The organism is Exiguobacterium sp. R-39 (assembly GCF_049942815.1).
Taxonomy (GTDB): Bacteria; Bacillota; Bacilli; order Exiguobacteriales; family Exiguobacteriaceae; genus Exiguobacterium_A.
The window spans coordinates 2,968,252-3,025,922 of record NZ_CP187965.1; the positions used below are offsets into that span (position 1 = coordinate 2,968,252).

Below are 57,671 nucleotides of genomic sequence, written 5' to 3' on the forward strand. Positions count from 1 at the left end.
ACTTAAACTTTATCAAAAAGCCATCAAAGCAACAGAATTCGAAGTGGCTCCTAAAGCAGAACTCGTCATCTATCCAGTCAAAGACGATGCGGTCTATGCTTACAAGGTCACATCAACTGTCCTCGCCGGCAAAGAGCCATCACGCTGGACTTACTTCATCGATGCGAATTCAGGTAAAGTTCTTAATAAATACGATCAACTCGCTCACGCAAAACCAGTCAACACAGTAACCGGAACGACTTCAGTCGGTACAGGTACGACAGTTCTCGGAACAACTGCAACCTTCAACACGGTGAAGAGCGGTTCTTACTATTACCTGCAGGATTCAACACGCGGTAAAGGAATCTACACGTACGATGCGAAAAACCGTAACACACTTCCAGGTTCGCTTTGGGCGGATCTCGATAACCAATTCAATACAACCTACGACCGTGCCGCTGTAAGCGCACAAGTTAACGCAGTGAAAACGTATGATTTCTACAAAAACACATACGGCCGCAACAGTTATGACAACGCAGGTGCTGCATTGAACTCTTCTGTCCACTACTCAACGAGCTACAACAATGCGTTCTGGGATGGAACGAAGATGGTCTATGGTGATGGAGACGGTTCAACATTCACATACCTCTCTGGTGCACTTGACGTCGTTGCCCACGAATTGACGCATGCCGTCACAGAGTACACAGCTGGACTCGTCTACCAAAATGAATCGGGTGCCATCAACGAAGCCGTTTCCGATATCATGGGAACAGTTGCTGAGTACTCAGTCGGATCGAACTTTGATTGGCTCGTAGGAGAAGACATCTATACACCTGGTGTCAGCGGCGACGCACTCCGTTCGATGTCTAACCCGGCTGCTTACGGCGATCCGGACCACTACTCAAAACGCTACACAGGTACACAGGATAACGGTGGTGTCCACACGAACTCAGGTATCGTCAACAAAGCCGCTTACCTTCTCGGTAACGGTGGAACACACACTGGTGTCACAGTCACTGGTGTCGGCGTACCGAAACTCGGCGCAATCTACTACCGTGCCCTCAGCGTTTACTTGACTCCGAACTCGAACTTCAGCTCGCTCCGCGCAGCAGTCGTTCAATCAGCGAAAGACCTTTACGGTTCAACAAGTGCAGAAGCAACAGCAGCAGCGAAATCATTTGATGCTGTCGGCGTCTACTAAGAAAACTTCCTCCCAAGGATTTTCGACCTCCTGAGTCCATGACTCGGGAGGGTTTTTTTACGAAAAAAAACGATCTGTCAAAGACAGACCGTTCCGGTTTATTTCCCTGGGTCACGCGCGAGACGAAGTCGCGTTGATCCATTGTCCGGGAAAGCTTTCAATTGTAATTTCTCACCCTGGTACCATGTACCGTAACTCGTTTCAACGACAGGTTCCCCTAAAGCCGACAGACCGGAGGCTGATGCATTCGTCCAGTCGATCGCTTCGACGATTCCGTCGGATACGACAAGCAGATAACCCGCATTTGAGAAGTGATACGTGTTGACGGCATCTTTTTGCGTATTCCCGAGCTTACCGTACTTCGCTTCGAATTTTTCGAGCGGCTGCCCGAGGTATTGTTCCGGCTTCTCGATCGGTTGATTGGCAACGACTTGTGATAATGTCTCAAGCAATGTCTTGTCTTTGACGGACGACGGAACATCCATCCGGACATCTGTTTCCGGAATATAACCTTCGACAGCATCACTCAATTTCAAGTGAACCATCCCGTTCTCCGCATCTAAAATTTCATAGACATCCCCTAAATCAGCTTTATAGATAACGCTACTCCGATTGGCATCCTGATAGACATCCGCAAAAGGACGTGTGACCCATGCAGCTTGGCTGATTTCTGGTTTATCTGTCTTTTTCTTGGCTTTCTTCTCTTTTTTCTTTTGCTCGGCCGACGCTGATTTTTTCGTATCTTTCGCTTCTTTCTCTTGTTCGCCTCCGGTCGTTTTCGGTGACTCGACGGTCGACGTCGCTTGGCTGGCATCATTCGTCGACACCATATAACCCCATCCGCCGACAATCAGGACAGTCGCCAAAATACCGCCCAACGCAACGCTCCGGCGATTCCGCTTTTGCTTCCGGCGTTCTTTCCGGGATAACCGTTCTTGTTCTTTCTGTTGTTCATTTTGACTCATCTATTGTTCCTCCTGAATTGACCTAGACACTTTTTTAATCACTATACCACCGAATGCTGTGCCGGCAGTGGTTAAATTTCGATGACAGTTCTGCCTTGATGGGTTCCGTCAAGAAGTGACGCGACGACGTTTGAAATCTCACTCAGGCTTTTTGTATCGACCCACTCCCGAATCGGCAGTTTCCAGTCATTCGCCAGTTGATGCCACAGACGCACCCGTTCAGCAATCGGAAGTTGAACAGCATCAATCCCGATCAACCGAACCCCTCGCAAGATAAACGGATACACCGTCAACGTCATCTCAGCTCCTCCGACATTCCCGCATGTCGTAACCAGTCCACCGTATTGAACATACCGAATGACGGAGGCAAGCAACGGTCCTCCGACCGTATCGATGATGCCGGCATACGTACCTTTTTTCAACGGACGGGTCGTCTCATCCAAAAACGATTGCCGGGATAAGACTTCTGCCACGCCTTCTCGTTTCAAACGATCAGCTTCCGCCGCTTTGCCGGTGACTGCATGGACGACGAACCCCAAATTCAGAAGGAGTGCGACCGCAATACTACCGACACCACCTGTTGCACCGGTCACGAGAACCGGTCCGTCCTCCGGCTTGACCCGTTGCAAAAGTTCGTCGATGGATTGAGCGGCCGTTAATCCTGCTGTACCGTAAGCCATTGCTTCAAAGGTCGTGAATCCGTCCGGCAATGGTGTGATCCAGTCCCCCGGAACACGTATGTATTCTTGAAAACCACCGGACGTATTCATCCCGAAATCAAAACCGTTGACGACAACCGCTTCCCCTTCTTGAAACCGCGGATCAGTTGACGTGACGACATGTCCTGCTGCATCCACTCCCGGTATATGCGGATATTCTTTCGTCACTCCCCGGTTGCCCGTAACCGACAGTGCATCCTTATAATTGATGCAGGAATAGTCGACGCGGATCAAGACATCTCCTTCGGGCAAGTCGGCAATGTGCTTCGTTTCCAGTGTTCCTGTAAATTCCCCATCCTGTTCCCGAATAACAAATGCTTTAAATGTATCTTTCATATCCAAGTCCCCTTCCATGAATGACTTCCAGTAAGCTATACCCGAACACTGTCCCCGGCATACCTGTTCTTGTCCGATTCCCATGAAAAAACCGCGATGCCGAAGCATTCGCGGTTTTTGGCGTCTGACGAAAAGAAACTGGTTTTCCGCAGGTAGTCACGGGTGACAGGTAAACATGTCATCGGTCATGGGTCATTGGTGTGCCGTGGCCGTCGAGATTCCCGATTGGAAGAGGTTTGTGTCAGAAGCGCCGTCCTTGATCAGGAGTCTCACCTGATCAAGGCTTACATATAACGTGTACCGTCAAAATCAATCTCCGTCCGGTAATTGGCAGCATTGATCGCATTCGAGATCCGGTGCGCCGACCGCTCGATTTCCTGCGCTTTAATCCGGTACGCATCCGGATCGTACAGGGCATGCCGAATGACGGTCGTTCCTTCAAATCCGTATTGGAATTCGCGTTTCGGACGAGCAGCAAGTTCTTGGAACTGTGTTGCCTTTGCCCGGAGTTGCGTTGCCAGTTCAATCGCTTCGACGAGCGGCATTTCACCTTCCGTCGTCTCGATCATCGTCGATAAATTTGCCGCATAGACTAACCGGTCGAGTGTCCGCATATCCCGCCGGACTTCATCCATCGCTGACTCGACATCGAGTAGCGTCCGATCATGAGCGGTCGGTAAATCCTCGCCTTTTTCAAGATCAACGAACGCAATCCGGTCCACTTCCTCGACCAGCTGCTCGAGCTGTTTCCGTAAGATACTTTTGAGTTTCACGGCATCTGCTAAGTACATCTCTTCAGTCCCCCGTTTCCTGATAACGTTCTTTTAACCTGTACGCCTGTCCGTCCGAAAAGGTTTCATTTGAGTTGTCCGAGATAATCCGAAAAGTCCTGTTCGATGTGTGTCAGCACCGTCTTCGTCACATCAGACGATTGATTTGGATCATAGCGGACCGTCTCATACAACTGTTGCAACTCAGGGGACGGTTGGAAACCGATCCGGGCAAACCATTCCCGGAACGACTCCGTTTCCCGGCGTTTCAATTTTTGCGGGAGATGACGGTTGAACAGGACGACCTGTTGCCGGACCTGTTCAACCGGTAATGGTGGCAGTTCGTCTGCTGGATTCGTTTCTTCCAGGCGTTTTTTGATTCGAACCGAACGGGGGCTTATTCCCTCTTCCGCAGAGTTCCATTTCTTCCGTTTCCGGAAACGACGACCGATCAGAAACAGTAAGATCACCCCGGCAAGACCGGTTGCGACCAGCAAATAGGGAAAACCGCTCTCGCTTTCTTCACCCTGGCCGTTTGAGAACGGATGGAATCCGAGAGAAATGAACTTTACTTTCCGCCCATTTCCATCACCTTGTCCTCTCTTGTCCGTATCATATCCATAAATGATTTTTTCCTTAGGAGGCTCTTTTTTCTTAAATAAGTTCGACCACCAAAACGTCAACGGTTCGGATTCACAGTTGCTTACACATTTCGGCTGACCGCCTCCCGAAAACACTTCGACGGTTTGCAAAGCACTGTATCCTGCCTCAGCCAACGGTTTTATGATGCCAAGTCCTAAAATGACCACACCTATCAAAATAAGCAATCGACTTCGAAAGCGCACGTCCTCACCTCGTTAATGTCATTTTTATCCATTATATACGAGTCTAACCCTAATTATCGGAATTTTTTGTTTTTTAAAGAAAAGAGCTTGAATCCGGAGTGGGACGGGAAAAGGAAAGAAGTGATTTTTAGAGAGGGGTTTCAAGTATGTTGAACTTAGATCATACACATGATCCATATCAAAACGGACAACTGATTGCAGAATATACCGAAACGAAATCAAATCAAGAGGCCGTCTTCCGGGCGGAGCAACTGATGAAAGACAGCTCATTCGTCGCGCCGCGCCGTACACCTCACCCGAGCCGGTATCTCCGGTCCTTGATTTCACCGCTCTTTTTGACGGATCGGGATAAACACATCCTTCCGTTGACGAAAGCGTTCGTCAGTGAACAAGATGAAGTCCGGCCCAGCTGGTTCGGACGGCTGACGTATGAATTCGAGCAATTGATCAGTAACGTCGAAAAAGTCGATGTCAAAGACTATGGGGCGGTCGGTGACGGCGTGACCGACGATACGCTCGCTTTTAAGGAAGCACTCGCGGACGGGCACCGGCAAGTCCACGTTCCGGCCGGCACGTATCTGGTCCGCGGCATCCGCCTGCCGAGTTACACGATTTTGACCGGGGACGGAAAAGGACAGACAATTTTAAAACTGCATGACGCGGCACCGAAAGGACGCCGGTTGATTACGAATCAAAATTACTTACTCGGCAATCATCATCTGCTCGTTGAACGGATGACACTGGATTGGAACATCGAGCGGATCGGTGACGCCAAAAAAAGTAGCACGTGGGGCAATCATTCGAGTTGCTTGACCTATGCGCACGTGACGTACGGGTGGGTCTTTGACGTCGATGCGGTCAATCCGGGATTACACTGCTTTGATATTTCAACTCCGTACTACAACTATAACGGTGACGGGGCACGGGCCAATCTCAGCAGTTCGTTCATCTGGTTCGACGGTCTGACCGGATCCGGATTTGGTGACGACGGGATTACGACCCATCACAGTGACCATCTGTTCATCTCGAACTGTTTCATGCATGACCCGAGCGGTCGTGCCCATGCGGTCGGCTTCTCGAACTCAAACGGGATTGAGATCGATGACGGTTCCCGGGATGTCTGGTTATTTAACAATGCGACGACCCGCTGCTTCGGTGGTCTTGAAATCAAGGCGCACGCGACATCATCCGCCGCATCGACCGTTAAAATCGTCGGGCATCTGTCTGTCGATGATCACCGGTCATTTAACTTCCGTCATATCGGTCATCATCAAGCGACGGATCCGACATCACAAACGGCATACAATATCATTGCGACCCGACTGATTGCCCAGACACCACAATATACGCCGCTGTATCAAAACTCGAAGCCACGGGCTCTTATCGTCTCTGCCTATCGAAATGTTGTCATTCATGATTTCACGGTGCTCGGTGATCCGTATTATGATTATCAGGAACAGCCGATGATCGGGATTCAATATAAAGCACGGAATGTCACGCTGAGCCAGGTCAAGATGAGCGGATTCCGACAAGCCAAAACGGATATTCAGATATTCGGGGGCGATAACCGGGCCGAAGATGTCCGATTAATCGATGTCCGGATTGAAGATTCGGCCAAACACGGTATTACGATTGGTCCGAACATCGAACATGTCCGCTTGGTGAACGTCGCCATCAAAGGGGACGGGACAGTCGGTCTGAACGCCAAGTCTGAACCTGAACTGGAACGGTTTATTGCGACCGGCTACAAAGTACCGGTCCGGACACATGCCACATCTGGCTGATGAACGAAAAGAAGCGGCTTCGACAACAGTCAAAGCCGCTTCTTTTTATTGTGCCCGGAGATAAGCCAGAACGCGTGTATCGATCGATCGATCCGTCTGTTCCCGCATCTCGAAGTTTTCTGTATGCAGATATGTCCGGAACGCTTCCGCAAACGAACCACGGTATCCGAGTTCAAGCAGCTTATCCATCAACTCCGATTCGAGCGCATCATCAATCGGTTTGATTTCTTCCGGCTTGCTTGGTTGTAAATAGAGTGTATGCAACTGATAAATCCGCTCCAGTTCCTGAATCGGGCTCGCATGATCATCGACGCGCAAATCAATGTACCGGTCATTAAAACCACCGTAACCGCCGCCTTCTTTGACGACTAACAATGCTGCAGACTGCATGCCCCGTGAATCTCCACCTGCTGCCTGACCGGCCGCAAGTGCCCGAAGCAACCGTTCTGCCAGTGGTCCTTCTGTCGTCTCAAACACACGCGCCATTTCCTTGACCGTATTGCCGTCGACGAGAATATTCCCTTGTGCCGCAAAATGTTTTCCGGCGATGCCGCCGGCCCAATCATTACAGCCTTCTCCCGTGAATGTCGCACTTTTCCCCGATGCATCCACGATGCCAACTTGACGATCCGCCCGTCCTTCGTCCGCTTCCGTTAACCGTTTTAAGACTTCGTCCGCCGACTTACCTTCTTCAATCATCCGCAACCCCTCCGGACCATATGTCGTATTGGCAAACGACTGAGTCGCAATCGCTCCGACACCGGCTTTTGCAAACGGTACGGCACTGCCGACTGCTAAAAATTTGGATTGAACCGCTACACCCCAAGCCTGTTCTTTTTCACAATACCCAACGATTGAATATGTCATCTGTCTAAAATCCCCCTCGATTGTCATACGTATCCGTTCGTCGTAGGAATTCCCGTTTCCTGCATGTAAAAAACCTTCCGTTCATTTCGAACGAAAGGTTTTGAATGTACTTATTGAATTCCAAGGACGACTGCAAGCAGTAATGCACCACATGCCAGGACAATCCAAATCGCAAACAGTTTCCAGACGAATCGTAACCATTTTTCGTACGGAATACCCGCAATCGCCAAGAATGCCATCAAGTGCGCACTCGTCGGGAAAATCATATTCGTCAAACCGTCGCCGTACTGAAAGGCGAGGACTGCGACTTGCCGCTCAATTCCGAGCAAGTCGGCAAGCGGCGCCATGATTGGCATCGTCGTTGCCGCCTGACCGCTTCCGGACGGGATAAAGAAGTTCGTAATCAATTGGACGACGTACATCCCGATGACGGCAAGGGACGTCGGTAACTGACCGACGGCATTCGACAAACCGTAAATCACGGTATCGATGACCCGACCATCTTCTAAAATGACGACGATTGCCCGGGCAAAACCAACGATCAAGGCACCAAACGTAACGGCCTTGGCTCCGTCGATTAAACTTTCGAATGTCCGGTTGACACCCATCGTCACGATTCCTGCGAGCAAGCCGATAATCAGGAACGAAGCCGTCAGTTCCGTCAAATACCAGCCCCACTCAAAGATGCCGATGACGTTCAGCGTGATTCCGCCAATCAGCACAACTAAAACAAACAGATGTTTTTTCGAGAATTGAGAAAAAGTTGCTGTTGTTTCTTGTTTCCGATGTTTCTCAAGGTCATGCACGAGACTCTGTTCCGGATTTTTTTTGACTTTCTGCGCATAGTTCATGACGTAAAGAATCGTCACGACTAAAAAGACAAGATAGACCGCCGTCCGGTAACCGAGTCCGCTGAACAACGGAACTTCCGCAATCGACTGCGCGACTCCAACCGTAAACGGATTCAGCATACCTCCGGCAAATCCGACGGCGGCACCGAGACTGACGATCGCCGCTCCCGTCATCGCGTCATAACCAAGGGCACGTGCCAACATGATGCCGATTGGGACGAAGATAATGGTTTCTTCCGCCATTCCGATTGTCGCACCGGCAACGGAAAAGACGAACATCGTCATCGGGATCATGATATGCCCTTTTTGACCGAACCGATTAATCAATTGATTGATGCCGGATTCAATCGCGCCCGTTTGCCGGATGATTCCAAACACACCACCGACCAAAAAGATGTAAAAGATAATGGCGGCACCTGCCTCCATCCCTTTTGGAATGGCTTCAAACAAACCGAAGAAATTGACGGGTGCAGATTCAACTGCACGATACGTCCCATCAATGACGACCGTTTGTCCGTCCTGCTTTTCGCGGTCAAACTGACCGGCCGGTAATGTATACGTCAAGATGACTGCAATCAGTAAAATTCCCATGATAATAGCGTACGTGTGAGGCATCTTGAAGAAGGAGCGCTCCGAAGCATCTGCCTGTGGTTTTCGTTCATTCATCCATTTGCCTCCTGACATACCTTTAATTTTTTTAAGTCTCTTCAAAGATAATGCCCTATTTATGGAAAAAATAACAGTCTATTTCGTCATTTAATTTTTTTGTAATATATTAAATCAATGAGAAAAACAAAAAAACCCGACCGCAGTCAGGTTTTTCGGATGTGATTTTACGCGTTAAATGATTGAACATCAAGCGGTTTCGCAAGCGCTGTTTGTGCAAATGCCACGAACTGCCCGAAATGCGCGCTCGTGTTATGGGATTCGATTGCTGCCTGATCTTCCCATTTTTCAATCATCATGAAGACATTTTCATCTTCCGTGCTTTGGAACAGGTCATAGCTGATATTGCCCGCTTCCAAGCGTGATCCTTCAATCAACGTTTTAGTAGCTTCTAAAAACTCTTGACGTTTTGCTGGTTGTACTTCTAATTTTGCTTCAATGGCGATCATTGGAAAGCCTCCTCTAAAATTTCATTAACTCAAGTATCGTAGCACCTTCCTGCACCATTCTCCATTAAGATGCTTAAGAGATTAAAGCAGTTATATTTAGGGTAAAAAAATGTATCATTTTGACATTGGAAAGGAGTTTATTTCATGAACGTCGAGACTTTTTATTTCGATGATGATGGTGAGATTCCCAACAATCCTGATTTGCCTGTACTTATTTATCGTCATGTCTTTGACGATCCCTCTTCCATCGAAGAGACCTTTAATATGCACAACTGGCAGAACAGTTGGGTCGATGGGATTTTTGATTTCCATCATTATCATAGCGTCGCCCACGAGGTCATCGGCATTCTTGAAGGACATGCGAGCATTCAATTAGGCGGACCGCTCGGAAAAACATTTACGTTAACCGCCGGCGATGTCGTCGTCCTGCCTGCCGGTACGGGCCACAGGGCTTTACACACAAGCCAGAAGTTTCAAGTCGTCGGTGCCTATCCAAAGGGCCAAGACTACGATACCTTAACCGGTGATCCGTGTGAACGACCGGATAACTTGAAGCGGATTGCTCAGGTTGAACGTCCCGAGACGGATCCCGTTTACGGACGACAAGGACCGTTACTCGAACACTGGTAATCTCGTCTGCTTTCCGTTGAATCGGAAAGCAGACGTTTTTTTCTGCTGTATCCGTGGTAAACCCTACTATTGTGTTTTCTAAAGGAGGAATAGGGATGAATGAGACAGAACGGACCGTCATACTTGCAGCACTGAAACAAAAGACCGTTACGCTTCCGGATCAGACGCATGTCCGGGCACTTGGTCAAGGAACATGGCGGATGGGAGAAGACCAAAGTAAGCGTCAGGCTGAAATCGAAGCGTTGCATGTCGGACTCGACAGTGGGATGGAATTGATCGATACAGCGGAAATGTACGGAGAAGGCGCTTCTGAAAAGCTGATTCGCGAGGTACTGAAAGAACGACGTGATGAAGTGTTCCTCGTCTCAAAAGTTTACCCGCATAATGCCGGCGGCGAAAAACTGCGTGCTGCATGCGAACAGTCTCTCAAAAATCTCGGAACGGATTATCTTGATCTCTACCTCTTGCACTGGCGCGGCAGCATTCCGCTTCAGGAGACGGTCGACGGGCTCGAGCAGTTAAAAGCAGAAGGTAAAATCCGTCGTTGGGGAGTCTCAAACTTCGACGTCTCCGATATGAAGGAACTGTTATCACTTCGTAACGGCGATCAGTGTGCCGTCAACCAGGTGCTGTATCATCTCGGTTCGCGCGGCATTGAATACGAATTGATGCCGCTGTTAAAACAGTATGGTATTCCGGTCATGGCCTACTGTCCACTCGCGGAAGGCGGCGATTTACGGGAACAACTGCTGGATCATCCGACTGTCGAACGTCTTGCAGAAGAACACGGCGTCAAACCGGCACAGATTTTACTCGCCTGGGCGATTCGCAGCGGTGATGTCATCGCGATCCCGAAAGCCGGACAGGCCCAGCATGTCGAAGAAAACGGAAAAGCAGTGCTTGTCGAGTTGACCGATGAAGAGTATACGGCACTGGATGAAGCTTTCCCGGCACCAACTAAAAAAGAACCACTCGATATCGTCTAAGGAGGAGTCACTCATGAACAAATCAGTCAAACTCGGAAAATCCAATTTAACAGTCAACCCTATCGGTCTTGGAACGAATGCCGTCGGTGGACACAACCTCTATCCGAACCTCGATGAGCAGGCCGGTCGTGATCTTGTCCGCGTCGCTTTGATGAATGGCATTAATTTCCTCGATACAGCCTATATTTATGGTCCGGAACGTTCGGAAGAATTGGTTGGTGAAGTGTGGAGTGAAACCGTGGAACGTGAAGAAGTCATTCTCGCGACAAAAGGAGCCCACCAACTGGTTGACGGAAAAGTCGTCATGAACAACTCACCCGATTTTTTAAAACAAGCGGTTGAAGACAGTCTGAAACGTTTGCGGACAGATTATATCGATCTGTATTACATTCATTTTCCAGACGAGACGACACCAAAAGACGAAGCCGTCGCAGCGCTTGCTGAGCTGAAAGCAGAAGGTAAAATCCGGGCAATCGGTGTCTCGAACTTCTCACTCGAACAATTAAAGGAAGCGAATAAAGACGGTCACGTCGACGTTTATCAAGGAGAATACAATCTCTTTAAACGCGATGCCGAAAAAGAGATTTTACCGTACATCCGCGAACACGGCATTTCATTCGTACCGTACTTCCCGCTTGCTGCCGGTCTGCTTGCCGGAAAATACGATGCCGAAACGAAATTTGATGATCTTCGGAAAAACGATCCACTGTTCCAGGAGGATGTCTTTAAAGATAATCTGGCAAAAGTCGACTTGTTGCGTCCGATTGCAGAAGCAAAAGATGCCGAAGTCGCGCATATCGTCCTCGCCTGGTATTTGGCACAGGACGGCATCGATGCCATCATTCCGGGGGCGAAACGGGCCGAACAGGTTACGGATACAATCCGGACACTCGATGTCGAATTAACGGAAGACGAAATTCGTCAAATCGATCAAATCTTCAGCTGAGACCAAAACACCACGCCAGGAGGACTTGGCGTGGTGTTGCTTTGAGCAGATTAAGCGAAAATCTTCGGCAAGGTCCGTATGATAAAGAAACAGGAGGCGATTCATATGAAACATCATTTTCACCTGACAGCAGACTGGCCTGGCAACCGCAACGACGTCGGACAAATCGAAACCGGCGAATTAAAAACCAAGATTTCAATTCCGGACGCAATGGACGGTCCCGGTGTCGGTACCAATCCGGACGAGATGTTACTTGGCGCAGCAGCAACCTGTTACATCATTACACTTGCTGCCATGCTGGAACGGAACAACATTCCGAAAGTGTCACTGACGATGGAATCGGAAGGAATCGTTGACGTCACGAATGGTGTCTTCACGTATGATGCGATCATTCACCGCCCGACACTGATTCTGCCGGCAGAGACCACCGAAGCGAACTTGATAAAAGCACGCCGTCTGGCTGAAAAAGCAGAAGGATCGTGTATGATTACGCGCGCACTGGCCGGTAATGTGAAGGTTTCGTTAGAGGCGGTCGTGGAGTTGGAAGGCTGAGGATTCTTTTCGATGTATGCTGATACAGTACGACTTCATTTCTTTATTGAAATGAGGTCTTTTATTTTTGATTAGATTCTTGCTGCACAATTTTCAGTTCCTTCGTATACTGAACTTAGTTTGGAATTTATTGGAGGTCATCAGATGTCATCGTTTCAAGAAAAATTACGCAGTCAAAATACTGAATCTCATCCTTTTGAAAAAAGCTCTCCGATTCAACCGGCAGATTATACCGTCGAATTACTAACACACTTAAATGAACTCTTCTATAAATCGATTGTTGAACTTCAACACAATCAACTGACCGGGGAAATGATTGAAACCACAAACCGTTGGCTCTCTGCATTAGATGAACCGCTTTTGGCTACGCCCTTGCATCGTGAATTAATATCTTCTACTGCGACACCTGTACATTATGAAAAATCATTAAGAGCTTGGGATTTAATTGCACCGGGACAGGAAAATCAGGAAAAACTGTTACATCACTTGATTGATGAATTATCAACAGCCCAATCTGCCGACTGGATGGTCAGCTTTACACGCCATTCCGGAATTCAAACACTCGTCCCTTCATTTCAAGAAGCGGAACGGATCAATAAACCGATTCGTATCTTAACTTCATTTTATATGAACATTACGGAAGCCAAAGCATTACGTACCCTGATGCAGTTTAAAAATATCGAGATTAAAATTTACGAACCGATCAAAAAAAATCAGGCTTTCCATCCAAAAGCTTATTTATTTACGCGGGAAACTAATTTACATAGTGCGATTATCGGTTCATCCAATTTATCAAAGTCTGCTTTAACCAACGGACTGGAGTGGAATGTTCGAATTCCCCATTCTCCTCTCACGTCTTTAGTTTCTCAAGCGCAAACTCTGTTTAATAATCTCTGGAACAGTAACGAAGCCATTCCCTGCACCTCAGCAATTTTAGATCAATATGAACAACACCATTTAGACGCTCCGAAAATCAAACAGTTTATCGTCAATGACCGCGTTGCAGAGCCTCCTGTTGAATACGAAGTAATTCAGCCAAATGAGATGCAGCTTCCGGCTTTGGAACAATTACACCGTTTACGGTTAAAGCAACAAACAAAAGCCATGGTCATTGCAGCAACGGGAACAGGAAAAACTTATTTGGCTGCCTTTGATGTGAAACAGTTTGATGCCAAACGTGTTCTATTCGTTGCCCATCGTGGAAAACTGTTATCTCAAGCTGAAGAAACATTCAAAAAGATTTTCACAGATGGCGATGCTACTTTTGGTCGTTATCAAGCAAATCAAAAAGATCTTGATAAACAATTTATCTTTGCGACCATTCAAACGTTTTCAAAAGAAATTCATTTGGAACAATTCGATCCAAACACTTTTGATTACATCATCATCGATGAGTTTCACCATGCTGCTTCCGAGTCTTACCAAAAAATCCTCAACTACTTTACACCGCAATTTTTACTCGGCATTACAGCAACACCGGAACGAATGGACGGATTAAATATCTTTAAGTTGGTGGACCACAATATTGCATACGAAATTCGATTGTACGATGCATTGGCCCAAGACTTATTAACACCGTTCCATTACTTTGGTATTCAAGATGATGAAGCGATTGATTATGAAGCCATTCCACAAAAAAACGGTTTATACATTGAAAAAGATTTAGTGGAAGCACTCGAACGTTCATCTCGAACAGAGTATATTCTTGAGATGATGACTAAGTTTGGTCACAGCGGCGCAAATCAAGTCGGTCTCGGCTTTTGTGTCAATATTGATCATGCCGAATACATGGCTGCTGAGTTTAACAAGCACCAAATCGAGTCACTGGCTATCACAAGTAAACAAACGGAAGCAGAACGGGAACACGCCATTCAACGGCTGGAAGATGACCGGGATCCGCTATCGTTTATCTTTACCGTTGATCTTTTCAATGAAGGTGTCGATATCCCTAAAATCAACGTCATGCTGTTTTTACGTCCTACGGAATCGCCGACGATTTTTATCCAGCAACTCGGTCGCGGTTTGCGTAAACATGAATCTAAAGAATACGTTACGATTTTAGACTTCATCGGCAACAGCCAACGCGCTTTTGTCGCACCACTTGTCTTATCCGGTCAGCAATCTTTCCATTCCATCGACCGTTATCATGTCGCCAATGCGGTTCAAAACCATTTCCCGATTTTGCCTGAAGGTTCCTTGGCGATTTTGGATCGTGTGACAGAGACCTTCATCATTGAACAAATGAAAAAAATCGAGTTCTCAGCCAGTAAACAGTTACGCGAAAGTTATCAGCGGCTTATGACAATGATCGGCGACACACCATCATTAAACGATTTGGTCACGCATCCGGACGCACCGGCAATCGAAACCATTATTCAGCAGTGGAAAAGTGTCCTGCGATTAAAACAACTGGAAAAAGTAGCGACCGATGAAGAAGTGGCTTTATTGCTTAATCCGGATACACGACGTGTTCTTCAACATATCGAAAGTTGGTTCCCGATCCGCGAACCGTTCAGCTTGTTGATGATTCAATTACTATTCAACCAACAAACCATTTCAGCTGATGATGTCATTCAATCGACAGCAATCCGTTTTGCCGTTTCAGCGGAAGCCTTAACACATCGTTTGCCTTTGATTCAGCATTTGTTTAATCGCTGGTCTACTTCTTTAAAACACGATCGGATTATTTTGCTCGTTGAATCTGCCACTAGTGAATATGCCTTCTCGGAAGAGATGACCCGGGTTTTAGCATCGTCACCAGAGTTAGTCGACTATTTGCAGGAGTTGATTCAGGCAGGCCTCCACTCATTTGAGCAACTTTCCGGAGGCGAAAACTGGTTGACTAGCTCTCAATCGCTGATTTCGAGAATGACATACAGTCGTTCTGTCATCCAACGATTATTACAATCTCCAAGCCAGGAAGGTTCATGGCGTGAAGGAGTCGCACAAGCCGGAGACGATTATGTATTATTCGTGAATTTACACAAAAATGAATCGATTGAAGATCAGTTGAATTATCAAGACTACTTTATTGATAAAGACCATTTCCACTGGCAATCGCAAAGTATCGCTACAGCAACCGGAAAATCTGGTGAACTCTACCGCCACCACGAAGCACGCGGAATCAAAATTCATCTCTTTATTCGAAAAGCTGAAAAGGAGCAAGGTCGTTCCCTGCCCTTTACGTACTTCGGTGAACTGATTCACAAAAGCAGTCACGGATCAAAACCGATTAATGTGGAGTGGATTTTAAAAGAACCTCTAACAAGCGAAGAATTTATTTCGTGGAAAAAGCTTTCATGATTTTTTGAACAGCTGGAATGTCTGCCGGAGCCCAGTCTAAAGAATCTAACTGTTTGACGGGTACCCATCGTAATTCGGCATGTTCCAGTGCTTGAGGTTCACCTGATACAATCGTTGATTGAAAAGTCGATAACTCAACAATTACTTTGTCGTATTCATGTCGTGTCGTTTCGATGTGATTACCTACTTGAATCGTACAATTTAACTCTTCCTGAATTTCGCGGCGGAGAGACTCTTCCGGACGTTCACCCAGTTCGATTTTCCCGCCCGGAAACTCCCATAAGTTTGGTAATGACATGACAGGACTGCGAAGAGCACACAGAATTTCGTTTTTTGAATTAGTAACTACTGCACCTACAACGGAAATTGTCTTTTTTGACATGCTATTCATCCTCTCTTTAGTCAATCATTTATGTTTATCCTAAACTACGACTCATGAAAAAGGATCACTTCTTTCATGCGACTCCTACAGGAAAAAGCGCAGGAATCTGCGCTGTCAGAGACAAATAAGACCCGATGCTCGATTCCATGGAATTGAGCATTCTGGCTTATGTCTCGCCTGAGGAAAGCGCATGGAAAAGAGGTGACTCTTTTTTTACAAAAGTTATCCACACCAACAGCTATTTGCCTCAATCATTTTTTATTCAAATTATCCACATGTGGATAACTTTCCATATGCTATACTTTTACTACTTATCCACAATTAGAAATGAGGAAATCGTGTGCCACGTGAAATTTATCCGGTTGTCGTTAAAACGACAGCCCTTGAACAAATTAAAGACGGACAACCGCTTCTGTATAAAGAACTGTTCCAAAAAACCAACCATCTTAAAGAAGCCGGTGCCTTGCTCCGGTTGACAACAGAAGATAAAGAATACCTTGCAACCGGTTATTTTGGCAAGCAGGAAAAAGGGATCGGTTGGTTACTGACGACTGATGAACTGCAAGACATCGACGAAACCTTCTTCAAAGAAAAAATCGAGGCTGCCCTCGATCGTCGAAATGATTTTTTTGAGAATGATTTAATTGATACGTTCCGTGTGTTCAACGGTTCAGGAGACGGAATCGGCGGTCTGACGATCGATTGTTTTGATCACCATTATCTGATTACGTTTGAAAACGAAGGTATCTACTCGTTTAAAGCCGATATCGTATCGGCGCTCGAATCACTTATCCATTTTAAGAGCATTTATGAAAAACGGGCTTTCCAGATTGATGGACAACCGGTCAAAGGTGACGATTTCTTAGCCGGTGAACGCGGTGATTTCCCGGAAGTCTTGCAGGAAAACGGAATCCCTCTGCTGTATCATCTCGATGCCGGCATGCGCACCGGTCTTGATATTCAGCAGCGTGAACTCCGTTCCGTCGTCAAAGAACATGCTGCAGACCGGCGTGTCCTGAATCTGTTTTCTGACACTGGTACGTTAACAGCGGCTGCCCTGCTCGGTGGTGCAACCGAGACGACAAGCGTTGATTTTTCAACACGAAGCCGTAACAAGACCATCGAACAATTGGAATTGCATCAACTCGATCCCGCAACACAGACCATTCTTGTGCAAGATGCTTTTGACTATATCGATCAAGCCGACAAAAAAACACGCTTTGATTTCGTCATCGTTCATCCGCCGATTCTTGTCAAAACACAGGCTCGTCATTTCCGGGCTGAGGTCGACTTACCCGCTTTGATTCAACAAACGATCCACATGACCCATCGTGGCGGTTTATTGCTGATCACGACAGACTGTCCTTTATTTGACCAAGCCCGCTTCATGAAGATGGTCGATCAAGCATTTAAAAAATTACGTCAAACATACGAAATCATTTGGGAAAGTACTCCTTTAGAAGACTTCCCGGAACATGCTTCTTTAAAAGAAACAGCTTCAAAATCTGTGTTGGTCCGTCGTAAATAAGCATATGATTCATGATTCTGCTGATGATTTTTTCATCAGCAGATTTTTTTTGGGGATTAAAAGGAAAAGTAAAATGAATATCGAATCATTATTCTTAGGAAAATGAGCTTCCCTTTAAAGGACACTTATCTTTCCGAAATGTGACCGCTGATCAAAGGTTTGATAGGCCGCATTCAATGCATCAAGCTGACGCGGCACCTGCTCTTCGATGACAAGATCGATGACTCCATCCGCGACGAGTTGTGCGACTTCCGCCAGATGCTGCTGTTGACGTACCATTTCTTCCTTTTTCCCTCTCAGTAATGGAAGAGCAACAAAGACGGCTTCGAGCGTCAGTGCTTTACTGTGCATCGGTGTCAAATCCTGTGTCGTCCGGGTGGCGATTGAAATAATTTTCCCGCGTTCCTTCGCAAGGATGAACGACTCCTGCAAATGATCTCCGCCGACGGTATCAACGATGACATCGAATCCATCATGACCGAGACGCGCTAATAATTGTTCGGCTGATTCATCCCGGTACCGGTGCGGACGAATACCGTGTTGTTCTAACCACGTTGCTTTCTCATCATTTGAAGCACTCGCTGTCACGTCACATCCATAATGTTTAGCCAGTTGTCCGACAAGGTGTCCGACTCCACCCGTTCCACCTGCTACATATAAGCGCATCCCCTGATGAACAGCTGCCCGTTCCTTCAACACTTCCATCGCTGTCAGACTGATGACCGGCAGACAACCTGCTGTTGCAATATCCAGATTCTCTGGTCTGAGTACGGCCATCTTTTCAGGAACCAACATCTGCTCCGCCAGTGCCCCGGACCGGTTACCGAGTCCGCCGCCAAATGCGATGACGTGATCGCCGATAGAAAAAGACGTCACACTCTCTCCGATTTCAATGATTTTCCCCGTAACATCTCCCTGGAGAATTCCAGTTGCAGGAGCTGCCGCCACATGACCAAAAAACATTTTTGTGTCCAGTGGATTCAGGCTCGTACCTTCCACTTTAATCTTCAAATCATAGTTCCCCATTTGTTCGAGTGTGACGTCTTTTTCTGTTAGTGCAGCGTCTTTTCCATACTGTTCTACCACATAGGCTTTCATAAAAAATCCCCCTTTTTTCCAAATCAGCTTATCCTGTTTCAGAATACTCTAACATTCCTACTTCGTGCTATGATGAAGCTACCTTAACTCAGAAAGGACGTTTTTTCTTTGAAACATGATTTGATTCGTCGTTTGACTACATATGCGAAAATCGATACACAGTCTGACTACGCAAGTACGACCGTTCCGACAACAGACGGGCAATGGACGCTCGCTCGTCTGCTTGTTGACGAACTGAAGGAAATTGGCATGAGTGATGTGACCGTCGATGAAAACGGATATGTCATGGCGACCCTTCCTGCCAATACCGATGCGGACATTCCGACAATCGGATTTTTAGCCCACTTGGATACGGCGACTGATTTCACGGGTACAAACGTCAATCCGCAAATCGTCGAAGGATATGATGGAGAAGACCTGGTGCTTAACCCAACCATTCCTGTCATCCTGTCACCAAAGGATTTTCCTGCACTTAAAAACTACATTGGGCATACGTTGATGACAACAGATGGCACGACATTGCTCGGCGCAGACAATAAGGCCGGAATCGCCGAAATCATGACCGCGATGCATCATCTCCTCACGCACCCTGAAATCAAACATGGCCGGATTCGTGTCGCCTTCACACCGGATGAAGAAATCGGACGTGGTCCGCATCATTTTGACGTCGCTGCTTTTGATGCGAAATTCGCTTATACGGTTGACGGTGGTCCGCTCGGTGAACTTGAATATGAAAGTTTCAACGCAGCTGCTGCCGAAATCGTCTTCCACGGAACAAACGTCCACCCAGGGACGGCGAAAGACAAGATGGTCAACTCGCAAAAACATGCGATGGCTTTTCAGAACCGGTTACCGGGTGATGAAGCACCTGAATTTACAGACGGTTTCGAAGGATTCTACCATTTGATTTCGTTTGAAGGTTCGGTCGAAAAAACAACGGCCCAGTACATCATCCGTGATTTTGACCGGACTAAGTTCGAAGCCCGGAAACACTTCCTGACGGCTTTGGTCGAAGAATGGAACAAGAAATACGGCGCAGGAAGCGTTGAAATCAAACTAAATGATCAATATTACAACATGCGTGAAAAAATCGAACCGCATATGGAAATCGTTGATATCGCTCATGCGGCGATGGAGTCACGTGGTATCACACCTATTATCAAACCAATCCGTGGCGGGACGGACGGTTCGCAACTGTCGTACATGGGACTTCCGACACCAAACATCTTTACAGGTGGCGAAAATTACCACGGAAAGTTTGAGTTCATCTCTGTCGACAATATGGTGAAGGCAACGGAAGTCGTTGTGGCAATTGCTGAACGATTTGCACAGTCAAGTAAATAAGACGGTATAACGAAAGCAGATTCTCGATGTGAGAATCTGCTTTTTTCATGGTCTATATGGTTTCTCCAGACGATAGATACGCGTTATCAAACCAAATGGATTTACTTTTCTTCTGTTGTTGTTTGCTGATCTGGAATCGGCAATTGGACCATACTGCCCGATCCGCTGACGAGTGGTGATTTCCCGTCCCACTTCTTGACGGCTTCATACTGAATCATTTCTTCCGTCAATGTTTTTTGTAATTCTTTTTGCGCTTTCGCAAGACCCTGCGCTTCAATGAGTCGGGCATCCGCTGCCCCTTTCGCTTCTACCCGCAGACGTTCTGCTTCTGCTTTCGCAATCGCAAGATCCGTCTTCTTTTTATCGAGTTCTTGTGAGGCTTTCACCCGCGCATCAATCGCTTCCTGTGTTTTCGCATCCGGTTTAGGTGCTCCGAGTGCGACGTCCTCGATGATAAATCCAATCTTTTTGACGTCTTCGGCAAACTGTGTCTGAATACTCGTCGAGACGTTTCCGGACTGTTCCCCGAATAACTCGAGAACGGTAACTTTCGAAATCTGTTCGCGTGACGCATCATAAAGACGTTGTTTTAAGTAACCGGCTGCAATCTCATCAATTTCAATCGGACCAAATTTATTAAAGACTTCCGTCACCTGGTCAGGTGAAACCGAAAAACTGTACGTAAAGTCGACGACGATATTTTTCCCGTCTTTTGTCGCCAGTGTCATATTGTCGAGTGATTTCGTCTGTGTCCGGATCGGATACTCGGTGACGCGTGTGATTGGCGAAACAATATGCCAACCTTGAGAGAGTGTCTCGTCCTGGACACCGCTTGACGGTTTATAGACGACACCGACCTGTCCCGGTTCGATTTGTTCGACGATAAATGGTGTCATCGCAAGAAGTGCGACGACAATCACACCTGCGATGATCATCGACGGCCTGATACGTTTTTTTGGTTTGATTTCTCTCATTTTGAGTCTCCTTTATCAATTTTATCCTGAATATACTTATACAGTTCAATGGCCAGCAAGACGAACAGTGCAAAAAATAATAACGTGAAAAGTGTTGCCACGCCGTCCTCCTCCTTCATGAATGTTCTAACTACTCTTACGCTTCAGATTGGAAAATGTTTCATTTTGTTTAAAAGCATGGTTGCTAAATTGCGCAATCCGGTCTAAGATGTAAAGAACTTTGTCCTTGAAACGAAGCGTATCATTTTGTGGTACACTCGTAACAGCACATCACACACTAGAAACGAGGGTTCATCTCTATATGATTACAGTACAAAACGTCGGTCTCCGCTTTGCGGACCGTAAATTATTCGAAGACGTCAACATCAAGTTCACACCGGGCAACTGCTACGGTCTCATCGGTGCAAACGGTGCCGGTAAATCAACATTCCTTAAAATTCTTGCAGGTGATATCGAAGCACAACAAGGAGACGTCATCATCACGCCTGGCGAACGCCTTGGTGTCCTTCGCCAGAACCACTATGAATATGAAGAGTTCCAAGTCATCGAAACGGTCATGATGGGTCATAAGCGCCTTTATGAAGTCATGAAAGAAAAAGATGCTATCTATATGAAAGAAAACTTCTCGGACGAAGACGGCATGCGTGCTGCCGAGCTCGAAGGTGAGTTCGCAGAAATGAACGGATGGGAAGCAGAGTCGGAAGCGGCAATGCTCTTACAAGGTCTTGGGATTAAAGAAAATCTTCATACGAAAACAATGGCTGAACTGACGGGCGGAGAGAAAGTCAAAGTCTTGCTTGCTCAAGCCTTATTCGGCAAACCAGACATTCTGTTGCTCGATGAGCCTACCAACGGTCTTGACTTGAAAGCCGTTAAATGGCTCGAAGAGTTCTTGATCGGATTTGAGAACACGGTCATCGTCATTTCCCACGACCGTCACTTCCTCAACAACGTTTGTACGCACATGGCCGATCTCGACTACGGAAAAATCCAACTTTATATCGGAAACTATGATTTCTGGTATGAGTCAAGTCAGCTCGCTTCACGTATGGCAGGCGATCAAAACAAGAAAAAAGAAGAGAAAATCAAAGAACTTCAAGCCTTCATCGCCCGTTTCAGCTCGAACGCCTCAAAAGCGAAACAAGCGACATCACGGAAGAAATTGCTTGATAAGATCACACTCGACGACATCCGTCCGTCTTCACGCCGTTATCCGTTCGTCGGCTTCACACCGGAACGTGAAATCGGAAACGATCTGTTGATTGTTGATGGCATTTCGAAGACAATCGATGGCGTCAAAGTACTGGATAATGTTCGTTTCTCATTAAACAAAACGGATAAAGTGGTCTTTATCAGCCAAAATGACATTGCCATCACGACACTCTTTAAAATTCTTATGGGTGAAATCGAAGCAGACAGCGGCACATTCAAATGGGGCGTCACGACGTCACAATCGTATCTGCCAAAAGATAACTCTGCTTTCTTCGAAGGCTCGGACAAAACGATTCTCGACTGGTTACGCCAGTATTCGCCAGCCGATGAGAGCGACACGTTCCTTCGTGGTTTCCTCGGTCGCATGCTCTTCTCAGGCGAAGAAGTCATGAAAAAAGCGTCTGTTTTATCAGGGGGAGAAAAAGTCCGTTGTATGTTATCCAAAGCGATGCTCAGCGGCTCAAACGTTCTTATCCTGGACGATCCGACGAATCACTTGGATCTCGAATCGATCACAGCCCTCAACGATGGCTTGATCGCTTATAAAGGCGCAATGCTCTTCAGCTCGCATGACCATCAGTTTGTTGAAACAATCGCAAACCGGATCATCGAATTGACACCAAACGGTATCGTCGACAAAGAAACGACGTATGATGAATACCTCAACAATGACTCTGTCCAACAACAATTATCAACGTTGTATGCAACGAACTAAGTAATGAAACGAGAGACCTGTCCTAGCGGATGAGGTCTCTTTTTTGTAGACTGCAGATATCATGCCCATCAGAGGAGGAAAAACGTTGCGCCATCGTTCCTGTGCAGCCTTAATTGAGAACGGTCGGATTTTGATGCTTCGTCTTGAGACAAACGATTGAAGTTTCTGGACATTACCCGGAGGGGGTCTCGAGGAACATGAAACCTTCGAACAAGCGGTCATTCGGGAGGTGCAAGAGGAAGTGAATCTCGCCATCCGCATCATCAAACCTCTTTACTCAGAAACTCACGCAAACGGACAAGAGATCTGCTTTTTAGTCAGACAGATCGATTCACGCGAACCGATTTTGGGATATGATCCAGAGCGCCCGGAGGGAGACCAAGTTCTGACCGGAGTGAGATGGATGCTACTTTCGGAGATGACCGCCGATCGACAAGTCGCAAAAATTTTAACAGCTTTAGGATAAGACATACTCTTTTTTGTAAAACCAAACGAAAGGCATCTGCTCCAGTCGAGTAGATGCCTTTATTGATCATGTACGCATTTGACTTGCCTCTTCTTCCACACGACGGAGTAACCCTTGCACGATTTTTTCCGTTTCCCGTTCGCCGCCAAGCGACAGCAGGCTTCGTCCGACGAAATTCGCCCCTTCGTTTTTCCCGGTATAAATCAGCTGACAACTTTTTTCGTCGAGCCGCTTCAACGTAAAGGTCATCTCGAGTTTAAAGATTTTGGCAAGCGTAAATCCAATCGTATTTTGTTTGAAATCCGGTTGATTTGTATAGGCAAGATCCGTCACGATATATGTCTCGAGGCGATTCCCCTGCATATACGTTTGCCGGTATGTCGAACCGACGACACCCGGTTTCCGTTCGATCACATCGTGCTGGACGACACCTGGAATCAGGCGTTGTAACCGATCGTGATCAAAGATATGCCAGGCTTCCTCGATTGGAACATCCAGTCTCTTTTCTTCATGCCACGTTACCATCCCAACACCTCCTTTTACTGAAAAATACCCTGATGTGTGCAGTTCTAACTTCAGACTACACACATGCAGGGTATTTGGCTTATTTTAATCGGTCCGTGATGATTATTTTACAGTCTGACGTTCAAGGGCCGCACCGAGGAACTTCGCCAGTTCGAGCATGCCGAACTTACCGGCAGCTGCTTCCGCGTCTGAATTGTAATTCGTATTCGTATTGACGTCATACGTATAGATTGTTCCATCCGCATCCTTGATGAACTCGATGCCGGCGACCGCGATCTGGTTCGCTTGCAGGAAGGCTTCATACTTTTGAATGATCGGATCATTAAATCCGTCGACGACTTTAAACTTCATCGGTGTTTGTGGGGCATCTTCCCCGACCGGGCAGAACAAGTCGTCAATGACACAGGCATCTGCCGGGCACAGTTCAAATCCTTCTGATGTGTCGACCTGGACAGCATAAACAAACTTCCCGCCGACGAACTCACAGCGCGTGATGTACGGTTCCGGTGCCTGGATATATTCTTGAATCAGCGTGATCCCGTCGACCGGTTCATCAAACGTTGGTCCATCAAGATATGTCTCAAGTGCTTCGATCGAATGGAACAACTGGACACCAAGTCCTTTTCCGGCACGGTTGTGTTTCGTGATAAACGAGGACACGCCGATGTTTTTCGCCGCTTCGACGATTTGATCACGCCCGACGGCAGCTGTCGTTTTCGGAACCCGGATACCGGCTTTTCGAAGGGCCGTATACTGATTGATTTTACTCACTTCAAGACGCAAGGCACGTGTTCCGTTAAAGACAGTCCGGTCGTGTTCCTCTAGCCACGCGAGTACCCCTTCCGTCAGTTCCGGGGCGTAGCGGTGCCCGCGCGTATGCGACGACGCACTCATCCGGCTGTAGAAGACGCCTTCTGGCGGGACTTCATCAAGCGGGACCTGTCCTTCATCGAGATGCCACTGTTCATACGGCAACTCCAGTTCCTCGAGTCGTTTAATTAAATGGTCCGTCCATTCCTGGTTTTCGTGTAAGATATGAATTTTTGTCATTTGGTTTGACCTACCTTTCGTTTTTCTTCGACAAGCGGCATGACGTCGCGCGCGAAGCGTTCCATTTCTTCCAGTTGTGGTGAAAATTGAAGTAATAATAAGGAGACACCCACCTGCTCAAACGCAAGAATCCGTTCCGCAATCTGTTCCGGTGTTCCAATCAAATCAGGACGGAGTCCGCGGTTCGAGACCGAATAATCGTTCCGTTTTACCTGCTGTTCGAGTTGTGATTTGCTGACGAAGTCGTCGTACCCGGCGTATCCGGCACTGTCTTCCTTGACGTCCGTAATTCGTTGCCATTCTTGAATAGCCTCTTCTTCCGTATCGCGGCAGATGATATAAGCAGCCAATCCAAAACTTTCAAGCGGCGGTTGCCCTGTCGCTTGTCGGCGCGCCTTCATATCCTCAATCTTAACGGACACTTCTTCCACTGTTCCGCCGTGCATGACATAAGCGTCACAATGATTGACGATGGTTTGTTTGCCGGCTTCACTTTCCCCGCCTGCGTACAACTTGATGCCCGGTCGTTGAACCGGCTTCGGATGCAGTTGCGTCTTCTCGAGCGTATAGTAGTTCCCGTCGAAGCTGTACGGCGAAGCATCTGCCCATAATCCTTTCATGATCGTGACAAACTCTTCCGTCCGCGCGTAGCGTTCGTCGTGAGCTGTGAAGATCCCGTTGTATTGCCGCGCTTCTTCTTCCCACCAGGCAGAGACGACGTTTAACGTAAAGCGCCCGTGGCTAAGTTGATCGATGTTTGCTGCCATCTTCGCGGTCGTCGCCGGATTATGGAACCCCGGACGGACCGCTGTCATGATTTCCAGTCGTTCCGTCGTCGCGGCAATCGCCGCTGCCGTCGTCCAGGCTTCAAGACTTGGTGCTTCAAGTCCTTTGATGTCATTTAAGTTCAATTCCGCAATCAAGGTCGTTGAAAACCCGATTTGTTCAGCCGTTTGTGCGACCTGTTTCGCATAATCGAATGTCGCCGGCATCTGTTCGTCCTCGACATTCCGTAACCATCCGCCAAAAATCGGTAACCAAAATCCATACTCCATCCGTCATATCCCCCTTGTAAAAAAAAGTCGCTCTTCTCGAAAATCGAAAAGAGCGACGGATTAATCATGTCTGCTCTTATCTGTAAAGGAAAAGATTCCTTTAGGAAGTAGCACCTTCCGCTGCTCGCGGGGTTGCTGAAGTGTCTTCGGGCCAGTCCCTCGACTTCTCTTGATAAGAATTATTGGAATTATCGTACACTTTTTAGCAGAGTAAAGCAACCATTAAACCTTGTTTTCCAATCGGAATTAATAACAGTATTAAAAAAGGACGAGAGCCGGGCTCTCATCCTCATGGTCTTAATATTGGGCAACAAATGTCGATTGTTCGATGGGTGCTTCTTCGCCGCGGATCCGGTCATAGAATTTTGCAAGCGTGACGCTGAAGTATGGGCCAACCCATAGGAAAGCGATTCCGATGGTAATCAAGCCGAGCAGGAACCAACCAATGAATGAGAGGACGAGCATGAACGCTTCCATCTTATGTCCGTCCATCATTTGGCGCGAACGTGTAATCGCATCCAAAATGCCGATTGAAGGTTCATCTCGTAAAATATAAAACGTCATTAGATACGAAAATGACTTGATGATACCCGGGATGATAAATAGTAAGAACCATAAACCAAGGAAAATACTTTGGACAATCGAAAGACCGACTGCCTTTAAGAAAATTTTGTATGGCTCAAATAAATCAACGATTTTTGCCTGTTCTTTTCGAGCGACAGACATCGCAAGCCATGTCCAACCGATCGCAAGTGGAAGCAAGAGAATGTTCAGTAAAAAACCGATGAAATCAATCGCTTGAATATCTTCATTCGCATCAGAAGAAAACATCGTTGGAATACTTTGAATGATGAGAAACAGTAAAAACATAAGTGCCATGAAGACCCAGCGACCACTGAGCGCTTCACGGGCGGATAATTTTAATTCTTTAATCATGGAGATCCTCCTCAAAATAAGTTCTATCTCTATTTACGGCTCATGAAGAGAGGAGTTTCACTTTTTTTCAGGATTTTCCTGTTTTTAACTGATTTAAGCGTGCTTTTTCAAGTTGGCGCTGGCATGCCGTATACAACGAACGTCGTCCGTCGAGCCGCTCCATCGCAAACGGAATATCATGTTTCTTCGCCTGCGCGATGACGTGTGCTGAAGCCGCATGGGATACACGGCTCGTGATGACGACGATGGCATCGGTCTTTTTCGCGAGACTGGCAATCTTCTTCGCTGATTGGGCATCACCCGACAGATGGATCAACTCGATACCTGTTTTTTCGAAAAATGTCCGATAGACCGGTGCTTGCTGTTCATTGCCGACGATGACCAGCCGCATGCTTTCAAATGGTGCAAAATCAAGTGGTTCCTTATCGAGGAAGTCGATGGGCTGCCCCGGTACGGACGTCGTGACGAGTGGTGTCAACGGTCGGGATTTCTTTTCACGAATCCGGCGCGTTTTCTGCTCTTGTTTTACTTTCGATTTTCGTTTCATTTGCTTCAGATAGCGTCCCGACTTTTTGACGGCTGATTCGTGAGTCGGTTCAACTGACGAAGGCCCTGGTGCTGTTGGATCGTTTGACGTCTCTAACAGTTGTACTGTCGGCTCTTGATATTGGAACGCATATTTCCAGGCAATCGTCAGTGTTTCAGGACGACCTTTCCACATGACGAAATCGACGAGCTGTCCTTCTTTCAGATGGAAGAAGCGCATGTCTTCAAGTGGTGTCGCATAGTAAAAAGGTTTTCCCGTCTCATCCTTTAATGCTCCTTCGACCGTCGATTCAATGATACCGTGATTTTTAACGATACATTTTTCAAAAACGATTCGTTCCGACAGTGGCTTCATCCGGTCAGTCGCGACAACAGCCATCACTTCAAGTGTCGTCCGGCGTACGTCCTGATATACGACTTGGACACGGATTTCCATTCCATGTTCGAGATTCCATTGCCGGATTTCTGTTTCCGAGATATGACTGTTCGGCCATTCCCGTAAAGAACCACCTTTTAATTCACGGACAAACGTATAGGCGTAACGTTGTTCGATGACAGGATTGATCTGTGCTGGAGGAATGACAGATTGTTCGAATGTGACGTCTTCTTCTGTTTCGTTCCACGTGAAGTCCAACTTTTCAGAAGGTGTATAGTAACGCGACATCTGCACCCATTCATCGATTCCCCGGATTTCCTCGAGCAGTAAATCCCATTCTTCCGCCGTTTCGACTACTTGCATTTTACCGGCGACCAACGCCTTCGCCCGTTCCACGATTTGTTGCATCATCTTCAACAACCCCTTTGCTTTTTTTCAACTATAGCAAGGGACTTTCGTGTAGGTTGGTCAAAAAAAGACCGGGTTATTTTTTTGATAAGGTTATGATTTGATTTCGATTGACGGATCACCGAGCCGGTATTTTTCGACGGAAACAATCAAAATCGTGATGATGACAAGTAAAAACCAGGACGATAATTTCCCGAAGTCGACCAGCTCCCATCCATCCTGCTGATTCGGATACACCCAACCCTTAAAAAAGGTCACGATATTTTCCGCCAGCCAGATGAACCAGGCAATCAGACCAAACGAAAGAACGAGCGGCATCCGGTAGACAGTCTCATCCAGACGAAAATAGACCCAGGACTTATAAAAGATGAGAGCGACAATCCCCATCAAAATCCAACGAAAATCAAACAACCAATGATGGGTAAAAAAGTTAGCGTACACGAGCAGACCAGTCGCTAAAGCAAACAGCGGCCGGGGAAACTGTGTAATGCGGAGATCAAAACGACGAAATGCCTGACAGATGTAACTGGCGACACTTGCATACATGAAGCCGGCATAGAACGGAACACCCAACACTTTGCTGAAGGCATCCTCCGGATAACTCCAGGAGCCGACCTGGACTTTAAACAGCTCAAGTCCAAGTCCAATCGCATGGAATATTAAAATCAATTTAAACTCTTCCTTTGTTTCATAACGCGTGACAAGTAAAACGATTTGTACGAGGAGACACCAAATTAAAAGCAAATCATAGCGGGCAATCGGCTCCGCCGGCAGATAGCGGGATGTCGCAAGCGCCAAGAAAATCGCGACCGGGAACACACAACAGATGGCTTCAAGATATGTAAAACGGATCAAATGGCGGATTTTTCGCATCGACTGACCTCCTTTTTTATCAGTATACGGATAAGCAGGACGGATTCCCTCCATCTCAGGATGGAAAATATCGGATTTCCTTTAGTTTCCTCCATCAAACATGGTACAGTTAATGAATCAATTTGATTTTGAAACGAGGTGTCTTCCATTCATGAAGCAGACCATTCACACGTCTTGGCTGTTACGTTCTTTCCTGAAATGGGCATTATTTTTATTTGGCCTTTTTTTACTCGCTGTCGGTTCATCGATGATGATCACGGCACAACTCGGCGTCTCGACCTGGGACGTTCTTCACCTTGGTCTTCAAAATAAAACACCGTTTTCCGTCGGTACAATCATCCTTCTTGTCGGATTGTTATTGGTGTTCGTCAAATACTTGCTCGACCGGATCACACCCCAGGTCGGCACACTCGTCAACGCGATTTTCGTCGGGGTGTTCATGAATCTCGTTCTTGGTTCAGGTCTCCTGCCCTCATTTTCTTCCCTGTGGCAGAACACGCTTTGGCTGATTGCCGGCATCTTCATCATCGGGATGGGAGCGGGTCTGTATGTTGCTGTCGGGTACGGTGCCGGGCCGCGGGACGGACTGACACTGACGCTCGCTGAACGGTTCGGTACGTCCATCCGGATGATGCGGACATTCATGGAAATCACCGCTTGCGGCATCGGTTGGCTGCTCGGAGGACCCGTGTTCTTCGGAACGATCTTATCGATTTTCCTGATCGGCCCGTTCCTTCAATTTTGGTTGGGGCATTTCCGCCGGATGATTGCTGCGATTGATGCCGGAACGATTCCCCGGAAACAACAAAAAATCAGTTAAGTCGTCTGACTCGATACCATTTCACAGGAAATGGTATCTTTTTTTGTGGATGAAGCATATTAGTTGCGTCATGAAAGTAGACACGTTATATTCGTTTACATATCAATCTTTGATACGTCAAGGATTTTTCGAACGAAGGGAAGGATGTGATGAACTTGAGTATTTCCTGTACTGAAAAAGGACGACTGATTTATGCACTCGTCTCTGTCAATAAGACGATTGCTCAAAAATTTGACCTCTGTACGGACGGCTTCAGCCAAACCCGGATGGACCTATTAGCCCAACTCGAGGTCGATGCGACCATTAGTCAAAAAGAGTTGCAACAACGGGTTAACGTTGATAATGCAGCGGTAACACGACACTTAAAACATCTCGAAACGAACGGGATGATTGAACGGGTCCGTTCTGCAACAGATAACCGCGTCATTCTCGTTTCACTGACGCCAGAAGGTGCGACCCGGATTACCCGGTTACGTCAGCAAAAAGATGAATTCCTCGAACAGCTGCTTGAAGGATTCACGGCAGACGAACAACACCAGCTGGCACAGATGATCCAACGGATTGAAACAAATGCCCTCACCTTACCTAAAACAACCGTTAACTAAAAAGGAGACTTTCAAATGACTACACAAACTACGACTGATTTCATGGAAATCGTTAAAGCACGCCGCTCGATCCGTAACTACGACACAAACGTCAAGATTTCAAAAGAAGAAATGACACAGATCCTTGAAGAAGCGACACTCGCTCCGTCTTCTGTCAACATGCAGCCATGGCGTTTCCTCGTCATCGACAGTGCAGAAGGGAAAGCGACGCTTGCTCCACTCGCTAAGTTCAACCAGGTTCAAGTTGAATCATCATCTGCTGTCATCGCAGTTTTCGGTGACATGAAGGCGATTGATCAACTTGAAAATATCTACGATACAGCAGTCGCACAAGGACTCATGCCGCAAGAAGTCCGCGATCGTCAAGTACCGGCGATTCAAGGTATGTACGAAAGCGTACCGGCCAGCGCACTCAAAGACAGCATCTTGATCGACTCAGGTCTCGTCTCGATGCAATTAATGCTCGTTGCCCGGGCGCATGGTTACGACACGAACCCAATCGGCGGTTACGAAAAAGATCAAATCGCTGAAGCGTTTGGCATGGAAAAAGACCGTTACGTACCAGTTATGCTGTTATCAATCGGAAAAGCAGTCGACACAGGATACCCGTCGGTTCGCCTGCCGATCAACGACATCGCAGACTGGAAATAAGCAGTACCCGTACTAACCAAAAATAGAGAACAAACAAAAAGGGAGATTATTACTATGACAACTCAAACAACTACAGACTTTATGGAAATCGTTAAAGGACGCCGCTCCATCCGCAACTACGACACAAATGTCAAGATTTCAAAAGAAGAAATGACACAAATCCTTGAAGAAGCAACACTTGCTCCGTCTTCTGTCAACATGCAACCATGGCGTTTCCTTGTCATCGACAGTGCAGAAGGAAAAGCGACGCTTGCTCCACTCGCTAAATTCAACCAAGTCCAAGTCGAGACATCATCTGCTGTCATCGCGGTCTTTGGTGATATGAATGCAGTCGACAGCATCGATACAATCTATGATATGGCTGTTGAAAAAGGCTTGATGCCGCAAGAAGTCCGTGACCGCCAAGTCCCTGCCATCAAAGGCTTCTACAGCCCGGAAGATACAGATACACTTCGTGACAGCATCTTGATCGATTCAGGTCTCGTCTCAATGCAATTGATGCTTGTGGCACGTGCACACGGTTATGACACGAACCCGATTGGTGGCTACGAAAAAGACCAAATCGCGGAAGCATTCGGTATGGATAAAGACCGTTACCTCCCTGTCATGCTCCTTTCAATCGGAAAAGCAGTTGACGCCGGTTACCCATCGGTCCGTCTACCGATCAACGACATCACAGACTGGAAATAATCGTTTTCGAGTTCCGGATTCCTCAACAGGAATCCGGTTTTTTTGTATACTAACAAAAAGGAGCTGGTCAAACGATGTATGATGTGACGATTATCGGTGCCGGCGTCGCCGGCATCTTTTTGGCCCATGAACTGATGGAACACGGTCAGACCGTCTTAGTGATTGATGCCGGAAAACCGCTTGGCCAACGTACACTGCAAGAAACCTATCTTGGTTTTGGCGGACTCGGAAAATCGGAAGGGAAATACAACTATTCTGCCGGATTCGGCGGCGAACTCGCCGGGAAGCTAGGACCGGAGAAAACGCTCCACCTGATGCAACAGGTCGATGCCCTCTTGTGTCGTTACGGCGCGGATGAAGTCGAATCGTATTCGACGGCAAATTTTGTGCTAGCAACCCGGGCAAAAGCAGCCGGTCTTGAAACGATCGAAACGACGGTCCGCCATCTCGGGACCGGATTATCGGAACGTATTTTAAGACGGCTCGAAGCCGTTCTTCAGAAACAGATTACCTTTCGTTTTGAGACGTTTGTCGAAACGATCGAGAAACAACATAACGGGTTTCTGCTTACGACTAAACGCGAGACATTTTCGAGTCAACGTGTCGTCTTCGCGACCGGACGTTCCGGTACGGAGTGGATGCAGGAACAACTGCAGACGCTTGGACTCGTTCAAAACAAAACACGCCTCGACCTGGGGATTCGGATTGAGATGGAGGAAACGGCATTCCGCACACTGTTACAGGATACATTCGAAACGAAGCTGGCCTATGCGTCAGCAGCCGGAACGGCGGTCACGTACTGTATGAATCCGAAAGGACGGATCATCCGCAAACATCAGGAGGGTCTCGTCATGCCGGACGGTCAGAATTTTCGCGAACAGGAGTCCGGAACGACCAACTTGAACTTCACGCTGTTTTTACCGCGTTATTTTGCGACACTCGGAGAAGCGAATCACTATGCCGCTTCCGTCATCGGACGCATCAACCAAGGGACGGACCGGATTGTCGTGCAACGGCTTGATGATTTGCGTGCCGGTCACTCTACACAGCCACATGCTCTCGCTGAAAGTGAAGTCAGACCAACCCTCGAAGCGACACCCGGAAACCTGATCGAGGAAGTGCCTGCTACCGACATCACGGTCTTGTTGGAATTTCTGGAACGACTTGAACATCTCCTCGAGACGCCACTCTCTCCGGATACGTTACTGTACGGTATGGATGGAAAATTTTATGCCCCGGTGTTATCGACGTCTCCGGTCTTTGAAACGGATATCCGAGGATTGTATGCAATCGGCGATTGCTCCGGTGTGACACACTCGCTGTCGCAAGCCGCTGCGAGCGGGCTTCATCTCGGACAGCACCTGACACAAAAACAGCCGTCTTAAGAGAGTGATATCTCTTTAGACGGCTGCTGCCATTTATTTTTTGAACGCTTCGTATACTTTCAACTGTTTGCCTTTGACTTTTGTTGTCTTCATCGCCCGCAAGACGAGCGGACCTTTTCCATTCAGGATTTCCACGTATGTGACCGTATCCTGAATTGTGATGATTCCGATGTCTTGCGCGGTCATGCCTTCGATTTTCGCAATCGTTCCGACGAAATCAACGGCACGCAGTTTCTTTTTCTTCCCGCCGTTAAAATAGAGCTTCATGATATCGGCATTCAGCTGTTCCGTTTTCGAAGCCCGGACATCAGCCGTCGTAATTTTCTCTTCAAACGCATCCGCTGTCCGAATCAGTTCCTTTTCAGTCGGTGCCTGGCGTCTTTCAATGGCCTCACCACGGTACTGTTCGACTTCACGCAGACGGCGCATATCGGACTCGGTCACTAAACTGATTGCTTTTCCGAGTGCTCCTGCCCGTCCCGTCCGGCCTGTCCGGTGCACATAACTTTCTTTTTCGACCGGCATGTCGTACTGGATGACGTGTGTGATGTTTTCAATATCGATCCCGCGTGCTGCGACGTCTGTCGCGACGAGGTAACGGAACTCACCTGCCCGGAATGCTTTCATGACGGCGAGACGCTCGTCCTGTTCCATTCCACCGTGAATTTTTTCGACCGGATAATCCATCGATGCCAGTCCTTGGGCGACGAAATCAACGTGTTCTTTCGTCCGGCAGAAAATCATGCACCGGTCCGGATTTTCGACGACCGTGACATCTTTGAGGACCGCAAACTTTGTCTTATCAGTTACCGTAATATAACTGTGTTCGATTTCTGCGATTTCCGTTGCCTTCGTCAGGATTTCGACTTCCTTCGGTGACTGCATGTACCGGTCACTCAACTGATGGATGTCCTGTGGGAACGTCGCCGAAAACAGCATCGTCGTCCGCTGTTTCGGCAATTGTTTTAAAATCGTATCGACCTGATCGAGGAAGCCCATGTTCAGCATCTCGTCTGCCTCGTCAAGCACCAGATATTTCACTTTTTCAAGCGACAACGTGCCCCGCTCCAAGTGATCGAGCACACGTCCCGGCGTTCCGACGACGATGTGTGTTTTTTGCTTGAGTTCTGCAACTTGACCCCGGAATGGCTGTTTGCCGAAAACGGCTGTTGCTTTGATCCGTTTATAACGACCGATGTTCATGACATCTTCCGTGACTTGCAGGGCCAGTTCGCGCGTCGGTGTTAAGATCAACGCCTGTGGTTTGTTTTCTTCCCACTCGACGAGTTCGCAAAGGGGAATCCCGAACGATGCCGTCTTCCCGCTGCCGGTCCGTGATTTGACGATGATATCTTTTTCCGACAAAGCGACCGGAATAACTGCTTGTTGGACATCGGTCGGTGTATGGTAGCCGAGCTGTTCGATCGCTTCTAGAATCGGTGTACTGAGCTGAAAATCAGTGAATGGTTTTTTAGACATAAGAATACCTCATTTATTTTTATAGTTTATGTGTTGGTTCGATGAATGAATCAGACGTGACCTCTCATTATGCGCTACTTTCAACAGAACGTCAAAAGAGCTTCCCGTCAGAGTGACAGGAAGCTCCACTTGCTTATTTTGCTGCGACTGTATCTTTTTTGATTTGTTTACTGCGGAGCTGACCACATGCGGCATCGATATCCGTACCGTGTTCAAGACGGACACCACAGTTGAGACCGTTCTTTTTCAACGTGTCGTAGAACGTTGAAATATCTTCTGACGTACTGCGTTGATATTGACCGTGCTCATCAACCGGGTTATACGGAATCAAGTTGACATACGTCAAATGACGTTTGTCTTCGAACAATTTCGCAAGCTCGATTGCTTGGGCTTTCTGGTCGTTGACACCACGTAAAAGGATGTACTCAATCGTGATTTTCCGGTTCGTCGTCTTGACGTAGTAATCGATGGCAGGCATCAATTTCTCGAGCGGAATCGCACGGTTGATTTTCATGATTTGTGTCCGGAGTTCGTTGTTTGGCGCATGTAATGAAATCGCCAGGTTGACTTGAAGTTTTAAATCTGCGAATTTGTAGATTTTATCTGCGAGTCCACTTGTCGAAACCGTAATGTGACGCGCACCGATCGCAAGACCGTTGTGATCCTTGATGACGTTCAAGAAATCGACCATGTTGTCGAAGTTATCAAACGGCTCACCGATACCCATGACGACGACGTGGCTGACACGCTCTTCTTTACCGACAGCATCGAGGTGATGCTGAACGTTCATGATTTGCTCGACGATTTCTCCAGCAGAGAGATCACGGCTCTTCTTAATCAAGCCACTTGCGCAGAAGCTACAGCCGATGTTACAGCCGACTTGTGTCGTGACACAGACAGACAGACCGTACTTATGACGCATCAAGACCGTTTCGATCAAGCTGCCGTCATATAATTTGAAGAGGAACTTGATTGTTCCATCTGCCGATTCCTGTTTCACGGCTTCTGTCATCGAATTAATCGCAAAACTCTGATCTAACAACTCAAGGCAATCCTTGTTGACATTCGTCATTTCTGCGAAAGTAGTGACACGTTTACGATACAACCAATCCCAAACTTGTTTTGCTCGGAACGGTTTGTGACCTTGATGCGACAACCATTCAGTCATCTGCTCAAGTGTTAATCCATAAATGGACGGTTTATTCATTAGAGAGACCTCATTTCTTTTTCCAGAACTATAACATTCCTTTATCTTAGTAAAAATCAGCCGCTTACGCAACGTTCAAATCCTAAATGTTCACTTTCTGTAAATTTCCACGTCCGCTTTGGCTTATATTCCGGTCCAGTTGTGTCAAATCGACAAACTTCGTTTCCGAAAACTTATAAAGGCACCGATATGGAACAACATACTGATACTCGCTAATATCAGGAGATGCCAAAAGAAGTGATTGGTTCCTTCTAATAATTGCTGGGTGTTAAACAGACTGAAAATCGAGCCGTAACGCATCCATTCCGTTTTTTCACTGAGACCGGCTCCAATCGTCAACACAATCGACAGCACAAGTACACTGCCGGCAATCGAAAAGGCGCGTCGTTCATCATCAAATAAGGTGGCGATACACAACGTGAACCCACCGATGGCATACAGTAGGAAGAGTGCATTCACTTGAAAGCGGACGAGTGTCATATCGTCAATCGAAACCCCGGAAACAAACCAGTCAGCGAGCAATAAAACGAACGTATTGCATAATACAAGGCATGTACTGGCGAGAAGCATCACAATCATCGCCGACGCCGTATATTGATGACGTGTAATCGGAGCAGCCAAGTATAAAATCAGTTCACCGTTATCAATTGGCCGTGCCAGTAAGCGCGCAGCAAGTGACAATAAAAATAAAGACGCGATGATTTGAAAAATCAGTCCGTAATAATTTCCGCCGAGTAAGTCGAGAACGTTATCAAAACCGGTCACTTTATCGTATTGGAAAGCTTTTAAAACTTCCGGTGGCAGTGCCTGGAGCTTCGCTTCCAGCAACCCCGTCTTCATCATCGACGGATAGAGTGCGGCAAGCATCAATAAATACAGACTCGTCCCGACTGCATAGGCCGTGATCGGCTTCCCGTTATGCTTGAGTAAAGACCAAATGATCGTCATCATGGTGATTCCTGCTCACTATAATAATGTAAGAAGACATGCTCTAAGTCATCTGCCGAAGTTTGAATCGCCCGGACATCATATTCGGTTAAAAAACGGATGATTTGATTCAACGTCCGTTCGTTGCTTGTGAAAAAGGAAACATGATTTTGAACGCGTTGACTTCCAATTTGAAGTGCAAACCGTTCAGCATGTGCTTCGAGACCAAATTCAATCGTGTACTGTTTTCGGCTCGAACGGACCAGCTCATGGATATCCGACTCGATGATGATTCGTCCTTCTTTAATCAATGCGGCCCGGTCACACGATTTTTCCATCTCCGGAAAATGATGTGAACTCATCAAAATGGCTTTCCCGCGTTGCCGTTCGTTGTCAATCAAGCTTAAAAAACGTTCCTGCATCAAGGGATCAAGTCCACTGGTCGGTTCGTCAAGCAGATAGACCGGGGCATCCTTCATGAAGCAGCCGACTAATGCCAACTTTTGTTTCATCCCTTTCGACATCTTCCGGATTTTCGTTTTCGTTTCGAAGGGAAACTGTTCCAGCAACGCCGATTGACGTTCCGGTTTGCTTTGATGGAGTTGCTGCATCAAATGCAGGACCTGTTCACCCGTAAAATCACCCGGTAAATTAATCTCACCCGGTAAATAACCGACAATTCGTTTTACCTCCTGTGATTGGTTCCAACAGTCATATCCACCGATGGTCGCATGACCGGAGTCTGCTTGAATCAGCCCCATCAATTGCCGGATTGACGTTGATTTCCCGGCTCCGTTCGGTCCGATAAAGCCGAACACCATACCCGGTTCGACCGTAAAACTGACATCAAATAAACCTCGTTTCGGCGCAAATTCTTTCGTCACGTGTTGCAAATGAATCATCCGAATCGCCTCACTTTTCTGGTGATTGCCGTTAGTACCTTATACCCGTTTTGGTACTTCTTGGGACAAATCCACCCGATAAATCACGAATCGTTCGTCGTGATTTTTTTGGAAAAGTTCTTTCAGACGGACTTCTTCCACCTGTTCGAAAATCGTCTGATGCTCTAAATAATACCGGTATTCGTCTGCCGGGTAATACAAAATCAAATCGAGCGGACGCGGACGCCGTTCAACGGATGCTAAGATTTGATCGACAACCTTCATGAAAATTTGGACGGAAAACGGATTAAAAAAGTAACATTTCGTGACATCATCCGGAATCGGATAAGCTTCCGCATACGTATGTTCAAAACGGATGCTGCCTTGACGTCGCTTCATCTTTTTCATGTAAGTTGCTTGATTCATAAGGGCATTTTCATAAAATTGTCCATTCATCTCAACACCGATGACGGAACAATCAAACCGATCATGCAGATAAAAGTTCAACCGTCCTTTTCCGCAGCCGAAATCAATGACCGTATCCGTATAATCGAAGGGATAGACGGCACATAATTCCTCCAGCGCTGCATAAGGCGTCGGTTCGTACCGGTTATAATGGCTGAATGCATTATAAAGATGCTGAATATCAATCGTCTCGATGCGTAGCCGTTCTTCGTACTCTTTTTCATTCATATTTGATTCCTTCTTTCAAGCATTGTTGGTTTCATCGTACTATACTATGGATGTAAGCATTTCATTCTATAAGGGGGACTATCCAATGATCGTTGTTACGAATCGGATTAAAGTCAAAAAAGGAATGGCAGCAGCACTCGCACCACGCTTTACCCGTCCGAGTGGTCTTGACTCGATGAAGGGATTTGTTCGTGTCGAAGTTTTACTGACACAAGGTCTCGAAGAACACGATGAAATGAACGTCAACATGTACTGGGAAGACATGAAGGATTTTGAAGTATGGCGGAACAGTGATGATTTTAAAGAGTCACATAAGCGTCCGGCACCGTCAGACGGCAAACAAGAAGAATCTCCAATGCTTGGAAGTGAAATCATCACGTATGAAGTGGCTTCTGTCAAAGAACGAACTTCTTTATAATTCATGTCAGAACCGCCTTGCCTCCAATTTGGTCGCAAGGTTTTTTTATTCTTAAGAGACCCCTCACTATATTGATATGGGTTTAAATTGTATGTAATACCATTATTTGTTATCATAGGTCCAATACAGAAAGAGAGAGGACTTATCATGCTGAATTCATTATCGATTTTTGAACAGGCCATCCGCGCCTTACCGATTGATCGGTCCTTGACGCGCCAGGACTTGTTCACAGACGGTTTCCTATTACAACAGGAACAGGAATTATCCGTTTACTACTCACCAATCGGAGAATATATCAATCGCTCTGCCAAAATAGTCTTCATTGGCATCACACCAGGATTTGAACAAATGCGCATTGCTTATGAAGAAGCGGCTGATGCCTTCCACCATGGTGCAACAATCGAAGAAGCATCGAAAATCGTCAAATACAGTGCCAGTTTCGCCGGTCCCATGCGGCGTAATTTGACAATAATGTTAGATGAACTCGAATTAAATCGTCTGCTGAATATTCCTTCAACAGCCACCTTATTTCATGCAAATCAGAATCTGTTGCACACGACTTCGATTCTGAGACATCCTGTTTTTTACCGGGACAAAAATTATACGGGACATCAACCAAAGATTGACCGAACACCGTTGCTGCAACATTACGCGTATGAGCACTTCGCAGCGGAATTGAATCAGTTACCCCACCCTGTCATTTTGGTCCCGTTCGGACGTGTCGTCGAGTCAACTGTCCGGACATTGCTTCATCAGGGACGAATTAAAAAACATACTGTATTATTTGGTTTCCCGCATCCTTCTGGTGCAAATGGACACCGGAAGCGACAGTTTGAAGAAAATAAAGACTATTTGATGAAGCAGTTAACTTCCTACTTCGATACTTAACAAACAGCCTTAATTTTTTAAAAGAAATTAGGATAAGATTTTCCTATAAAAAGAATATGACTATTCTATCGATGAGGTAGAGGCGCGGTGTTGATGAGTATTTGGTCTGAGGATGACAACGAAGACGATCAAAGAAAGGTGATGCCGCCGAAGTATCGTCACGTGTCAGACGTGACCATGCTGGTCGAATCGGGAAAGACCCGTTCGATTGCCATACGCATGTTGTATGGAGCGCTCCAATTCGGCTAAGAAAGACGCATCCAGCAAGGGTGTCGGCTTTGTTGCCGGTGCCCTTGCTTTTTTCTGTGCAACGGGTCTCATCTTCTAAAAAAGGAGGAGGAACCACAACAATGGTCAACTATTCAGATTCTATCATTGCGCTTGTCCCGGCAATCGTTGCCATCGTTTTAGCAATTGTCACACGAAAAGTCGTCATTTCACTTGGTGTCGGCATTTTGATTGGTGCCTTACTGCTTCACAGCTTCAATCCGGTGGATACCGTTGTTTATCTCGGAAAAAACATCTTCAGTCTGTTTTGGGCAGACGGTGCGTTAAATGAATGGAATGTCTTATTACTCGTTTTCTTACTGTTACTCGGTGTCTTGTCGACACTGATACAAACATCCGGCGGTGCCCGTGCTTTCGGCGAATGGGCGACGACACATTTCAAGACGGCACGTGGTGCAAGGCTTGCCGCTTTCGGATTAGGTATTTTGATTTTCATCGATGATTACTTTAACAGTCTGGCCGTCGGAAATGTCAGTCGTCCGTTAACGGATCGTCGCGGTGTCTCGCGCGCCAAACTGGCGTATATCATCGATTCCACCGCTGCACCGGTCTGTGTCATCAGTCCATTATCGAGCTGGGGTGCCTTCATCATCTCGATTATCGCAGGAATCTTGACGACCCATTCAATCACTGATTACTCGGCGTTCAGTGCGTTCCTGATGATTGTGCCGTTAAACTTCTACGCCATCTTCGCTTTGTTACTGACACTCTACATCGCTTATACGGGAATTGCCGTTGGACCGATGCGGACGCACGAGTTGCGGGCCTTACAAGGTGAATTGTTTGACGCCAACAAAGGGACACCAATTGGGATGGCAGAAGAAGTCAAGGAACACGATGGCGGTAAAGTCCGTGACTTGGTTGTTCCAATCGTCGTGTTAGTCATTGCGACCATCACAGCCCTTCTTTGGACAGGTGCCCAGGCACTTGCGGCTGACGATCGGCCTTTTTCGTTAATCGGCGCCTTTGAAGCAACAGACGTGACGCGCTCACTTGTTTCTGGTGTCATCATCAGTTTAGTCGTTGCGTTCCTGATGATGATCGGTCGGAAAATTCCGGCACGTGATTACCGCATCAGTATCTGGGCGGGCATGAAATCGATGTGGCCCGCTGTCGTTATTCTTTTGTTTGCCTGGACGATCATCGCGGTCATCGGTGACATGAAGACCGGGGATTATCTCGCAAGTTTCATCAGCAAATCGATTCCCGCTTCTTATCTGCCGTTCCTTCTATTCGTGATTGCCAGTATCATGGCATTCTCGACCGGAACGAGTTGGGGGACGTTCGGAATCATGTTACCGATCGGAGCCGATTTGATCATGGCGGTTGATCCAAGTCTGTTGTTACCAACACTTGCTGCTGTTCTTGCCGGATCTGTCTTCGGGGACCATTGTTCACCGATTTCCGATACGACGATTCTCAGTTCGACCGGTGCCGGTTCGCATCATATTGATCACGTCACGACCCAGTTGCCATATGCCTTGATTGGTGCAGTGACGTCGGCTGTCGGATATCTCGTACTCGGTGTCACCGGTTCGTCCCTATTCGGCTTCATCGGTGCCCTGATCGCCTTCGTGATTTTCCTCGTCATGCTGAACGTCCTGTCACGACGCGGCGACGTCCCGTCGCAGCTACGTTCGGAGTAAGATGCAGTAAACACACCATCCAAAAAGCCGGACCTGATGAATTCATCGGGTCCGGCTTTCTTTATACGATTTTTTTTAATTTCAGACCATTAATGCGCAGACTTCGTTCGCAAACGCGACCGGATCTTCGATTGGTAGTCCCTCCATCAATAATGCTTGTTGATACATCAACTTCGTGTACCGCTCAAATTTCGGACGGTCTTCAACGTACGCTGATTCAATCGCCCGGAACACATCATGTGATGTATTTAATTCCAGGATTTTGACGGCGGCGACGTCCTGGTTGTTCGGCATCGCTTTGAGGATTTTCTCCATCTCGATCGATACTGCACCATCCGTTGCAAAGCAGACCGGATGTGATTTTAAGCGGGTCGAGGCTTTGACTTCTTTGACTTGTCCTGCCAGTACCTCCTGCATCGCTTTAAACATCTCGGCTTGTGTCTCGGTCGTTTCCGCCTGTTCCGTCTGTTCAATTCCGAGGTCGCTGCTCGTGACAGACTTAAACTCTTTTCCTTCATAGTTAAGAAGCATTTGAATGGCAAACTCATCGATTTCTTCCGTAAAGTACAGAATATCGAAGCCTTTATCTTTCACGAGCTCTGATTGCGGCAACTTATCCAACCGGTCCGTGCTTTCGCCTGACGCGTAATAGATATACTTTTGATCTTCCGGCATCGCGGCGACATACTCTGCAAGCGTCACTAATTTTTTCTCTTTAGCCGAATGGAACAGAACAAGGTCTTTCACCGTGTCCTTTTGCATCCCGTAATCGTTATAGATACCGAACTTTAATTGACGGCCGAATGCTTGGTAAAACGTCTCATATTTTTCGCGGTCGTCACGCAACAAGGCTTCGAGCTGCGTCTTGATCTTGCTTTGAATATTCTTCGCAATCAACTTCAACTGACGGTCGTGTTGCAACATTTCACGCGAAATGTTGAGCGATAAGTCTTCCGAATCGACCATTCCTTTGACGAAGCTGAAGTGATCCGGTAAGAGATCGCTGCATTTTTCCATGATTAAGACACCGTTCGCATACAGTTCGAGTCCTTTTTCGAACTCTTTTGAATAATAATCAAACGACGGTTGCTCGGGAATGAACAAAATGGACTGATAACGGACGGCTCCGTCAGCACTGATATGAATGTGTTTGATCGGTGCGTCAAATCCGTATCGTTTTTCCTGATAGAAGTTGCGGTAATCGTCATCCGTCAGCTCCCGTTTGTTTTTTCGCCAAATCGGCACCATGCTGTTGACCGTCTTCATGACCGTAACGGACTCAGTTTCGTCTGATCCGTCGACCGGACGCTGTTCCGTCTCCGCCATCTCAATCGGATAGCGGATGAAGTCGGAGTATTTCTTGATGATGGTCCGGAGGCGGTACGGTTCTAAATATTCATCGTAGTTCTCTTCTTCTTCGTTGGCTTTAATATGAAGTGTGATGTCTGTTCCGACCGTCTCTTTTTCGACCTCTTCAATCGTATACCCGTCGACTCCGCGTGACTCCCACTTGTACGCGACATCACTGCCAAAGGGTTTCGTCACGACCGTAACGGTATCGGCGACCATAAAGGCGGAATAGAAACCAACACCGAACTGTCCGATGATGTCATGGCCGTCCTTTAATTCATTCTCCGCTTTAAAGGCGAGCGATCCGCTTTTCGCGATCGTTCCGAGGTTTTCTTCAAGTTCTTCTTTTGTCATCCCGATTCCCGTATCGCGCAAAATCAGTTGACGTGTTTCTTTATTCGGTTCAATCGTAATTTTGTAGGCTTCCTTGTCGAACGTGATTGTCTCGTCCGTCAACGCTTTATAATAAATTTTATCGATGGCGTCACTGGCGTTCGAAATCAACTCACGTAAAAAGATTTCCTTGTGTGTATAGATGGAATGAATCATCATTTCGAGCAATCGTTTCGATTCGGCTTTAAATTGTTTCGTTTCCATTTTCGATACCCCCTTTTACTTTTAGCACTCTATACAATAGAGTGCTAATTCATTTCCATTATTACGGATATGAAAACGACTGTCAATCCTCTACTGGGTAGAATTCAGCGAGTTTTTTCCGGACATGCTCTCCGATTTCCCGCAGTCCATTCGCCGAGCCGTATGTCCCATGACTTCGCCCATTTTCATCGACGCGGCTGCCGAGACCGAGGAACTGTTCGCTCGGTTTAAAATGAAGTCCGATAATCGGCAGATTCAGTTCAGCCGAATAACCAAATTCGACGACAGCATCCGGATAATCGGTTAGTGGAACGGGTTCTTGCCACACAACACTCGGATCAAGCTTCCGAAAACGGTCCGTGTGCTCCCGTCCAAGCAAGATAATCCCGTGTAATGAAAACAATGGCACCAGTTTCAAAAAAAAGGTTTGTCCAAAAACGGTTTCTTCCAGTTCGTGCCGCATCGAAATCTTTCCCATATACCGTTTCGTCGGAAGTGGAAAGAAGTCCGTGTGAATGACAGACTGCAGAGAACCATCATACAAGGATGCACCCAGTCCGTTTAAGAACCCTTCCAGCTTCCCGCCCTGTTCTTTTCCGAACCATGTTTTATAGACATCCTTTTGTTGAAAATAGTCATTGAATTTACGGATGCTTTGTTCCAAGTGGATGTCTGTCAGATATGCCTCCAACGACATGCCCGGATTCAGTAAAAAGAACGGTCCGGTCGAGTCAAACCGCAGCGTTCCATCCTTTTTTAAAAACTGTCCGGCTGACGGATTCGTCGCCACTGTCAGCCAACTCTTTTTTGCGGCATCACCGAACCATAAGACAGGTGTCGTTCTTTCTATCAATTCCTCTTTCATCGGTCCATTCGTTAACTCGATTTGATGCTGAACGGCTTCGGTTAAGAGTTTTTTTGCCCGTTTTAACTGTCCGGATGTCAGCGTTCTCATTCCCTTCCTGTTGCGCTTTCCTGTTTGAGTTGTTCCCGTTCCTCCAAAACGTTAGACAGTTTGATGGGTTTAGTCCGATTGACGCAGGGAATGTTTCATAAGGTGAAGCACAACAACGGACATTATTTTTTTAGGAGGAGATTTTTTATGAAACGACTTGAAAACAAAGTAGCCGTCATTACCGGCTCAGCCACAGGAATCGGTCAAGCAACGGCACTCGTCTTTGCCGAACAGGGTGCGACTGTCGTCTGCGCGGATGTTGATCTTGAAAAAGCAAAAGCAACGGTTGAAAAAATTAAGGAAGCCGGCGGGAAAGCAGAAGCAGTTCATGTCGATGTCTCTCAAGTTGACAGCGTAAAGCAACTCGCAGATCATCTCCAATCTACATACAGAACGGTTGATGTCCTGTTCAACAATGCCGGGATTGACCAACAAGGCGGGAAAGTCCATGAATATCCAATCGAACTGTTTGATCAAATCATTGCAGTCGATTTACGCGGGACGTTCTTAACGAGTAAATTCATTATCCCATTGATGCTGAAAAACGGCGGATCAATCATCAATACATCATCGATGTCGGGACGTGCAGCCGACTTGAATCGTTCAGGCTATAACGCGGCAAAAGGCGGTATCGCCAACTTCACACGCGCGATGGCAATTGATTATGCCCGCGACGGCATCCGCGTCAACTCGCTTTCACCGGGAACGATCGAAACACCGCTCATCGATACGCTTGTTGGCGGAAAAGAAGAAGAACAAGGAAAACAGTTCCGCGACGCTAACGCGTGGATCACACCACTCGGGCGTCTCGGTAAACCGCGTGAGATGGCGACGGTTGCCCTGTTCCTGGCGTCAGATGACAGCTCTTACGTCACCGGCGAAGACATCACGGCTGACGGCGGCATCATGGCCTATACGTGGCCGGGCGAAATGTTAATCGACGACAAATGGAAAACAGACGCTGATTGAACTACCTCCACCTACGCTTCGCTTAGAGGTGAAGGATTCCTGAGTTATCCGACCTGACGGTCGAAACCTGATCAGGCTAGCCCCGTCGTCCCGACGGTTGAAGAAGCTAAGATACGCTCGGCTTCTCGTTTGAGATTCAGTCCTGCGTTCACATCACGGTCGTGGTGGATCCCGCAATTCGGACATGTCCATTCTCGCAAGCCTAGATGTTTCACATCTTTGTGTTGATGACCGCAACTCGAGCACAGTTGACTTGATGCGAAGGTCTTTCCGGCCTTCACGACGGTTTTCCCATACCAGTCCGCCTTGTATTCGAGCATGCGGAAGAACTCCGACCAACTGACGTCCCAGATGGCCTTGCTCAACTTGCGGTTCTTCTGCATATTCTTCACCTGCAAGGTCTCAATCCCGATGACGTCGTGGTTTTGGACGATCTCGGTCGATACCTTGTGCAGGAAATCGGTACGCTTGTTGGCGATCTTCTCGTGGATACGGGCGACTTTCCGCTTCTGCTTCTGATAGTTCCTCGCCTCGGAAAGCTTGACTTTTTTGTTTAGGGCGATGCGTTGACGGCGGGAAAGTTTACGTTGTTCGCGTACCAGTTTCTTCTCAAGCGAACGGAAGTAACGGTCGTTCTTGTAGACCGTGCCGTCCGACAGGGTGGCAAAGTTCTTGAGTCCGACATCGACGCCGATGGATGAACCGGTCTTCGGCAGTTCGTTGATCTCCTGCTCGACGAGCAGGGAAACGAAGTATTTTCCTGATGCGTTACCTCGGATTGTGGCGTTCAAGATACGGCCTTTGACCTGTTTCGAATGGGCGAAACGAACCCATTTCAGCTTCGGAAGTTTGAGCTTGTTGCATCCAATCGAGACTTCAGGAAGCTGGTTTTTGCCTTGGATGTTGGTCTTGTACGACTGGACGGGATGGCGCTTGGACTTGAATCGAGGGCGTTTATTCTGCTTCTTGAAGAAGCGGTCAAACGCATCAGCAAGATGTTTGACGCTGATCTGAACAGATGTACTATCGACTTCCTTCAACCAGTCGAACTCTTGCTTCAACGAAGGAATTTCTTTGGAACAAGAGCCGTAGGACAGTCCTTTTCCAGTGGTCTTGTACATTTCATTCCACTTCGCCAGGAAGTGGTTGAAGACGAAACGCGAACATCCAATTGTCTTCGCGATCAGGATTTCCTGCTCTTTTGTCGGATAGATTCTGAATTTGTAGGCCTTGTGTTTCAACACCATTTTTCACCTCCTTTGAAGAGAATATACCCGAAAGGCAGGCTGGCGATTCATCTCCCACTTTCACTTTGTTTAGAAGTGGAAGATGAATCGCCTAATTTTTGCTAAACGGCTTCGGTTTTCTGTTCAGCACGGTTCCTGAATCAGGAATCGTGTTTTTTTGTTCATTTTCAAACGATTGAAGTTTAAGAAATTCAGTTCTTTTAAATATTTTGGGCATTCGTTTACCTCACGCAACTGCCTGGAAACGGGAACAGAACAGTAAAGGAGGAGAAAATATGCTTACAGAACCGATTACTTATTTGCAACGCTGTTTACAAATCCCAAGTACCAATCCACTCGACGGGGAAGAGAACGTCGCAACCTATGTATATGAGTTATTGACATCCCATGGCATCAAAACCGACTGGATTGAAGTATCACCGAAACGGATTTGTCTCGTAGCTACGATTCAAGCCGGTGCTTCCGCCACTCATCCGAAAACGATTGGTTTCTCCGGTCACCTCGATACGGTGCCGGTTAAAATCAGCGAATGGACGAAAGATCCGTTCGGAGGCGAGATCGAGGAGGGACGGATTTACGGACGCGGTGCTTCCGACATGAAATCCGGCGTCATGGCGATGGTCAGTATGATGATTGAATTAAATCAACGCTATGACTTGCCAAACCATCTGAAATTGCTGATTACATCGGATGAAGAAAACGGCATGACCGGAGCTCGCCATTTAACGGAACGTGGTGACGCCGATGATTTAGACGCCCTCTTGATCACGGAACCAACGAGCGGTTATCTCGGCTATTCCCAAAAAGGGGTCGTCGGTGTTGAAGTATCGTGTACGGGAAAAAGTGCTCACAGCTCTTCGCCCCAACTCGGTAAAAATGCCATCGATGATTTATATCGGGTCATCCGCGAAATCAAATCCGACCGATTTACAATCACCGATCACAGTCACCGGGACCTTGGTCCGGTGGTCGCTTCCATCACGTCAATCACAGGCGGTGAAGGACCAAACGTCATTCCGAGCCGGGCTGCGTTTTATATGGATATCCGGACGATACCGGGCTTTGGACGGGAGCAGGTCTTGCAAGCGCTCGAAGAAGTCAATCAACGGCTGCATCAACAGGACGACAGCTTCTCGATGGAAGTCACGGTCATCAAGGACATCCCCTCCTGTGAGACGGACCGGAACGATCCGTTCTTACAGATTGTCGCGGACACGATGGAATCAATCCGGCAGCAGCCGACACAGCGCGTCGCAATTCCTGGCGGGACGGACGGTGCGATGTTCAGCCAGGCGGCCCGGAGCTTCCCGATTGCGGTCGCTTCGTTCCACGATTTCCGGCTGGCGCATCAAATCGATGAGTCGATTCCGCTGTCGGAATATGCGGAAACGATCGAGTTGTGTACGCGTCTTGCCCTGAAAACATATGTCTGAAAAGAGGCCGACTCAAAAAGGAATCTCTCATCTTTTCACGCCCTTTCCTCAGGCGAGACACAAGCCAGTTTCCCTGCCTGATTCAGACAGGAAAGCGGGTCTTGTTTGTCTCTGACAGCGCAAAAATGCACTTTTTCCTGTAGGAGTTGCGTGAAACGAGTGATTCCTGTTTAAATGAAAAAAGGGCGGCAGAATTAGAATCTGCCATCCTTTTCTTTGTAGGGACTGACTTTTGAGTCAGCCCCTTTTTAAGTATAGACACCAATCAAAGCGAGCGCTTGCCCAATATAACTCTGATCAGACGGCAGGACATGTTTCGGTTCACCGGCAAGACACCATTCGATCCGGACATGACCGAGCCGGTCGTAAATCAGCTCAAATGTAAAATCACCTTTTTCAAAAAAAACGATTCCCGATAACTGTTCATGAACGATCCGAAATTCGCGGGCAAATCGGTCATACTCCGAAAAGGATAACGTCATTTGATGCAGCTTGATTTCTTGATGCCATACTTCCAGTTGCAATGTAGTCAAAGCTTGATTCACTTCGACGATGTGCCAGTCAATCGTCTCATCATATCCTGCAAACGAGATTATATGTTTCAATAGAATCACCTCTTTTTGAATGAATACCTGTCAGACAGGGGAATGGTTTTGTATCGAATCGAAATGACTGTCGCCCACTCGCGAAAGGGGTTTTCTTATGACTAATCAGCAAAAGACGTTACCGACGGATCAAAGCGTCGATGGCTTTTTGAATACGATCACGCCATTGTCAAAACGGACAGACTGTGAACAATTACGACAGATTTTTGAAGAGATGACCGGGTATCCTGCCGTTATGTGGGGGGACACGATGATTGGATTTGGTCACTATCATTATCGATATTCTTCCGGACATGAAGGCGATTCATTTCTTGTCGGATTCTCGCCCCGCAAAGCGAACATCAGCCTCTATTTCGCAACAGGTCCGGAGCGCGAGCAGTTCCTGGTGCGTCTCGGCAAACATAAGAGCGGAAAAAGCTGTGTCTATATCAATAAACTAGCAGATGTCGACCTGCTTGTCTTAAGGGAACTGATTGTCCATTCCGTCGCTTTTTTGGAAACGACGTATCCGAAACCCTGAGACTACTAAAAAAACGTCCCTTCTTCCGCTGATTTGGCGAAAGAAGGGACGTTTGCTGTTTAAATCAATGTCCACTATCTGCTGTGTCGATATGACGAATGTGTTTGAGATTGACCCCGATGATGACGACAGACAGTAAGACGAACGCGCTACCTACATAAAACGGCAGGTTGGCGTTATAGATTTCAGCCAATTTACCGGCCATGAATGGCGCGATGGCTGCCCCGAGAAAACGTAAGAAACTGTATGCAGCGGATGCCGTCGAACGTTCGACCGGTGCTGCATCCATCACTGCCGTCGTAATCAAAGTATTGTTATTCCCGAGCACTGCCCCGGCAAGAATAACACAGACGATGACGACAGCTGGTGTTTCGGTAAAGATCCCCATTAATAACAACAAGACGGCGAACAAGAGCAGCATCAGTACCATTGCTTTGATTGTTCCGAGCCATTGTTTTAATTTTGGTGCTGTTAACACGGATGTCAGAGCAAGCAACATCCCCCAACCGAGAAAGACAAAGCCGAGCCCTTTTGCCGGTAATTTCATGACGAACGGTGCATAGGCCATGATCGTAAAGAAGCCGACGTTATACAAGGCTGCAACGATTCCAAGTGTCAGTAAAGACCGGTGTTTCATGGCCTGGAACGGTGCAATCAATGAAATCTTTTTCGCTGGTGTCGCTGTTGCGACCGGTTTCGGCATCAGGAATAACAACACGAGGAACGCGATGACCATGATCGTCGCAACACCCATGAAAGGCGCGCGCCATGTGATCGAACCGAGTGTTCCACCGAGCAGTGGACCGATTGAAATCCCGAGACCGACTGCCGCTTCATATAAGATGATCGCTTTCGCTGTTCCACCGGATGAAAGGGAAACAATCGCTGCGAGTGCTGTCGCGACGAACAGTGCATTTCCGAGTCCCCAACCGCCGCGTAACGCGACAAGTGTCCAAATACTGTCGGCCTGTGACGCAAAACCGGCAACAGTTGCGATAACCGCAATCCCGAGCATCAATGTCCCCTTTTGACCAATCCGTGAAGAAATCGCGCCGGTAATCAGCATCGCAAATGCCATGACGGCGTTATAACTTGTAAATAGTAGCGTAACTTCACTTTTTGATGCTTCGAGGTTTTCGGCAATCGTCGGTAGGACCGGATTGACGAGCCCCATTCCCATGAATGCCGTGATACTGGCAAAGAATACCGCCCAAACAGCAATCGGTTGATGCAGTAAACCGTGTTTGCTTTCCGATAGAACTGTTTCAGGCGCAAGTGTCGTTGTTTTTTCCGCAAGAGCCATATAAATCCTTCTTTCTTAAATAAACTGTTTAAACGAATGACGGATGACGTCACCGCGACTGATGATTCCGACGAGCTTGCCGTCTTTTAGAATCGGTAATTTTTTAATTCGTTTTGAACCGAGTGTCGCTGCAATTTCTTCCATCTCGGTTTCTGTCGTCGCTGTCACGACTTTCCGGCGTGCCATGTCCATGACAGGACGCGTCAGGATGTGACGGACGCGCTCTTCATAGTTTTCATCATCGCCTTTGATGACATCGACATATAAAAACGTATCGACAATGATGTCTTTATGTTTGCCGATGGCCCGCATGATATCGCCGTCGCTGATGTAGCCGACGACTTCCTGCTCTCTGTTGACGACCGGAACCCCACTGATACCGGATGTGATAAAACGTTCTACTACCGTCCGGATCGTATCCTGTTCATTGACCGTAATGACGGTTTCTTTCATCGATTGATAAGCTTTCATCAGAATTCTCCTTCATCAGACGCTGTAATTAAAATAAGTTCATAACAACAAGTTTCAAGATACAATTAAATAACATTTATGATTGTATAATACAACTATAATCCTGTCAAGAAGCCTGCCTTTGATTGACAGAGGACAGCCCGTGCGTAATGATGAGGGCAATGAATGCTAATGAGAGGTGACAATATGTCGAATCAATCCCTGGAAACAATTGAACTGGAACTGGCGATTCTTATTCGTCGTTTAACGACGGCAACGGCCGATAATCGGAACCTGGACCGTGCTTCCTATTTACTCTTGCGCCAGTTATCCGACTCCGGTCAAGTCGGTGTCAAAACCCTTGCCCGTGAGTTGCAACTCGACGTCTCGACCGTCAGCCGACAAGCGGCTGCGCTCGATCAGAAAAAATTAGTCGAAAAAATAAAAGACCCGACAGACGGCCGGGCCTTCTTTTACAACATCACAGATTACGGTCAACAAGAGCTCGAAATTTACCGGACAGCCCGTTTAACGAGCATCGAACGGTTATTACATGACTGGCCGGATGAAGATGCCGAATCGTTCGGTCGGTTGCTGAAACAGTTCAACCAAGCGTTACGGGAACGGTGAGTTTCTGAAAATACGAAATATCAGTCTAAAAAGAGGACGGATGCAAAATTCCGCTCTCTTTTTTTGTCCTTATTAGACATGACTTCCGGTTAACCGATTGTCACCTTCTGTTGAATCCGCTCAATCTGCTCGGGTGTCGTACGGCAACATCCGCCGATCAACCGGGCACCTGCGGCATACCATTCCGGAGCAATGTCTTCGAAAGCCGTACACACTGCTTCACCGGACCAGGTCTTACTGACCGGATCATACTGCTCACCGGAATTCGGATAGACGATAATCGGTACATCGGTCAGTTGTTTTAATGTCGTGATGAACTCTGTCGCAATCGATGCCGGAAAACAGTTCGCGCCGATTGCCGCCAGTTGCGGGTGCTCCCCTAATGCCTTGATACACTCACTCAACGATGTTCCTTCACTGATGTGTGTTGCGTCACGCAGGGAAAAGGCAAGCCAGGCCGACTGATCCGGAAATTCTTCGAGCAGCCGGAACAGCACTTCGGCTTCCTGCAAGGAGGGAATCGTCTCAAATGCCAACACGTCCGCACCTGCCGCGATTAACGCTTCCAGACGAGGACGGTGGAAAGCTTCAAGTTGCGCATCGTCGACTCCGTAATGACCGATGTATTCGGATCCGTCCGAAAGATAGGCACCGTAAGGACCAATCGATCCCGCAATCAAAGCGTGATCCGCTGCCGGTCCGGTTTCCGCACGCGCCTGCTGTGCCAGATAGACCGTTTGTTTCATCAGTTCAATCGCTTCCTCTTCTTTAATCCCCCGGCTGCTGAAGCCGGCGACACTCGCTTGGTAGCTGGACGTGATGGCACAATCCGCCCCGATTTTAAAATAATCCGCATGGACGCGGTGAATCTGTTCCGGTTCTTCAAGCAGTACACGGGCCGACCAAAGCGGATCATCGAGATTTCTCCCATGGCGTTCAAGTTCCGTCGCCAGTGCTCCGTCCAATAAAATATAGGGTTTTTCTTTTAACAGTTGTTCAACTGGATTGTTGTTCTTTGACATCTTCCACACTCCGTTTCCATGATGTTTTTGTCAGATGATGAACGATGTAACAGACCGCGATAAACGGAACCCCGAAATAGAGGGCGACCCGTTGCGTCGGATCAAAGGCGATTCCGATCAATGAAGCCAAACACATTAAAAACGACAGAATCGGTACAAACGGATACCAGGGCGTCCGGTAAACCAAATCGTTTAGATCATGCCCCTCTTGCAGATAGCGCTTGCGGAACATGAACTGTGAGGCGCTGATACTCATCCAGACAACGACGACTGCCAGTCCCGAGATCGAGACAAGCGCAATGTAGACGGAACCCGGTGCATAGACGCTGGAGAACAGGGCAAGCAGACCACCGAGCATACTGAAGAGAACGGCACGTATCGGCACTCCGCTCGCATTTAATTTAGAAAAGTACGGCGTAATCATCCGTTGATCGGATAAAGACCAGAGCATCCGTGATGCGGCGTACAGACCCGAGTTCGCTGCTGACAAAATCGCGGTCAGGATGACGAAGTTCATGATGTCTGCTGCAAACGGAAGACCGATCCGTTCAAACACAGCAACGAATGGACTTTCAAGCACTCCTTTTGAATCATTTGGTAACAGAATCGCAAGAACAATGATCGTCCCGACAAAAAATAAGACGAGCCGGAAGACTGTTGTTCGAATGGCGAGAGGAACCGTCCGTTTCGGATCGACCGCCTCACCTGCTGCAATCCCGATTAACTCTGTTCCGGAATAGGCAAAGTTAACGGCAAGCATCGTCATCAAGATCGCGAACGCTCCGTTCGGAAACAGGCCCCCCTCCGTCAACGGAGCGAGAAGCGGTGCTTGTGAGCCGTCCGCAAGGGGCAAGAATCCGACGATTGCTGCTGTTCCTAAGACGATGAACACTAAAATCGTCAGCACCTTGACGGCAGAAAACCAAAATTCAACTTCCGCGAACAAGCGGACCGTCAAGACATTGATGCCTAAAATCATGACGACGAATAAAGCACTGAACAGCCAGACCGGAACATCCGGAAACCAGCGTTGCATCAATAAACCGGCTGCCGTAAATTCCGAACCGAGCGCGACCGTCCAAGTCAGCCAGTAAAGCCAGGCGACGGTATAGCCTGTTCCGGATCCAATATATTTCGTCGCGTAGCTGTGAAAGGCACCCGTCTCCGGCATATGTACCGCCAGCTCCCCTAGACAAAGCATTACCAGATAAACCGCCAGCGCTCCGACCAGGTAAGATAAAATCGTGCCGACCCGACCGGCCTGCTCGAGCGTATAGCCTGTACTTAAAAATAATCCGGTCCCGATGACACCTCCGAGTGACAACATGACGATATGCCGGGATTCCATTTTCCGCCGAAACGTTCCTTCTTTCATTGCTCCTCCACACTCCTCTTTTTCTCGTTAAACTAAAAAAAAACGCACCCACATGCATGGGTGCGTCGGTCGACAATCAAAGGAAGCTTATCGATCGGGTACAACACCCGCAGGAATTAGCACAGTATCTTTCGACCTGTTGCTGAGGCTTCAAAGGGCCAGTCCCTCCACCTCTCTGGATAAGAATGTAATTTTTCATAACAGTACCAACCCTGTTTTGAATTGTCAACACAATTCAGAATTTATCATGTAAAAAAAAACGCCTTACACCAAAACGGTATAAGACGTCTGTCGCTTATTTCTTCGCAAACAAATCAGCTGTCTTCAATGCCATGCGAACCGCTTTCCGGTTCAATGTGCCTTGTTGATGCTTCATTTCTTTTGTTTGACTGTTCAACTTGCCTTGAAGTGATTTGATTTTCTTATCTTTTTCAGCCATTTTCGCTTTATCGCGTTTTTGAGCTGCCACGATTTTTTGTTCTTCTGCTGGGAAGTATGATTCAAAACGTGAAACAGCTTCTTCGATACTGATTCCTGTGATCGGTTTAACGACCGGAAGCAACTCTGCTTTGGCCATTTCACGATCAAACGGAACGTTCTCCGGATAGTTCGTTTCTTTGTAGATGTGTTCTAGATCATTTGTATTCAGGAATTCCACGAAGTTATCAAAGTTACGTGCTTGAACACGTGTCGGACTTTGGAAGTCAGCCGACTCAATCACATCCGACAAGCGTGTGCTGTCTGTGATGTCATTTGCCCAAATGTGTGTCAATTGGTGATAATCCGTTAATTCGCGCATCCGTGCATCTTTCGGAATCAGAATACTTGGCGTTCCGGCAAGTGTTGCCGTGATGTTACCGTGAAGACGTGCTCCGAAGCTGAAGTCAGCTTCTTTCAAGAAGTCGATCCATGTCTGCGCGTTTAAGAAGAAGCGGACACGGTCGTTCATGTAAGTCGGATCCGACATCTTGACCGGATAGTTCGTGACGGATAAGTCAGCAATCGGATGTGTTCCTGTGTACGTCAAACGCAACTCTTTCATCCATTGCGGGATGAAGTAGTGGTTCGGGTACTCTTCCATTCCGCGTGTGATGAAGTTAAGGACGTTTTGCGGTGCAAGACGTGACGAGTTGACACCGATCATTGAATCTTTTGTGATATTCGTTTCACGAATTTTCAAATCACGACCAAACGCATACATCGATGGGCAACCGATGACTTTGTGATCGATTCCTTCGCGGAAACCAAGACGCGTCAAATATTTTGATGTGATTTCGCCGCGAAGTCCAAGCATGCTTGAGCGCTCAAGAACTGCGCTGACAAACGCTTTAACGTCTTCATCAAATGAGAAACCGTCGTTTAAATTCGCTTCAAACGGTGCGCGTAAACCGACACCGATGACGACGACCGGAATCTTTAGTTTTTTAATCAATTTTGTATATTTACGAAGTGTCGGGACGAATTCTTTACGGAATGCATCAGCGAGTGGAATGACATATAAATCGAAGTTCGCATTGATTTCATCTGCACGCTCTTCTTCATAGTAGTAGTAATCCGGTGTGATCGTCGTGCCCTCTGTCATCAAGGTGCGGAAAATACTGTATTGATAAATCAGGTTTCCGACGTTCCCTCCGATTGAGTTATGCTTCATCAAATATTCTGCGTCGAACTGTTCAAACGGTGTCATACCCGCACGGATAATAATACGTTTCATGTAAAATAATTCCCCTCTCACTTCTGTTTTCATTTAAAAAATATAAAATATATTTTGCTTTTTTAACCATCTTGTCTTTTCAAGGATAGTTGAATGCAATTCAGCAAGTCAACGAATAGCTGAAAATTACACATTATTGTGGATTATGAAAAATATAGGCTCAATACAACCTAACAAACATTCCCTATATAACAACTAGTTAAACATCTTTTCTCGACATACGATAAATTTCGAGATTTGCATAAATCGCCGGCAACATCACTTGCGTCGCTTCATCTTTCGAAAGAAGTGTGCCGAACAAATGAGCTGACTCGACTTCATTACCTTTCTCCATGTCACGTTGTAAGGACGACTTCATCGTTTCATCCATTTGTGCGATCTGTTGCTGTTGGATCTGTTCAATCCCATCACTGAACACAGCACCTTGGCGTTCCATCGCTTCTTTGGCTTCCGTTGCCAGGCGGCGGATCATCATCATTCCTTCTTCCTGCGAACGAATCGGACCGATTGCTGAACGGAAAAGCGACGTCACACCGGAAAACGTCGTGATGAACAGATACTTATTCCACATATCGCTGGTAATCGAGTCCGAGTATTTAATCGGCGCTAGTGTCCCCTCTAGGTGCTGCTTCAGTTCTTCCAAACGGTCTGGCCGGGTTCCCGGTAACGGACCGAATAATAAATGATGGGACGGACTCGTCTGTACGATGTGTCCTTGTGCATCAAGCGTTGATTCGATGAAGCAGAGTCCGCCCAGTACACGTTCCGCTCCGAAGTGTTGCTCCAGTTGCTTTAAATGTGCCATTCCGTTTAGCAACGGCAAAATATATGTATCAGTTGCGACGAACGGTTTGATGTCCTCTAACACCTGCTCCAGATGATAAGCCTTGGTCGATAAAAGAATGACATCAAACGTTCCTTTTTCTCCGGTCCGGATCAGGCGCGGAGAATAGGTAATATCCCCATGAAGACTTTTGACATGAAGTCCTGCACACAATTCTTCAAACCGGCGTTCACGCACTAAAAATGTGACATCTTCCCCTTTTTCCGCCAACCGTGCTCCGAAATAACCTCCGACGGCTCCTGCACCGACTACTAAAATTTTCATTTATTTTATCCCTCCATCTGACTGATGTCTTACAATCTGTTCTACGCTTTCGTTCTCTAGCCTATCACATCGAAAAGCCGCAATTTTGATAAAGATGACAATTTAATTAAAGCGCTTGCATTTTAGTTTTCCTCGTTTATACTACTTGTATACAAGTATACTTATTCGACAAAGAGGGTGTTTTTTATGTCCGATCTTTTATACCCGATTAAATGGTTATCAAAAGCCTCCGCCGGTGATCGTGTCGCCCATGAACTGCGCATGCGGATCATTTCCGGCAAGATTGAGAGCGGTACCGTCTTATCTGAAAACAAATTAGCCGCTGATTTTTCCGTCAGCCGATCTCCTGTCCGGGATGCCCTGAAGGTGTTGGCGTCAGAACGCATCATCCGGCTGGAACGGATGGGCGCCGTTGTCGTCGGACTGTCCAAACAAGACATCCAGGAAATTTACGATGTCCGTCTTTTAATCGAGACGT

Annotated in this window: 54 protein-coding genes, 1 pseudogene and 3 riboswitches (2 of these 58 only partly in view); of the genes and pseudogenes, 24 read left to right on the forward strand and 31 right to left on the reverse strand. The window is 47.2% G+C overall.

Going from position 1 to position 57,671, the window contains the following annotated elements:
* Positions 1–1,180: the 3' portion of a M4 family metallopeptidase gene (locus ACP26N_RS15505; RefSeq protein WP_131503543.1), read on the forward strand. The gene continues 356 nt to the left of window position 1, outside the view; 1,180 of the gene's 1,536 nt are visible here — the last part of the coding sequence; the start codon falls outside the window, past its left edge; its stop codon occupies positions 1,178–1,180.
* A 98-nt stretch (positions 1,181–1,278) separates the two neighbouring features.
* Here the strand turns inward: ACP26N_RS15505 and ACP26N_RS15510 are convergent, their stop codons facing one another.
* The 4 genes from ACP26N_RS15510 to ACP26N_RS15525 form a co-directional block, all read right to left on the reverse strand.
* Positions 1,279–2,145 carry a hypothetical protein gene (locus ACP26N_RS15510; protein WP_131973519.1) on the reverse strand — a complete coding sequence of 289 codons (867 nt, stop codon included), beginning with the start codon at positions 2,143–2,145 and terminating at the stop codon, positions 1,279–1,281.
* A 71-nt stretch (positions 2,146–2,216) separates the two neighbouring features.
* Entirely contained in the window at positions 2,217–3,200 is a 984-nt protein-coding gene (locus tag ACP26N_RS15515) for a YhdH/YhfP family quinone oxidoreductase (RefSeq protein WP_131973520.1), read from the reverse strand.
* A gap of 284 nt (positions 3,201–3,484) precedes the next feature.
* Positions 3,485–3,991 (reverse strand): hypothetical protein, encoded by a 507-nt coding sequence (locus ACP26N_RS15520; RefSeq protein ID WP_114596694.1) that lies wholly within the window; start codon positions 3,989–3,991, stop codon positions 3,485–3,487.
* Between the two features lie 65 nt (positions 3,992–4,056).
* Positions 4,057–4,815 carry a hypothetical protein gene (locus ACP26N_RS15525; protein WP_131973521.1) on the reverse strand — a complete coding sequence of 253 codons (759 nt, stop codon included), beginning with the start codon at positions 4,813–4,815 and terminating at the stop codon, positions 4,057–4,059.
* Between the two features lie 146 nt (positions 4,816–4,961).
* On the opposite strand from ACP26N_RS15525, the gene ACP26N_RS15530 reads away from it, so the two are divergent.
* A complete protein-coding gene (locus tag ACP26N_RS15530; protein WP_426354309.1) occupies positions 4,962–6,599 on the forward strand; it encodes a glycosyl hydrolase family 28-related protein in 1,638 nt (545 codons plus the stop codon).
* A 45-nt stretch (positions 6,600–6,644) separates the two neighbouring features.
* Here ACP26N_RS15530 and ACP26N_RS15535 read toward each other — a convergent pair whose 3' ends face one another.
* The 3 genes from ACP26N_RS15535 to ACP26N_RS15545 all read right to left on the reverse strand — a co-directional run bounded on the left by ACP26N_RS15535 (position 6,645) and on the right by ACP26N_RS15545 (position 9,432).
* The gene (locus ACP26N_RS15535; RefSeq protein WP_131503549.1) at positions 6,645–7,466 is read right to left on the reverse strand and encodes a DUF1028 domain-containing protein; all 822 of its coding nucleotides are present in this window, start codon (positions 7,464–7,466) and stop codon (positions 6,645–6,647) included.
* 110 nt (positions 7,467–7,576) lie between these two features.
* Positions 7,577–8,983, reverse strand: a complete 1,407-nt coding sequence (locus tag ACP26N_RS15540) for a Na+/H+ antiporter NhaC family protein (protein WP_131973523.1) — start codon at positions 8,981–8,983, stop codon at positions 7,577–7,579.
* Between the two features lie 167 nt (positions 8,984–9,150).
* Positions 9,151–9,432, reverse strand: coding sequence for a putative quinol monooxygenase (locus ACP26N_RS15545; RefSeq protein WP_131503551.1), 282 nt, complete (start codon positions 9,430–9,432; stop codon positions 9,151–9,153).
* Between the two features lie 144 nt (positions 9,433–9,576).
* Here ACP26N_RS15545 and ACP26N_RS15550 point away from each other — a divergent pair, with 144 nt between their 5' ends.
* From ACP26N_RS15550 to ACP26N_RS15570, 5 genes are all read left to right on the forward strand, one after another.
* Complete coding sequence (locus ACP26N_RS15550; protein ID WP_131503552.1) at positions 9,577–10,062, forward strand: cupin domain-containing protein; 486 nt, start codon at positions 9,577–9,579, stop codon at positions 10,060–10,062.
* 95 nt (positions 10,063–10,157) lie between these two features.
* Entirely contained in the window at positions 10,158–11,048 is an 891-nt protein-coding gene (locus tag ACP26N_RS15555; RefSeq protein ID WP_131973524.1) for an aldo/keto reductase, read from the forward strand.
* 13 nt (positions 11,049–11,061) lie between these two features.
* Complete coding sequence (locus ACP26N_RS15560) at positions 11,062–11,994, forward strand: aldo/keto reductase (protein WP_131503554.1); 933 nt, start codon at positions 11,062–11,064, stop codon at positions 11,992–11,994.
* A 105-nt stretch (positions 11,995–12,099) separates the two neighbouring features.
* Positions 12,100–12,546: an OsmC family protein gene (locus ACP26N_RS15565; RefSeq protein ID WP_131973525.1), complete on the forward strand. Its 447-nt coding sequence runs from the start codon at positions 12,100–12,102 to the stop codon at positions 12,544–12,546.
* Between the two features lie 144 nt (positions 12,547–12,690).
* Positions 12,691–15,849 (forward strand): DUF3427 domain-containing protein, encoded by a 3,159-nt coding sequence (locus ACP26N_RS15570; protein ID WP_426354310.1) that lies wholly within the window; start codon positions 12,691–12,693, stop codon positions 15,847–15,849.
* Here ACP26N_RS15570 and ACP26N_RS15575 read toward each other — a convergent pair.
* Entirely contained in the window at positions 15,824–16,231 is a 408-nt protein-coding gene (locus tag ACP26N_RS15575) for a (deoxy)nucleoside triphosphate pyrophosphohydrolase (RefSeq protein ID WP_131503557.1), read from the reverse strand. The two genes, ACP26N_RS15570 and ACP26N_RS15575, sit on opposite strands and share 26 nt — an antisense overlap.
* A 340-nt stretch (positions 16,232–16,571) precedes the next feature.
* Here ACP26N_RS15575 and ACP26N_RS15580 point away from each other — a divergent pair, with 340 nt between their 5' ends.
* On the forward strand, positions 16,572–17,759 hold the full coding sequence (locus tag ACP26N_RS15580; RefSeq protein ID WP_426354311.1) for a class I SAM-dependent rRNA methyltransferase: 1,188 nt from the start codon (positions 16,572–16,574) through the stop codon (positions 17,757–17,759).
* 114 nt (positions 17,760–17,873) lie between these two features.
* Here ACP26N_RS15580 and ACP26N_RS15585 read toward each other — a convergent pair whose 3' ends face one another.
* The gene (locus ACP26N_RS15585; RefSeq protein ID WP_426354312.1) at positions 17,874–18,857 is read right to left on the reverse strand and encodes a zinc-binding dehydrogenase; all 984 of its coding nucleotides are present in this window, start codon (positions 18,855–18,857) and stop codon (positions 17,874–17,876) included.
* Positions 18,858–18,965: 108 nt separating this feature from the next.
* Here ACP26N_RS15585 and pepT point away from each other — a divergent pair, with 108 nt between their 5' ends.
* The gene (gene pepT / locus ACP26N_RS15590) at positions 18,966–20,201 is read left to right on the forward strand and encodes a peptidase T (protein WP_426354313.1); all 1,236 of its coding nucleotides are present in this window, start codon (positions 18,966–18,968) and stop codon (positions 20,199–20,201) included.
* A gap of 101 nt (positions 20,202–20,302) precedes the next feature.
* On the opposite strand, the gene ACP26N_RS15595 is transcribed toward pepT, so the two are convergent.
* The gene (locus ACP26N_RS15595) at positions 20,303–21,175 is read right to left on the reverse strand and encodes a prohibitin family protein (protein WP_012371819.1); all 873 of its coding nucleotides are present in this window, start codon (positions 21,173–21,175) and stop codon (positions 20,303–20,305) included.
* A 301-nt stretch (positions 21,176–21,476) separates the two neighbouring features.
* Between ACP26N_RS15595 and ACP26N_RS15600 the strand changes: the two genes are divergently transcribed.
* The gene (locus ACP26N_RS15600) at positions 21,477–23,102 is read left to right on the forward strand and encodes an ATP-binding cassette domain-containing protein (protein WP_131973530.1); all 1,626 of its coding nucleotides are present in this window, start codon (positions 21,477–21,479) and stop codon (positions 23,100–23,102) included.
* Between the two features lie 178 nt (positions 23,103–23,280).
* Positions 23,281–23,568, forward strand: a pseudogene (locus tag ACP26N_RS15605) (NUDIX hydrolase); the annotation flags it as partial.
* A 66-nt stretch (positions 23,569–23,634) separates the two neighbouring features.
* On the opposite strand, the gene ACP26N_RS15610 reads toward ACP26N_RS15605, so the two are convergent.
* The 6 genes from ACP26N_RS15610 to ACP26N_RS15635 all read right to left on the reverse strand — a co-directional run bounded on the left by ACP26N_RS15610 (position 23,635) and on the right by ACP26N_RS15635 (position 29,337).
* Complete coding sequence (locus tag ACP26N_RS15610) at positions 23,635–24,093, reverse strand: hypothetical protein (protein WP_214855238.1); 459 nt, start codon at positions 24,091–24,093, stop codon at positions 23,635–23,637.
* Between the two features lie 102 nt (positions 24,094–24,195).
* Entirely contained in the window at positions 24,196–25,143 is a 948-nt protein-coding gene (locus ACP26N_RS15615; RefSeq protein ID WP_188004911.1) for an ATP-grasp domain-containing protein, read from the reverse strand.
* Positions 25,140–26,198, reverse strand: a complete 1,059-nt coding sequence (locus ACP26N_RS15620) for an LLM class flavin-dependent oxidoreductase (protein WP_188004912.1) — start codon at positions 26,196–26,198, stop codon at positions 25,140–25,142. Before ACP26N_RS15620 ends, ACP26N_RS15615 begins: the two co-directional genes overlap by 4 nt.
* Before the next feature lie 73 nt (positions 26,199–26,271).
* Positions 26,272–26,377: riboswitch (SAM riboswitch) on the reverse strand.
* 118 nt (positions 26,378–26,495) lie between these two features.
* The gene (locus ACP26N_RS15625) at positions 26,496–27,134 is read right to left on the reverse strand and encodes a DUF975 family protein (RefSeq protein WP_131973534.1); all 639 of its coding nucleotides are present in this window, start codon (positions 27,132–27,134) and stop codon (positions 26,496–26,498) included.
* 67 nt (positions 27,135–27,201) lie between these two features.
* Complete coding sequence (locus ACP26N_RS15630; RefSeq protein WP_426354316.1) at positions 27,202–28,467, reverse strand: DUF2325 domain-containing protein; 1,266 nt, start codon at positions 28,465–28,467, stop codon at positions 27,202–27,204.
* Between the two features lie 90 nt (positions 28,468–28,557).
* A complete protein-coding gene (locus tag ACP26N_RS15635) occupies positions 28,558–29,337 on the reverse strand; it encodes a DUF817 domain-containing protein (protein WP_426354317.1) in 780 nt (259 codons plus the stop codon).
* A gap of 151 nt (positions 29,338–29,488) precedes the next feature.
* Here ACP26N_RS15635 and ACP26N_RS15640 point away from each other — a divergent pair, with 151 nt between their 5' ends.
* From ACP26N_RS15640 to ACP26N_RS15660, 5 genes are all read left to right on the forward strand, one after another.
* Complete coding sequence (locus tag ACP26N_RS15640) at positions 29,489–30,157, forward strand: YczE/YyaS/YitT family protein (RefSeq protein WP_426354319.1); 669 nt, start codon at positions 29,489–29,491, stop codon at positions 30,155–30,157.
* A gap of 149 nt (positions 30,158–30,306) precedes the next feature.
* On the forward strand, positions 30,307–30,762 hold the full coding sequence (locus tag ACP26N_RS15645; RefSeq protein ID WP_131503570.1) for a MarR family winged helix-turn-helix transcriptional regulator: 456 nt from the start codon (positions 30,307–30,309) through the stop codon (positions 30,760–30,762).
* A 15-nt stretch (positions 30,763–30,777) separates the two neighbouring features.
* On the forward strand, positions 30,778–31,413 hold the full coding sequence (locus ACP26N_RS15650; protein ID WP_426354320.1) for a nitroreductase family protein: 636 nt from the start codon (positions 30,778–30,780) through the stop codon (positions 31,411–31,413).
* 54 nt (positions 31,414–31,467) lie between these two features.
* On the forward strand, positions 31,468–32,103 hold the full coding sequence (locus tag ACP26N_RS15655; RefSeq protein WP_026827093.1) for a nitroreductase family protein: 636 nt from the start codon (positions 31,468–31,470) through the stop codon (positions 32,101–32,103).
* 74 nt (positions 32,104–32,177) lie between these two features.
* Positions 32,178–33,488 (forward strand): NAD(P)/FAD-dependent oxidoreductase, encoded by a 1,311-nt coding sequence (locus tag ACP26N_RS15660; RefSeq protein ID WP_426354322.1) that lies wholly within the window; start codon positions 32,178–32,180, stop codon positions 33,486–33,488.
* 33 nt (positions 33,489–33,521) lie between these two features.
* Here ACP26N_RS15660 and ACP26N_RS15665 read toward each other — a convergent pair whose 3' ends face one another.
* The 5 genes from ACP26N_RS15665 to ACP26N_RS15685 all read right to left on the reverse strand — a co-directional run bounded on the left by ACP26N_RS15665 (position 33,522) and on the right by ACP26N_RS15685 (position 38,675).
* Complete coding sequence (locus ACP26N_RS15665; RefSeq protein WP_114596721.1) at positions 33,522–34,967, reverse strand: DEAD/DEAH box helicase; 1,446 nt, start codon at positions 34,965–34,967, stop codon at positions 33,522–33,524.
* A 133-nt stretch (positions 34,968–35,100) separates the two neighbouring features.
* The gene (gene rlmN / locus ACP26N_RS15670; RefSeq protein WP_131503575.1) at positions 35,101–36,174 is read right to left on the reverse strand and encodes a 23S rRNA (adenine(2503)-C(2))-methyltransferase RlmN; all 1,074 of its coding nucleotides are present in this window, start codon (positions 36,172–36,174) and stop codon (positions 35,101–35,103) included.
* A 144-nt stretch (positions 36,175–36,318) separates the two neighbouring features.
* Complete coding sequence (locus tag ACP26N_RS15675) at positions 36,319–37,125, reverse strand: ABC transporter permease subunit (RefSeq protein ID WP_426354324.1); 807 nt, start codon at positions 37,123–37,125, stop codon at positions 36,319–36,321.
* Complete coding sequence (locus ACP26N_RS15680) at positions 37,122–38,003, reverse strand: ABC transporter ATP-binding protein (protein WP_426354325.1); 882 nt, start codon at positions 38,001–38,003, stop codon at positions 37,122–37,124. Before ACP26N_RS15680 ends, ACP26N_RS15675 begins: the two co-directional genes overlap by 4 nt.
* Before the next feature lie 39 nt (positions 38,004–38,042).
* A complete protein-coding gene (locus tag ACP26N_RS15685) occupies positions 38,043–38,675 on the reverse strand; it encodes a methyltransferase (RefSeq protein ID WP_426354327.1) in 633 nt (210 codons plus the stop codon).
* An 85-nt stretch (positions 38,676–38,760) separates the two neighbouring features.
* Here ACP26N_RS15685 and ACP26N_RS15690 point away from each other — a divergent pair, with 85 nt between their 5' ends.
* The 3 genes from ACP26N_RS15690 (at position 38,761) to ACP26N_RS15700 (ending at position 41,915) form a co-directional block, all read left to right on the forward strand.
* Positions 38,761–39,093 carry a heme oxygenase gene (locus ACP26N_RS15690; RefSeq protein WP_188004920.1) on the forward strand — a complete coding sequence of 111 codons (333 nt, stop codon included), beginning with the start codon at positions 38,761–38,763 and terminating at the stop codon, positions 39,091–39,093.
* A gap of 147 nt (positions 39,094–39,240) precedes the next feature.
* On the forward strand, positions 39,241–39,981 hold the full coding sequence (locus ACP26N_RS15695; RefSeq protein ID WP_214855216.1) for a hypothetical protein: 741 nt from the start codon (positions 39,241–39,243) through the stop codon (positions 39,979–39,981).
* Between the two features lie 69 nt (positions 39,982–40,050).
* Positions 40,051–40,226: riboswitch (Lysine riboswitch) on the forward strand.
* Positions 40,227–40,331: 105 nt separating this feature from the next.
* The gene (locus ACP26N_RS15700; RefSeq protein WP_426354329.1) at positions 40,332–41,915 is read left to right on the forward strand and encodes a Na+/H+ antiporter NhaC family protein; all 1,584 of its coding nucleotides are present in this window, start codon (positions 40,332–40,334) and stop codon (positions 41,913–41,915) included.
* Between the two features lie 81 nt (positions 41,916–41,996).
* Here ACP26N_RS15700 and htpG read toward each other — a convergent pair whose 3' ends face one another.
* Both htpG and ACP26N_RS15710 read right to left on the reverse strand, forming a co-directional pair.
* On the reverse strand, positions 41,997–43,862 hold the full coding sequence (htpG, locus tag ACP26N_RS15705) for a molecular chaperone HtpG (RefSeq protein ID WP_188004926.1): 1,866 nt from the start codon (positions 43,860–43,862) through the stop codon (positions 41,997–41,999).
* An 82-nt stretch (positions 43,863–43,944) separates the two neighbouring features.
* Positions 43,945–44,817, reverse strand: coding sequence for a hypothetical protein (locus ACP26N_RS15710; RefSeq protein WP_426354331.1), 873 nt, complete (start codon positions 44,815–44,817; stop codon positions 43,945–43,947).
* Positions 44,818–44,964: 147 nt separating this feature from the next.
* Between ACP26N_RS15710 and ACP26N_RS15715 the strand changes: the two genes are divergently transcribed.
* A complete protein-coding gene (locus ACP26N_RS15715; RefSeq protein ID WP_426354333.1) occupies positions 44,965–45,786 on the forward strand; it encodes an SDR family oxidoreductase in 822 nt (273 codons plus the stop codon).
* Positions 45,787–45,857: 71 nt separating this feature from the next.
* On the opposite strand, the gene tnpB is transcribed toward ACP26N_RS15715, so the two are convergent.
* On the reverse strand, positions 45,858–47,030 hold the full coding sequence (gene tnpB / locus ACP26N_RS15720) for an IS200/IS605 family element RNA-guided endonuclease TnpB (RefSeq protein WP_426355423.1): 1,173 nt from the start codon (positions 47,028–47,030) through the stop codon (positions 45,858–45,860).
* A 278-nt stretch (positions 47,031–47,308) separates the two neighbouring features.
* On the opposite strand from tnpB, the gene ACP26N_RS15725 reads away from it, so the two are divergent.
* Positions 47,309–48,466: an ArgE/DapE family deacylase gene (locus tag ACP26N_RS15725; RefSeq protein ID WP_426354335.1), complete on the forward strand. Its 1,158-nt coding sequence runs from the start codon at positions 47,309–47,311 to the stop codon at positions 48,464–48,466.
* A 248-nt stretch (positions 48,467–48,714) separates the two neighbouring features.
* Here ACP26N_RS15725 and ACP26N_RS15730 read toward each other — a convergent pair whose 3' ends face one another.
* Positions 48,715–49,071: a hypothetical protein gene (locus ACP26N_RS15730; protein ID WP_426354337.1), complete on the reverse strand. Its 357-nt coding sequence runs from the start codon at positions 49,069–49,071 to the stop codon at positions 48,715–48,717.
* A 97-nt stretch (positions 49,072–49,168) separates the two neighbouring features.
* On the opposite strand from ACP26N_RS15730, the gene ACP26N_RS15735 reads away from it, so the two are divergent.
* On the forward strand, positions 49,169–49,591 hold the full coding sequence (locus tag ACP26N_RS15735; protein WP_026827080.1) for a DUF1801 domain-containing protein: 423 nt from the start codon (positions 49,169–49,171) through the stop codon (positions 49,589–49,591).
* Between the two features lie 64 nt (positions 49,592–49,655).
* Here the strand turns inward: ACP26N_RS15735 and ACP26N_RS15740 are convergent, their stop codons facing one another.
* Positions 49,656–50,894, reverse strand: coding sequence for an MFS transporter (locus ACP26N_RS15740; RefSeq protein ID WP_026827079.1), 1,239 nt, complete (start codon positions 50,892–50,894; stop codon positions 49,656–49,658).
* Positions 50,895–50,909: 15 nt separating this feature from the next.
* Positions 50,910–51,365, reverse strand: a complete 456-nt coding sequence (locus ACP26N_RS15745; protein ID WP_426354340.1) for a CBS domain-containing protein — start codon at positions 51,363–51,365, stop codon at positions 50,910–50,912.
* 186 nt (positions 51,366–51,551) lie between these two features.
* On the opposite strand from ACP26N_RS15745, the gene ACP26N_RS15750 reads away from it, so the two are divergent.
* Positions 51,552–51,974: a MarR family winged helix-turn-helix transcriptional regulator gene (locus ACP26N_RS15750; RefSeq protein ID WP_114596736.1), complete on the forward strand. Its 423-nt coding sequence runs from the start codon at positions 51,552–51,554 to the stop codon at positions 51,972–51,974.
* Between the two features lie 89 nt (positions 51,975–52,063).
* Here the strand turns inward: ACP26N_RS15750 and mmuM are convergent, their stop codons facing one another.
* The 4 genes from mmuM to ACP26N_RS15770 all read right to left on the reverse strand — a co-directional run bounded on the left by mmuM (position 52,064) and on the right by ACP26N_RS15770 (position 57,193).
* Entirely contained in the window at positions 52,064–52,996 is a 933-nt protein-coding gene (mmuM, locus tag ACP26N_RS15755; RefSeq protein ID WP_426354342.1) for a homocysteine S-methyltransferase, read from the reverse strand.
* Positions 52,971–54,371, reverse strand: a complete 1,401-nt coding sequence (locus ACP26N_RS15760) for an amino acid permease (protein WP_188004943.1) — start codon at positions 54,369–54,371, stop codon at positions 52,971–52,973. Before ACP26N_RS15760 ends, mmuM begins: the two co-directional genes overlap by 26 nt.
* Positions 54,372–54,455: 84 nt before the next feature.
* Positions 54,456–54,557: riboswitch (SAM riboswitch) on the reverse strand.
* 109 nt (positions 54,558–54,666) lie between these two features.
* A complete protein-coding gene (locus ACP26N_RS15765; protein ID WP_188004944.1) occupies positions 54,667–56,085 on the reverse strand; it encodes a polysaccharide pyruvyl transferase family protein in 1,419 nt (472 codons plus the stop codon).
* Between the two features lie 199 nt (positions 56,086–56,284).
* Positions 56,285–57,193: a ketopantoate reductase family protein gene (locus ACP26N_RS15770; RefSeq protein WP_188004945.1), complete on the reverse strand. Its 909-nt coding sequence runs from the start codon at positions 57,191–57,193 to the stop codon at positions 56,285–56,287.
* A gap of 186 nt (positions 57,194–57,379) precedes the next feature.
* On the opposite strand from ACP26N_RS15770, the gene ACP26N_RS15775 reads away from it, so the two are divergent.
* Positions 57,380–57,671, forward strand: the 5' portion of a protein-coding gene (locus tag ACP26N_RS15775) for a GntR family transcriptional regulator (RefSeq protein WP_131503591.1). It continues 425 nt past the right edge of the window; only the first 292 of its 717 coding nucleotides appear in the window; it begins with the start codon at positions 57,380–57,382; its stop codon lies beyond the right edge, outside the window.

Coding starts and splice junctions, on each gene's coding strand:
- ACP26N_RS15645 (WP_131503570.1), top strand. CDS start 30,307: ATGAACTTGAGTATTTCCTGTACTGAAAAAGGACGACTGATTTATGCA.
- ACP26N_RS15675 (WP_426354324.1), bottom strand. CDS start 37,125: ATGATGACGATCATTTGGTCTTTACTCAAGCATAACGGGAAGCCGATC.
- ACP26N_RS15745 (WP_426354340.1), bottom strand. CDS start 51,365: ATGAAAGCTTATCAATCGATGAAAGAAACCGTCATTACGGTCAATGAA.
- mmuM (WP_426354342.1), bottom strand. CDS start 52,996: ATGTCAAAGAACAACAATCCAGTTGAACAACTGTTAAAAGAAAAACCC.
- ACP26N_RS15725 (WP_426354335.1), top strand. CDS start 47,309: ATGCTTACAGAACCGATTACTTATTTGCAACGCTGTTTACAAATCCCA.
- ACP26N_RS15515 (WP_131973520.1), bottom strand. CDS start 3,200: ATGAAAGATACATTTAAAGCATTTGTTATTCGGGAACAGGATGGGGAA.
- ACP26N_RS15765 (WP_188004944.1), bottom strand. CDS start 56,085: ATGAAACGTATTATTATCCGTGCGGGTATGACACCGTTTGAACAGTTC.
- ACP26N_RS15655 (WP_026827093.1), top strand. CDS start 31,468: ATGACAACTCAAACAACTACAGACTTTATGGAAATCGTTAAAGGACGC.
- ACP26N_RS15595 (WP_012371819.1), bottom strand. CDS start 21,175: ATGAGAGAAATCAAACCAAAAAAACGTATCAGGCCGTCGATGATCATC.
- ACP26N_RS15535 (WP_131503549.1), bottom strand. CDS start 7,466: ATGACATATTCAATCGTTGGGTATTGTGAAAAAGAACAGGCTTGGGGT.
- ACP26N_RS15550 (WP_131503552.1), top strand. CDS start 9,577: ATGAACGTCGAGACTTTTTATTTCGATGATGATGGTGAGATTCCCAAC.
- ACP26N_RS15610 (WP_214855238.1), bottom strand. CDS start 24,093: ATGGTAACGTGGCATGAAGAAAAGAGACTGGATGTTCCAATCGAGGAA.
- ACP26N_RS15740 (WP_026827079.1), bottom strand. CDS start 50,894: ATGGCTCTTGCGGAAAAAACAACGACACTTGCGCCTGAAACAGTTCTA.
- ACP26N_RS15560 (WP_131503554.1), top strand. CDS start 11,062: ATGAACAAATCAGTCAAACTCGGAAAATCCAATTTAACAGTCAACCCT.
- ACP26N_RS15690 (WP_188004920.1), top strand. CDS start 38,761: ATGATCGTTGTTACGAATCGGATTAAAGTCAAAAAAGGAATGGCAGCA.
- ACP26N_RS15680 (WP_426354325.1), bottom strand. CDS start 38,003: ATGATTCATTTGCAACACGTGACGAAAGAATTTGCGCCGAAACGAGGT.
- ACP26N_RS15770 (WP_188004945.1), bottom strand. CDS start 57,193: ATGAAAATTTTAGTAGTCGGTGCAGGAGCCGTCGGAGGTTATTTCGGA.
- ACP26N_RS15715 (WP_426354333.1), top strand. CDS start 44,965: ATGAAACGACTTGAAAACAAAGTAGCCGTCATTACCGGCTCAGCCACA.
- ACP26N_RS15570 (WP_426354310.1), top strand. CDS start 12,691: ATGTCATCGTTTCAAGAAAAATTACGCAGTCAAAATACTGAATCTCAT.
- ACP26N_RS15620 (WP_188004912.1), bottom strand. CDS start 26,198: ATGGAGTATGGATTTTGGTTACCGATTTTTGGCGGATGGTTACGGAAT.
- ACP26N_RS15685 (WP_426354327.1), bottom strand. CDS start 38,675: ATGAATGAAAAAGAGTACGAAGAACGGCTACGCATCGAGACGATTGAT.
- rlmN (WP_131503575.1), bottom strand. CDS start 36,174: ATGAATAAACCGTCCATTTATGGATTAACACTTGAGCAGATGACTGAA.
- ACP26N_RS15585 (WP_426354312.1), bottom strand. CDS start 18,857: ATGAAAGCCTATGTGGTAGAACAGTATGGAAAAGACGCTGCACTAACA.
- ACP26N_RS15510 (WP_131973519.1), bottom strand. CDS start 2,145: ATGAGTCAAAATGAACAACAGAAAGAACAAGAACGGTTATCCCGGAAA.
- ACP26N_RS15520 (WP_114596694.1), bottom strand. CDS start 3,991: ATGTACTTAGCAGATGCCGTGAAACTCAAAAGTATCTTACGGAAACAG.
- ACP26N_RS15600 (WP_131973530.1), top strand. CDS start 21,477: ATGATTACAGTACAAAACGTCGGTCTCCGCTTTGCGGACCGTAAATTA.
- ACP26N_RS15615 (WP_188004911.1), bottom strand. CDS start 25,143: ATGACAAAAATTCATATCTTACACGAAAACCAGGAATGGACGGACCAT.
- ACP26N_RS15735 (WP_026827080.1), top strand. CDS start 49,169: ATGACTAATCAGCAAAAGACGTTACCGACGGATCAAAGCGTCGATGGC.
- ACP26N_RS15625 (WP_131973534.1), bottom strand. CDS start 27,134: ATGATTAAAGAATTAAAATTATCCGCCCGTGAAGCGCTCAGTGGTCGC.
- ACP26N_RS15640 (WP_426354319.1), top strand. CDS start 29,489: ATGAAGCAGACCATTCACACGTCTTGGCTGTTACGTTCTTTCCTGAAA.
- ACP26N_RS15695 (WP_214855216.1), top strand. CDS start 39,241: ATGCTGAATTCATTATCGATTTTTGAACAGGCCATCCGCGCCTTACCG.
- ACP26N_RS15660 (WP_426354322.1), top strand. CDS start 32,178: ATGTATGATGTGACGATTATCGGTGCCGGCGTCGCCGGCATCTTTTTG.
- ACP26N_RS15540 (WP_131973523.1), bottom strand. CDS start 8,983: ATGAATGAACGAAAACCACAGGCAGATGCTTCGGAGCGCTCCTTCTTC.
- htpG (WP_188004926.1), bottom strand. CDS start 43,862: ATGGAAACGAAACAATTTAAAGCCGAATCGAAACGATTGCTCGAAATG.
- ACP26N_RS15710 (WP_426354331.1), bottom strand. CDS start 44,817: ATGAGAACGCTGACATCCGGACAGTTAAAACGGGCAAAAAAACTCTTA.
- ACP26N_RS15650 (WP_426354320.1), top strand. CDS start 30,778: ATGACTACACAAACTACGACTGATTTCATGGAAATCGTTAAAGCACGC.
- ACP26N_RS15665 (WP_114596721.1), bottom strand. CDS start 34,967: ATGTCTAAAAAACCATTCACTGATTTTCAGCTCAGTACACCGATTCTA.
- ACP26N_RS15545 (WP_131503551.1), bottom strand. CDS start 9,432: ATGATCGCCATTGAAGCAAAATTAGAAGTACAACCAGCAAAACGTCAA.
- ACP26N_RS15575 (WP_131503557.1), bottom strand. CDS start 16,231: ATGTCAAAAAAGACAATTTCCGTTGTAGGTGCAGTAGTTACTAATTCA.
- ACP26N_RS15530 (WP_426354309.1), top strand. CDS start 4,962: ATGTTGAACTTAGATCATACACATGATCCATATCAAAACGGACAACTG.
- ACP26N_RS15750 (WP_114596736.1), top strand. CDS start 51,552: ATGTCGAATCAATCCCTGGAAACAATTGAACTGGAACTGGCGATTCTT.
- ACP26N_RS15630 (WP_426354316.1), bottom strand. CDS start 28,467: ATGATGCAACAAATCGTGGAACGGGCGAAGGCGTTGGTCGCCGGTAAA.
- ACP26N_RS15565 (WP_131973525.1), top strand. CDS start 12,100: ATGAAACATCATTTTCACCTGACAGCAGACTGGCCTGGCAACCGCAAC.
- ACP26N_RS15760 (WP_188004943.1), bottom strand. CDS start 54,371: ATGAAAGAAGGAACGTTTCGGCGGAAAATGGAATCCCGGCATATCGTC.
- ACP26N_RS15555 (WP_131973524.1), top strand. CDS start 10,158: ATGAATGAGACAGAACGGACCGTCATACTTGCAGCACTGAAACAAAAG.
- ACP26N_RS15700 (WP_426354329.1), top strand. CDS start 40,332: ATGGTCAACTATTCAGATTCTATCATTGCGCTTGTCCCGGCAATCGTT.
- ACP26N_RS15635 (WP_426354317.1), bottom strand. CDS start 29,337: ATGCGAAAAATCCGCCATTTGATCCGTTTTACATATCTTGAAGCCATC.